This is a genomic window from Mycobacterium colombiense (assembly GCF_001665835.1).
GTDB classification, from domain to species: Bacteria; Actinomycetota; Actinomycetes; order Mycobacteriales; family Mycobacteriaceae; genus Mycobacterium; species Mycobacterium colombiense_A.
On sequence record NZ_LZSX01000073.1, the window covers coordinates 113,606 to 168,378 of the forward strand.

60 protein-coding genes, 1 tRNA gene and 1 pseudogene (2 of these 62 running past the window's edge) are annotated in these 54,773 nt (G+C 67.3%); 36 read left to right on the forward strand and 26 right to left on the reverse strand.

Going from position 1 to position 54,773, the window contains the following annotated elements:
- The 3 genes in view from A5760_RS15410 to A5760_RS15420 are tightly spaced (each overlapping or abutting the next) and all read left to right on the forward strand, a layout consistent with a single transcriptional unit that may run on beyond the window.
- Positions 1-617: the final stretch of a virulence factor Mce family protein gene (locus A5760_RS15410; protein ID WP_064882220.1), read on the forward strand. 1,111 nt of this gene lie to the left of the window's left edge; only the last 617 of its 1,728 coding nucleotides appear in the window; the start codon falls outside the window, past its left edge; the stop codon is at positions 615-617.
- Entirely contained in the window at positions 617-1,324 is a 708-nt protein-coding gene (locus tag A5760_RS15415) for a hypothetical protein (RefSeq protein WP_064882222.1), read from the forward strand. Before A5760_RS15410 ends, A5760_RS15415 begins: the two co-directional genes overlap by 1 nt.
- Positions 1,324-1,815: a hypothetical protein gene (locus A5760_RS15420; RefSeq protein ID WP_064882224.1), complete on the forward strand. Its 492-nt coding sequence runs from the start codon at positions 1,324-1,326 to the stop codon at positions 1,813-1,815. The genes A5760_RS15415 and A5760_RS15420 overlap by 1 nt, the downstream gene beginning before the upstream one ends.
- Before the next feature lie 14 nt (positions 1,816-1,829).
- Here A5760_RS15420 and A5760_RS15425 read toward each other — a convergent pair whose 3' ends face one another.
- The 3 genes from A5760_RS15425 to A5760_RS26715 form a co-directional block, all read right to left on the reverse strand.
- Positions 1,830-2,408 carry a hypothetical protein gene (locus A5760_RS15425; protein ID WP_064882226.1) on the reverse strand — a complete coding sequence of 193 codons (579 nt, stop codon included), beginning with the start codon at positions 2,406-2,408 and terminating at the stop codon, positions 1,830-1,832.
- 84 nt (positions 2,409-2,492) lie between these two features.
- Positions 2,493-3,974: an alpha,alpha-trehalose-phosphate synthase (UDP-forming) gene (locus A5760_RS15430; protein WP_064882228.1), complete on the reverse strand. Its 1,482-nt coding sequence runs from the start codon at positions 3,972-3,974 to the stop codon at positions 2,493-2,495.
- The gene (locus A5760_RS26715; protein ID WP_155764345.1) at positions 3,975-4,139 is read right to left on the reverse strand and encodes a hypothetical protein; all 165 of its coding nucleotides are present in this window, start codon (positions 4,137-4,139) and stop codon (positions 3,975-3,977) included.
- Positions 4,140-4,219: 80 nt separating this feature from the next.
- Between A5760_RS26715 and A5760_RS15435 the strand changes: the two genes are divergently transcribed.
- The 5 genes from A5760_RS15435 (at position 4,220) to A5760_RS15455 (ending at position 8,554) form a co-directional block, all read left to right on the forward strand.
- Positions 4,220-4,981 carry a phosphate ABC transporter ATP-binding protein gene (locus A5760_RS15435; protein WP_196772112.1) on the forward strand — a complete coding sequence of 254 codons (762 nt, stop codon included), beginning with the start codon at positions 4,220-4,222 and terminating at the stop codon, positions 4,979-4,981.
- The gene (locus tag A5760_RS15440) at positions 4,981-5,769 is read left to right on the forward strand and encodes an ABC transporter permease (protein WP_064882229.1); all 789 of its coding nucleotides are present in this window, start codon (positions 4,981-4,983) and stop codon (positions 5,767-5,769) included. Before A5760_RS15435 ends, A5760_RS15440 begins: the two co-directional genes overlap by 1 nt.
- A gap of 110 nt (positions 5,770-5,879) precedes the next feature.
- Complete coding sequence (locus A5760_RS15445) at positions 5,880-6,815, forward strand: enoyl-CoA hydratase (protein WP_064882231.1); 936 nt, start codon at positions 5,880-5,882, stop codon at positions 6,813-6,815.
- Positions 6,816-6,918: 103 nt separating this feature from the next.
- Positions 6,919-7,749, forward strand: a complete 831-nt coding sequence (locus tag A5760_RS15450) for an SDR family oxidoreductase (protein WP_064882234.1) — start codon at positions 6,919-6,921, stop codon at positions 7,747-7,749.
- A gap of 13 nt (positions 7,750-7,762) precedes the next feature.
- Positions 7,763-8,554: an SDR family NAD(P)-dependent oxidoreductase gene (locus A5760_RS15455; RefSeq protein ID WP_064882236.1), complete on the forward strand. Its 792-nt coding sequence runs from the start codon at positions 7,763-7,765 to the stop codon at positions 8,552-8,554.
- Between the two features lie 115 nt (positions 8,555-8,669).
- Here A5760_RS15455 and A5760_RS15460 read toward each other — a convergent pair whose 3' ends face one another.
- Complete coding sequence (locus A5760_RS15460; protein ID WP_155764347.1) at positions 8,670-10,235, reverse strand: LCP family protein; 1,566 nt, start codon at positions 10,233-10,235, stop codon at positions 8,670-8,672.
- Positions 10,236-10,582: 347 nt separating this feature from the next.
- The gene (locus tag A5760_RS15465; protein ID WP_064882240.1) at positions 10,583-10,855 is read right to left on the reverse strand and encodes a hypothetical protein; all 273 of its coding nucleotides are present in this window, start codon (positions 10,853-10,855) and stop codon (positions 10,583-10,585) included.
- Between the two features lie 61 nt (positions 10,856-10,916).
- Here A5760_RS15465 and A5760_RS15470 point away from each other — a divergent pair, with 61 nt between their 5' ends.
- The 3 genes from A5760_RS15470 (at position 10,917) to A5760_RS26995 (ending at position 12,546) form a co-directional block, all read left to right on the forward strand.
- Positions 10,917-12,068 carry a TDT family transporter gene (locus A5760_RS15470; RefSeq protein ID WP_064882242.1) on the forward strand — a complete coding sequence of 384 codons (1,152 nt, stop codon included), beginning with the start codon at positions 10,917-10,919 and terminating at the stop codon, positions 12,066-12,068.
- A gap of 93 nt (positions 12,069-12,161) precedes the next feature.
- Entirely contained in the window at positions 12,162-12,347 is a 186-nt protein-coding gene (locus A5760_RS26200; protein ID WP_082279483.1) for a hypothetical protein, read from the forward strand.
- Positions 12,348-12,369: 22 nt separating this feature from the next.
- Complete coding sequence (locus A5760_RS26995) at positions 12,370-12,546, forward strand: hypothetical protein (RefSeq protein ID WP_196772098.1); 177 nt, start codon at positions 12,370-12,372, stop codon at positions 12,544-12,546.
- 18 nt (positions 12,547-12,564) lie between these two features.
- On the opposite strand, the gene A5760_RS15475 is transcribed toward A5760_RS26995, so the two are convergent.
- The gene (locus A5760_RS15475; RefSeq protein WP_064882790.1) at positions 12,565-14,058 is read right to left on the reverse strand and encodes an amidase; all 1,494 of its coding nucleotides are present in this window, start codon (positions 14,056-14,058) and stop codon (positions 12,565-12,567) included.
- A 119-nt stretch (positions 14,059-14,177) separates the two neighbouring features.
- Here A5760_RS15475 and A5760_RS15480 point away from each other — a divergent pair, with 119 nt between their 5' ends.
- The 5 genes from A5760_RS15480 (at position 14,178) to A5760_RS15500 (ending at position 17,837) form a co-directional block, all read left to right on the forward strand.
- Positions 14,178-15,047, forward strand: a complete 870-nt coding sequence (locus tag A5760_RS15480; protein ID WP_196772099.1) for an alpha/beta fold hydrolase — start codon at positions 14,178-14,180, stop codon at positions 15,045-15,047.
- A gap of 88 nt (positions 15,048-15,135) precedes the next feature.
- The gene (locus A5760_RS15485) at positions 15,136-15,804 is read left to right on the forward strand and encodes a S1 family peptidase (protein ID WP_064882244.1); all 669 of its coding nucleotides are present in this window, start codon (positions 15,136-15,138) and stop codon (positions 15,802-15,804) included.
- Positions 15,805-15,985: 181 nt separating this feature from the next.
- The gene (locus tag A5760_RS15490) at positions 15,986-16,459 is read left to right on the forward strand and encodes a lipoprotein LpqH (protein WP_064882246.1); all 474 of its coding nucleotides are present in this window, start codon (positions 15,986-15,988) and stop codon (positions 16,457-16,459) included.
- A 40-nt stretch (positions 16,460-16,499) separates the two neighbouring features.
- Positions 16,500-17,486: an MAP_0585 family protein gene (locus A5760_RS15495; RefSeq protein ID WP_064882248.1), complete on the forward strand. Its 987-nt coding sequence runs from the start codon at positions 16,500-16,502 to the stop codon at positions 17,484-17,486.
- 111 nt (positions 17,487-17,597) lie between these two features.
- A complete protein-coding gene (locus tag A5760_RS15500; protein WP_064882251.1) occupies positions 17,598-17,837 on the forward strand; it encodes a hypothetical protein in 240 nt (79 codons plus the stop codon).
- Positions 17,838-17,851: 14 nt separating this feature from the next.
- On the opposite strand, the gene A5760_RS15505 is transcribed toward A5760_RS15500, so the two are convergent.
- Entirely contained in the window at positions 17,852-18,799 is a 948-nt protein-coding gene (locus tag A5760_RS15505; protein WP_064882794.1) for a lytic transglycosylase domain-containing protein, read from the reverse strand.
- Between the two features lie 154 nt (positions 18,800-18,953).
- Between A5760_RS15505 and A5760_RS15510 the strand changes: the two genes are divergently transcribed.
- The 4 genes from A5760_RS15510 to mmaA2 all read left to right on the forward strand — a co-directional run bounded on the left by A5760_RS15510 (position 18,954) and on the right by mmaA2 (position 21,687).
- Complete coding sequence (locus tag A5760_RS15510) at positions 18,954-19,742, forward strand: DUF732 domain-containing protein (protein ID WP_064882252.1); 789 nt, start codon at positions 18,954-18,956, stop codon at positions 19,740-19,742.
- Between the two features lie 268 nt (positions 19,743-20,010).
- Complete coding sequence (locus A5760_RS15515; protein ID WP_064882254.1) at positions 20,011-20,298, forward strand: hypothetical protein; 288 nt, start codon at positions 20,011-20,013, stop codon at positions 20,296-20,298.
- Between the two features lie 77 nt (positions 20,299-20,375).
- Complete coding sequence (locus A5760_RS15520) at positions 20,376-20,639, forward strand: hypothetical protein (RefSeq protein ID WP_064882257.1); 264 nt, start codon at positions 20,376-20,378, stop codon at positions 20,637-20,639.
- 181 nt (positions 20,640-20,820) lie between these two features.
- Positions 20,821-21,687: a cyclopropane mycolic acid synthase MmaA2 gene (mmaA2, locus tag A5760_RS15525; RefSeq protein ID WP_064882259.1), complete on the forward strand. Its 867-nt coding sequence runs from the start codon at positions 20,821-20,823 to the stop codon at positions 21,685-21,687.
- 171 nt (positions 21,688-21,858) lie between these two features.
- Here the strand turns inward: mmaA2 and A5760_RS15530 are convergent, their stop codons facing one another.
- The 3 genes from A5760_RS15530 to A5760_RS15540 form a co-directional block, all read right to left on the reverse strand.
- Positions 21,859-22,770, reverse strand: a complete 912-nt coding sequence (locus A5760_RS15530) for an NAD(P)H-binding protein (protein ID WP_064882261.1) — start codon at positions 22,768-22,770, stop codon at positions 21,859-21,861.
- Between the two features lie 99 nt (positions 22,771-22,869).
- Positions 22,870-22,941: transfer RNA gene (locus A5760_RS15535), tRNA-Thr, on the reverse strand.
- Positions 22,942-22,968: 27 nt separating this feature from the next.
- A complete protein-coding gene (locus A5760_RS15540) occupies positions 22,969-23,685 on the reverse strand; it encodes a hypothetical protein (RefSeq protein WP_064882263.1) in 717 nt (238 codons plus the stop codon).
- Between the two features lie 156 nt (positions 23,686-23,841).
- On the opposite strand from A5760_RS15540, the gene phoP reads away from it, so the two are divergent.
- Together phoP and A5760_RS15550 are read left to right on the forward strand one after the other, a co-directional pair.
- Positions 23,842-24,561, forward strand: a complete 720-nt coding sequence (gene phoP / locus A5760_RS15545; RefSeq protein WP_064882265.1) for a two-component system response regulator PhoP — start codon at positions 23,842-23,844, stop codon at positions 24,559-24,561.
- A 22-nt stretch (positions 24,562-24,583) separates the two neighbouring features.
- Positions 24,584-26,042: pseudogene (locus tag A5760_RS15550) on the forward strand (sensor histidine kinase).
- Here A5760_RS15550 and A5760_RS15555 read toward each other — a convergent pair.
- Positions 26,014-26,418 carry an HIT family protein gene (locus A5760_RS15555; protein WP_064882271.1) on the reverse strand — a complete coding sequence of 135 codons (405 nt, stop codon included), beginning with the start codon at positions 26,416-26,418 and terminating at the stop codon, positions 26,014-26,016. The pseudogene A5760_RS15550 and the gene A5760_RS15555 overlap by 29 nt on opposite strands.
- Positions 26,419-26,576: 158 nt before the next feature.
- Between A5760_RS15555 and A5760_RS15560 the strand changes: the two genes are divergently transcribed.
- Complete coding sequence (locus tag A5760_RS15560) at positions 26,577-27,236, forward strand: dihydrofolate reductase family protein (protein WP_064882796.1); 660 nt, start codon at positions 26,577-26,579, stop codon at positions 27,234-27,236.
- A gap of 27 nt (positions 27,237-27,263) precedes the next feature.
- Here A5760_RS15560 and A5760_RS15565 read toward each other — a convergent pair whose 3' ends face one another.
- The 9 genes from A5760_RS15565 to A5760_RS15605 form a co-directional block, all read right to left on the reverse strand.
- A complete protein-coding gene (locus A5760_RS15565) occupies positions 27,264-27,683 on the reverse strand; it encodes a ketosteroid isomerase family protein (RefSeq protein WP_064882273.1) in 420 nt (139 codons plus the stop codon).
- Positions 27,684-27,700: 17 nt separating this feature from the next.
- Positions 27,701-29,734 carry an FAD-dependent oxidoreductase gene (locus tag A5760_RS15570; RefSeq protein ID WP_269199191.1) on the reverse strand — a complete coding sequence of 678 codons (2,034 nt, stop codon included), beginning with the start codon at positions 29,732-29,734 and terminating at the stop codon, positions 27,701-27,703.
- A 45-nt stretch (positions 29,735-29,779) separates the two neighbouring features.
- The gene (locus tag A5760_RS15575) at positions 29,780-30,907 is read right to left on the reverse strand and encodes an NDMA-dependent alcohol dehydrogenase (protein ID WP_064882278.1); all 1,128 of its coding nucleotides are present in this window, start codon (positions 30,905-30,907) and stop codon (positions 29,780-29,782) included.
- Between the two features lie 146 nt (positions 30,908-31,053).
- Positions 31,054-31,599 carry a nuclear transport factor 2 family protein gene (locus tag A5760_RS15580; RefSeq protein ID WP_419538251.1) on the reverse strand — a complete coding sequence of 182 codons (546 nt, stop codon included), beginning with the start codon at positions 31,597-31,599 and terminating at the stop codon, positions 31,054-31,056.
- 5 nt (positions 31,600-31,604) lie between these two features.
- Complete coding sequence (locus A5760_RS15585; RefSeq protein ID WP_064882283.1) at positions 31,605-31,814, reverse strand: ferredoxin; 210 nt, start codon at positions 31,812-31,814, stop codon at positions 31,605-31,607.
- Positions 31,815-31,826: 12 nt separating this feature from the next.
- Positions 31,827-33,179: a cytochrome P450 gene (locus tag A5760_RS15590; protein WP_064882285.1), complete on the reverse strand. Its 1,353-nt coding sequence runs from the start codon at positions 33,177-33,179 to the stop codon at positions 31,827-31,829.
- Positions 33,176-34,003, reverse strand: a complete 828-nt coding sequence (locus A5760_RS15595; RefSeq protein WP_064882287.1) for an SDR family oxidoreductase — start codon at positions 34,001-34,003, stop codon at positions 33,176-33,178. Before A5760_RS15595 ends, A5760_RS15590 begins: the two co-directional genes overlap by 4 nt.
- A complete protein-coding gene (locus A5760_RS15600) occupies positions 34,004-35,221 on the reverse strand; it encodes a cytochrome P450 (protein WP_064882289.1) in 1,218 nt (405 codons plus the stop codon).
- Entirely contained in the window at positions 35,222-35,857 is a 636-nt protein-coding gene (locus tag A5760_RS15605; RefSeq protein WP_064882291.1) for a TetR/AcrR family transcriptional regulator, read from the reverse strand. It lies immediately after the preceding gene.
- 210 nt (positions 35,858-36,067) lie between these two features.
- Here A5760_RS15605 and A5760_RS15610 point away from each other — a divergent pair, with 210 nt between their 5' ends.
- From A5760_RS15610 to A5760_RS15625, 4 genes are all read left to right on the forward strand, one after another.
- Positions 36,068-37,537: an aldehyde dehydrogenase gene (locus tag A5760_RS15610; RefSeq protein ID WP_064882293.1), complete on the forward strand. Its 1,470-nt coding sequence runs from the start codon at positions 36,068-36,070 to the stop codon at positions 37,535-37,537.
- Between the two features lie 30 nt (positions 37,538-37,567).
- Positions 37,568-38,317, forward strand: coding sequence for an SDR family oxidoreductase (locus A5760_RS15615; RefSeq protein ID WP_064882295.1), 750 nt, complete (start codon positions 37,568-37,570; stop codon positions 38,315-38,317).
- 99 nt (positions 38,318-38,416) lie between these two features.
- Entirely contained in the window at positions 38,417-39,274 is an 858-nt protein-coding gene (locus tag A5760_RS15620; RefSeq protein ID WP_064882297.1) for an NAD(P)-dependent oxidoreductase, read from the forward strand.
- Positions 39,274-39,702 carry a carboxymuconolactone decarboxylase family protein gene (locus A5760_RS15625; protein ID WP_064882299.1) on the forward strand — a complete coding sequence of 143 codons (429 nt, stop codon included), beginning with the start codon at positions 39,274-39,276 and terminating at the stop codon, positions 39,700-39,702. The genes A5760_RS15620 and A5760_RS15625 overlap by 1 nt, the downstream gene beginning before the upstream one ends.
- 10 nt (positions 39,703-39,712) lie before the next feature.
- On the opposite strand, the gene A5760_RS15630 is transcribed toward A5760_RS15625, so the two are convergent.
- A complete protein-coding gene (locus tag A5760_RS15630) occupies positions 39,713-40,807 on the reverse strand; it encodes an aldo/keto reductase (RefSeq protein WP_064882301.1) in 1,095 nt (364 codons plus the stop codon).
- 74 nt (positions 40,808-40,881) lie between these two features.
- On the opposite strand from A5760_RS15630, the gene A5760_RS15635 reads away from it, so the two are divergent.
- The gene (locus A5760_RS15635) at positions 40,882-41,289 is read left to right on the forward strand and encodes a MarR family winged helix-turn-helix transcriptional regulator (RefSeq protein ID WP_064882303.1); all 408 of its coding nucleotides are present in this window, start codon (positions 40,882-40,884) and stop codon (positions 41,287-41,289) included.
- Positions 41,290-41,339: 50 nt separating this feature from the next.
- Positions 41,340-42,608, forward strand: a complete 1,269-nt coding sequence (gene purD, locus A5760_RS15640; RefSeq protein WP_064882305.1) for a phosphoribosylamine--glycine ligase — start codon at positions 41,340-41,342, stop codon at positions 42,606-42,608.
- Here purD and A5760_RS15645 read toward each other — a convergent pair.
- Both A5760_RS15645 and A5760_RS15650 read right to left on the reverse strand, forming a co-directional pair.
- Positions 42,605-44,188, reverse strand: coding sequence for a gamma-glutamyltransferase family protein (locus A5760_RS15645; protein ID WP_064882307.1), 1,584 nt, complete (start codon positions 44,186-44,188; stop codon positions 42,605-42,607). The genes purD and A5760_RS15645 overlap by 4 nt on opposite strands.
- Before the next feature lie 18 nt (positions 44,189-44,206).
- Positions 44,207-45,124, reverse strand: a complete 918-nt coding sequence (locus A5760_RS15650; RefSeq protein ID WP_064882798.1) for an alpha/beta hydrolase-fold protein — start codon at positions 45,122-45,124, stop codon at positions 44,207-44,209.
- A gap of 61 nt (positions 45,125-45,185) precedes the next feature.
- Here A5760_RS15650 and A5760_RS15655 point away from each other — a divergent pair, with 61 nt between their 5' ends.
- Positions 45,186-45,803 (forward strand): TetR/AcrR family transcriptional regulator, encoded by a 618-nt coding sequence (locus A5760_RS15655; protein ID WP_064882309.1) that lies wholly within the window; start codon positions 45,186-45,188, stop codon positions 45,801-45,803.
- A 7-nt stretch (positions 45,804-45,810) separates the two neighbouring features.
- Here the strand turns inward: A5760_RS15655 and A5760_RS15660 are convergent, their stop codons facing one another.
- Entirely contained in the window at positions 45,811-46,557 is a 747-nt protein-coding gene (locus A5760_RS15660; RefSeq protein WP_064882311.1) for a DUF429 domain-containing protein, read from the reverse strand.
- Positions 46,558-46,606: 49 nt separating this feature from the next.
- On the opposite strand from A5760_RS15660, the gene purB reads away from it, so the two are divergent.
- Genes purB through A5760_RS15675 form a run of 3 tightly spaced genes read left to right on the forward strand, consistent with a single transcriptional unit; the run spans position 46,607 to position 50,309 of the window.
- Positions 46,607-48,025: an adenylosuccinate lyase gene (purB, locus tag A5760_RS15665; protein WP_064882313.1), complete on the forward strand. Its 1,419-nt coding sequence runs from the start codon at positions 46,607-46,609 to the stop codon at positions 48,023-48,025.
- On the forward strand, positions 48,022-49,290 hold the full coding sequence (locus tag A5760_RS15670) for a cytochrome P450 (protein ID WP_064882315.1): 1,269 nt from the start codon (positions 48,022-48,024) through the stop codon (positions 49,288-49,290). The genes purB and A5760_RS15670 overlap by 4 nt, the downstream gene beginning before the upstream one ends.
- On the forward strand, positions 49,287-50,309 hold the full coding sequence (locus A5760_RS15675; protein WP_064882316.1) for a tellurite resistance/C4-dicarboxylate transporter family protein: 1,023 nt from the start codon (positions 49,287-49,289) through the stop codon (positions 50,307-50,309). Before A5760_RS15670 ends, A5760_RS15675 begins: the two co-directional genes overlap by 4 nt.
- Here the strand turns inward: A5760_RS15675 and A5760_RS15680 are convergent.
- Positions 50,274-50,894 carry a hypothetical protein gene (locus A5760_RS15680; RefSeq protein WP_064882318.1) on the reverse strand — a complete coding sequence of 207 codons (621 nt, stop codon included), beginning with the start codon at positions 50,892-50,894 and terminating at the stop codon, positions 50,274-50,276. The two genes, A5760_RS15675 and A5760_RS15680, sit on opposite strands and share 36 nt — an antisense overlap.
- A gap of 52 nt (positions 50,895-50,946) precedes the next feature.
- Between A5760_RS15680 and A5760_RS15685 the strand changes: the two genes are divergently transcribed.
- Together A5760_RS15685 and A5760_RS15690 are read left to right on the forward strand one after the other, a co-directional pair.
- Entirely contained in the window at positions 50,947-51,837 is an 891-nt protein-coding gene (locus A5760_RS15685; RefSeq protein ID WP_064882319.1) for a phosphoribosylaminoimidazolesuccinocarboxamide synthase, read from the forward strand.
- Positions 51,834-53,996: a S9 family peptidase gene (locus A5760_RS15690; protein ID WP_064882321.1), complete on the forward strand. Its 2,163-nt coding sequence runs from the start codon at positions 51,834-51,836 to the stop codon at positions 53,994-53,996. Before A5760_RS15685 ends, A5760_RS15690 begins: the two co-directional genes overlap by 4 nt.
- Here A5760_RS15690 and A5760_RS15695 read toward each other — a convergent pair.
- The gene (locus A5760_RS15695; protein ID WP_064882323.1) at positions 53,925-54,371 is read right to left on the reverse strand and encodes a DoxX family protein; all 447 of its coding nucleotides are present in this window, start codon (positions 54,369-54,371) and stop codon (positions 53,925-53,927) included. The genes A5760_RS15690 and A5760_RS15695 overlap by 72 nt on opposite strands.
- Before the next feature lie 92 nt (positions 54,372-54,463).
- Between A5760_RS15695 and A5760_RS15700 the strand changes: the two genes are divergently transcribed.
- Positions 54,464-54,773 carry the 5' portion of a TetR/AcrR family transcriptional regulator gene (locus tag A5760_RS15700; RefSeq protein WP_064882325.1) on the forward strand. Its footprint extends 254 nt past the window's final position, so only the first 310 of its 564 coding nucleotides appear in the window; it begins with the start codon at positions 54,464-54,466; its stop codon lies beyond the right edge, outside the window.

The following is a 54,773-nucleotide window of genomic DNA, read 5'->3' on the forward strand; positions in this document are numbered from 1 at the left end:
GCCAGGAGTTCCCCGGAAAGCGCGCCCCGACGGTCCAGCTGTGTCGCGATCCCAAGGGTTACGTGCCGGTCGGCCGCAACCCGTGGCGCGGCCCGCCGGTGCCGTATGACACCCCGGTCACCAATGGGTTGAACACATTGCCGCCCAACAAGTTTCCGTATATTCCGCCGGGCGCCGAGCCGGATCCGGGTACCCCCATCGTCGGGCCGCCGCCCCCGGGCGTGGTGCCGGGGCCGGGGCCGTTGCCGAACAAGCAGCCGGCCTTCGACCCGCCGCCGCCCAACGACAACGGGCCACCACCGCCGTTCACGTCGTGGCAGCCGCCCGGGATACCCCCGGTGCCGCCTCAGCTCCCGTATCCGAAGTGGCTGCCCCCGCCGGCACCGCCGGAGGGCATCAACCCGCCGCCGGCGGGCCCGGGTCCGGAGAAGCCGTGGGGTCCGCCTCCCGGAGGGCAGCCGCAGGCCAGCGGACCGCCGGCATATGCGACCTACGACCAGAAGACCGGCGCGTTTGTCGATCCGGCCGGTGGCACTGGTATCTTCGCGGCCGGCGCTACCGGTACCTCCGGCGCCGAGAACTGGGTGGACCTCATGCTTGATCCAAGGCCGATGTAATGGACCCTGCCGTGGCAGACGAACCAAAGACCACGCCGCGGGTTCGTCGACGAGCTTCGCGTGCGGCGGGCCCGGCCAAGGGTGACCCGGCCCGGGACGTCACGATCCAGGCCGAGGCGCCGGCCGCGCCCAAGCCGTCGACGAAACCCGGCAAGGCCTTCAAGTCCATCAAGCCGCCGCCACGACGGCAGCCGCACCGCGCCCTGGTCGCGTGGATTTCGTTCGCCGCGGCACTGTTGGCGGTCGGGGCGCTGGCCGGTTGTGTGGCAGCGCTGCTCGTTCAGCAGCGTCACGCCACCGCGGCGCAGGGGCGCGATCAGCGTTTCGTCGACACCGCCACGCAGACGGTGGTCAACATGTTCAGCTACAAGCAGGACAACATCGACGAGAGCGTGAACCGCTTCGTCAACGGCACCAGCGGCCCGCTGCGTGGCATGCTGGGCGCCAACAACAACGTCGAGAACCTCAAGGGCCTGTTCCGCTCCACCAACGCGACGTCGGAGGCCGTCATCAACGGCGCCGCGCTGGAAGGTATTGACGCCGTTAGCGATAACGCGTCGGTGCTGGTCTCGGTGCGCGTCACCGTCGCCGACATCGACGGGGTCAACAAGCCGTCCATGCCGTATCGCTTGCGCGTCATCGTGCACGAAGACGACGCCGGGAAGATGACCGGCTACGACCTGAAATATCCAGACGGGGGTAATTGATGCGATGGCGGCGTTGGCTGCTGGTCGTCGCGGGTTACCTCGTTGCCGTGGCGTTCGTCGCGTTGTCCGCGGTGGCCGGCTGGATGTACTGGGACCGGGTGCAGACCCGCGGCGAGCAGGCGGCGCGTGCGGTGCTGCCCGGGTTGGCGGCTAAGGAAATCCCCGAGGTCTTCGCGTACGACTACCAAACCGTCGAGCGCAGCCTGTCGGCGGCGTATCCGTTGTTGACCCCCGACTACCGCGCCGAGTTCCAGAAGAGCGCCAACAACCAGATCATCCCCGAGGCCAAGAAGCGCGAAGTGGTCGTGCAGGCCAATGTCGTTGGCGTGGGGGTGATGTCGGCCAAGCGGGAATCGGCGTCGGTGATGGTCTTCATGAACCGGACCGTGACGGACAAGTCACGCCAGCCGCTGTATGACGGCAGCCGGTTGCGGGTCGACTTCAAGAAGGTCGGCAAGCAGTGGCTGATCGCCTACATCACGCCGATCTAACCTCGCCGGTTGACTCAGTAGCACATCGCAATGCCGTTGCAGTACAACGGGTAACGGTTGATCGGGCTGGGTGGCGGACCGATCATCGCCAGCGAGAACGGTTCCTTCTTCATCCCCGGCTGCATCCCGCACACGGCGCCGTGCAGCGTGGTGTGGGTGCCGCTCATCGTCTCGTCGCTGAACGCGAAGGTTTCGGTGGAGGGCGCGCTGCCACCGCCCGGGCATGCCACACCGTCGGCCTTGTCGACCTTGAAGGTCCACAGCATGCTGGACATCCGGGCCCGGCCGCTGAAGTTCTGCTGCTTGTCCGCGGCGCTGATCTGCTCGGGCGTCGAACTGACGATGTTCAGCGCGCAGTTCATCGCGAACACGATCGGGTCGTTGTAGTCGTTCATGTTCCGGGTGCCCGAGGGCTGATCGCAGAGCGCGGAGATGGTCCAGGTCACCCCGGACACGCCCGCTTCGTTGAAGTTGTAGGTGCCGTCGGCCGGTGGTCCGAGCGCCTTGGCCGGTTCACCGGACTGCAGCGCGATTCCCACCGCGACGGCGGTGACGATGCCGGCACCCGCGGCCATGCCGTGACGGAGCTTCATCTGATACCCCTCCCTCGCGTGCGACGCTGAACCTGAGTATCACAGCGTTCGGACGTCAACACCATGGGGCCTTGCCCATGCGGGCTAATCGGCGTCACCGGGTCGGGATTCGGCGAGCGCATCGAGGAACGACCTCGCCCAGCGGTCGACGTCGTGGGCGAGGACCTGGCGGCGCAGTGACCGCATCCGGCGCCGTCCGTCTTCGGTGGATTGGTTCAGCGCGGCCTCGATCGTGTCCTTGACGCCTTCGAGATCGTGTGGGTTCACCAGATAGGCCTGCCGGAGTTCGGCGGCGGCACCGGTGAATTCGGACAGGACCAGCGCGCCGCCGAGGTCGCTGCGGCAGGCGACATACTCCTTGGCGACCAGGTTCATCCCGTCGCGCAGCGGGGTGACCAGCATGACGTCGGCGGCGACGAAGAACGCGATGAGTTCGTCGCGGGGGACCGGCCGGTGCAGGTAATGCACCACCGGATGCCCGACTTCGCCGTACTCGCCGTTGATGTGGCCGACCTGGCGTTCAATGTCGTTGCGCAGCTGCTGATAACTGTCCACCCGTTCGCGGCTGGGCGTCGCCAGCTGGACCAGCACCGTGTCGTCGCGCTTGGCCCGGCCCTCCGCGAGCAGCTCCGAAAAGGCTTTCAGCCGAACGTCGATGCCCTTGGTGTAGTCCAGCCGGTCGACGCCGAGCAGCACCTTGCGTGGATTGCCCAGCTCGGCCCGGATCTCGCTGGCACGGCGCTTGATGTCGCGGTGCCGGGCCGCCTGGTCCAGCGAGCTGGAGTCGATGGAGATGGGGAAGGCGCCCACCCGGACCACGCGCGAGTCGATCTCGACCTCGCCGTACCGCGACCGCACGCCCACCGCCCCGCGCGAGGTGTTGGCGCCGATCAGCCGCCGGGCAAGGAACAGAAAGTTCTGTGCGCCGCCGGTCAGATGGAAGCCGACCAGGTCGGCGCCGAGCAGGCCCTCGACGATCTCGGTCCGCCACGGTAGCTGCATGAACAGCTCGACCGGGGGGAAAGGGATGTGCAGGAAGAAGCCGATGGTCAGGTCGGGCCGCAGTTCGCGCAGCATCGCAGGCACCAGCTGCAGCTGGTAGTCCTGCACCCAGACCGTCGCGCCTTTTGCGGCGGCGCGCGACGTGGCTTCGGCGAAGCGGCGGTTGACGGCGACGTAGCGATCCCACCATTCGCGGTGGTAGATCGGTTTGACGATGACGTCGTGATACAGCGGCCACAGCGTGGCGTTCGAGAAACCTTCGTAGTACTCGGCGACGTCGTCGGCGCTCAGCTTGACCGGCCGAAGCTCCAGGTCGTCCTGAACGATGGGCTCGCCGTCGTGGTCGGTGTCCTCGTCGACGATCCCGGGCCAGCCGACCCACGCCCCGCGCTGGCGACGCAGCAGCGGTTCGAGGGCGGTGACCAGTCCCCCGGGGCTGCGTTTCCACGCTGTGGTGCCGTCGGGAAGGCGCTCCTGGTCGACCGGCAAGCGGTTGGCAACCACGACGAAGTCGGAATTGCCGAATTTGGCTGCCTTCGCGCCTCGCCCTCCCCCGGGAGACATTTACGCGTCGAGTTTCGCCGGCCCGATACCCAGCATGGACAAAAACACCCGGCACTCGTCGGCGTCGGTGGCGTACGCCGCGACGACCCGCCTGGCCTGGCTCGCAGTGTCGTCGGCCACCGGCTCGACGTCGCCGATTTCGCCAGGATCAGATTTTGTAGGCATGACTTAACTGTAGGCGACGCGTGTGACCGGTCGCAGGCCGTCTCACCAGCTAACGGGCTCTAGCCGCATTTATGGCTGGTTTGCAGGGGTTCGCCGCGCCGCTCGCGAAGACACGATCGACCGTCGCCGCGGTGATGCAGGATAAGCAGGTGGTCGATCAGGACGCCGATGACGTGGTGTTCGAGTTCGTCGATGTAGTCGTGGAACGGCAGGGAGTGCGGGCTCTGGACGGGCTGACCGCCGCCATTCCGGGTCGCGGCGTGACGGCGGTGTTCGGGCCGTCGGGCTCGGGCAAATCGACCCTGCTTCGGCTGTGCAACCGGCTGGAGCTGCCGACGAGCGGACGGGCCTTGTTCTACGGGTCGGACATCGCCGGGATCGACCCACTGTGGCTGCGGCGCCGGGTGGGCATGTGCTTTCAGCGGCCGACGCCATTTCCCGGCACGGTCGCCGAGAACCTGCGGGCCGCCGATCCCGACGCGTCCGACGCGCGGCTGCGCGAAACGCTGGCCCGCGTGGCGCTGACCGGATCGTGGTTGGACCGCGACGTGGCCGCGCTCTCGGGTGGCGAGGCGCAACGCGTGTGCCTGGCCCGCACCCTGATGGCACAACCCCAGGTGCTGTTGCTGGACGAACCGACCTCCGCCGTCGACACCGAGGCGGCCGAAGTGATCGAGCGCGCGGTGCGCGAGCTGGCCGCCGACGGCATTCCCGCCCTGTGGGTCACCCATAACTCGGCGCAGTTGGAAAGGGCAGCCGACCGGGTCCTGCGCCTGGAGTCCGGTCGCAGCCTGGGCCTGGGCCCGGTCGCCGCCAAGCCCGGCGACGGCCCGGTGGCGTGATGAACGGTCAAGTCGGCTGGGTGGGCCTGGCGATCTCGCTGATCCTGGTGGCGTTCGCGGGCGGGATCTCGCTGTGGCGCCGGCTGGGTTTGGCGCGGCAGCTGCTGTGGGCCGCGGCCCGCGCGCTGGTGCAGCTGCTGCTCGTGGGCGGTGCGCTGACGCTGCTGTTCGAGCCGGGCCGGTCGCTGTGGTGGTCGTGGGCGTGGGTCGCAGGAATGGTGGCCTATGCCGGGGATGTCGCGCGGCGCAGGGCGCCGGAGGTGCCGCGGTTTGCGCCGCTGGCCGTGGCCGCGTTCGCCGGCGCGGCGGTGGTGACGCTGGGGGTGATTTTCGGCCTGCGGGTGTTCCCGCTGCAGGGGCGCACGCTGGTGCCGGTCGCCGGGATGATGATCGGCAACTCGATGACCGCCATGGTGCTGGTGGCCCGGCGGTTGGTCGACGAGCTGCGCGACAAACGCGACGAGGTCGAGGCCCGCCTCGCGCTGGGGCAACCGTCGAGGCAGGCCGCGGCGCCCTACCTGCGAATCGCCTTGCGCTCGGCGATATCTCCGCAGATCGAGACGACCAAGGCCACCGGCCTGGTGTTCCTGCCGGGGGCCATGACCGGCCTGATCCTCGCCGGGGTGCCGCCCCTGCAGGCCGTGCTGGTGCAGGCCGTGGTGATGTTCTTGATCCTGGGTTCGGTCGCGGCCACCACCGTGGTCGTCGCGATGGGCATCGTCCGGTTGGTGTTCACCCGCGACCATCGGCTGCTGCCGCTGGGCCTGCGGCCCGAGACCGCCGGGTGAGACCGCATGGTCACCGGGGCCCGGCGGCCGATCACCCCAGCGCGTGCGCGGTTACACACTGGCCGTAATCTGTAAACAAGGCCAATTCAACGACGAACGAGGTGGGCGGAATGACAGTCTCCGAGCAAGCCGACGCCGGGGCGGCCGACGCCAACGCCCCGGAACTGGTGGCCTACGAAACCCTCGACGAGGGTCGCATCGCCCGGATCTGGCTGAACCGGCCCGATGCCCACAACGCGCAGAGTCGCGGCCTGCTGGTCCAGCTCGACGAGGCGTTCGGCCGGGCCGAGGCCGACGACACGGTTCGCGTGGTGATCCTGGCGGCGCGCGGCAGGAACTTCTCCGCCGGCCACGACCTGGGTTCCGAGCAGGCACTGGCCGAGCGCGCACCGGGGCCGGGGCAGCATCCGAGCTTCCGCTCGCGCGGGGCCACGCTCGAGCCGATCATGGAGAAGCTGTACCACCAGGAGTGGCACTATTTCTTCGAAAACACTTGCCGCTGGCGCGATCTGCGCAAGATCACCATCGCCCAGGTGCAGGGCAACGCGATCTCGGCCGGTCTGATGCTGATCTGGGCGTGCGACCTGATCGTCGCGGCCGACAACGCGAAGTTCAGCGACGTCGTCGCGGTCCGGCTGGGCATGCCGGGTGTCGAATACTACGCCCACCCTTGGGAATTCGGGCCGCGCAAGGCCAAAGAGCTGCTGTTGACCGGTGATTCGATCGACGCGGACGAGGCTCACCGGCTGGGCATGGTGTCGAAGGTTTTCCCGGTCGACGAATTAGAGGAAAAGACACTAGAATTCGCGCGACGCATCGCCGAGCGGCCCACGATGGCCTCGCTGCTCATCAAGGATTCGGTCAATGCCGCCTCTGATGCGATGGGTTACACCGAGGCGCTGCGGCACGCGTTCCACGTGCACCTGCTGGGGCATGCCCACTGGGCGGCGTTCAACGAGAACCGCTGGCCGGTTGGCCAGCCTCCGCACGTCGAGGATTGGCGTGACGCGAAGCCGACGAAGGTGGCGCGCCGCGACACGCCGTAGCGCCGCGCCGCAGAGGGCCTAACGAGACCGGGGGTAGCGATATTCACCCCGAGGGGACATGCTTCTATTGCTAGAACTTGTTCCAGTTTTGAAAGGGCCTCGCGTGCAGCTTTCGTTCGAAGACCGGACCTATCTGATCACCGGCGGCGGCAGCGGGATCGGCAAGGGCGTGGCCGCAGGGCTGGTCGCGGCCGGCGCCTCCGTCATGATCGTCGGCCGTAACGCCGATCGGCTCGCGGATGCCGTCAAGGAGATCGAAGCCCTCCCCGGCGACGGCTCCATTCGTTACGAGCCCGCCGACATCACCAGCGAAGAGGAGGCGGCGCGCGCAGTCGACGCCGTGACGGCCTGGCATGGCCGGCTGCACGGCGTGGTGCACTGCGCGGGCGGATCGGAGACCATCGGGCCGATCACGCAGATCGACTCGGAGTTGTGGCGACGGACCATCGACCTCAATGTCAACGGAACCATGTACGTGCTCAAGCACTCTGCGCGCGAGTTGGTGCGCGGTGGCGGCGGATCGTTCGTCGGCATCTCGTCGATCGCGGCCAGCAACACCCACCGCTGGTTCGGCGCCTACGGCGTCGGCAAATCGGCGCTGGACCACTTGATGCAGTTGGCCGCAGACGAACTCGGAGCGTCATGGGTGCGGGTCAACAGCATTCGCCCCGGCCTGATCCGCACCGAGCTGGTGGCCCCCATCCTCGATTCGCCCGAGCTGAGCGCGGACTACCGCGCCATCACGCCGCTGCCCCGACCGGGCGAGGTCGAAGACATCGCGAATGTGGCGATGTTTCTGCTCAGCGATGCTTCCAGCTATGTGACCGGGCAGATCATCAACGTCGACGGCGGGGTGCTGTTGCGTCGCGGCCCGGATTTCTCGGCGATGCTGGAACCGGCCTTCGGCGCCGACGCGCTACGCGGAGTGGTCTAGCCGGGAGTATCAGATGAAAAGGCTTGAGGGCAAACGGATCCTGGTCACCGGCGCCGCGTCGGGGATCGGTCAGGCCACCGCGTTGCGGCTACTGAGCGAGGGCGCCGGCGTGGTGGCCGCCGACGTTTCGACTGACGGTCTGAGCAACACGCAAGGCCATGCCGACGAGGCCGGCACCGCCGACCGGCTCACCACGATGCCGATGGACGTCGGCAACGAGGACTCGGTGATCGACGCCGTGGGCTCGGCCGTCGAGAAGTTGGGCGGGCTGGATTCACTGGTGAACGCGGCGGGCATCCTGCGCGCCTGGCACACCCACGAGACCACCCTCGAGCAGTGGAATCGGATCATCGCCGTCAACCTGACCGGAACCTTCCTGGTGGTGCGCGAAGCGCTACCGTCCCTGCTGGCGAATCCCCGCAGCGCGATCGTGAACTTCAGCTCCACGTCGGCATCGTTTGCCCATCCCTATATGGCCGCCTACGCCGCGAGCAAGGGCGGCATCCAGGCCTTCACTCACTCGCTGGCGCTGGAATACGCCAAGGACGGTCTGCGCGCGGCGTGCGTCGCCCCGGGCAGCATCAAGTCCGGCATCACCGATGCCACCGGCGGATACATCCCGAAAGACGCCGACTGGTCGCTGTTTCCCCGGCTGATGCCGATCCTGCCGACCACGACGGAATCCAGCGGCGCGGGGATGGCCGGGCCCGAAGCGGTCGCCGGCGTGATCGCGATGCTGGTCTCAGATGACGGCGCCTGGATCACCGGCACCGAGATTCGGATGGACGGCGGCACGCACGCCTAGAGCGTGGCTAGTTGATGGCGGCGACCCGCTGCGCCCGGCTTCGCCGCGCTTGCGATCGCCGCTAGTTGATGGCGGCGACCCGCTGCGCCCGGCTTCGCCGCGCTTACGATCGCCGCTAGTTGACGCAGGGCACGCCGCCGCCGTCGATCGGCCTTCCCTGATCGGGCGTCGGATACGTCGTGGTCGTGCCGTTGTAGTAGTAGCTCTTGGCCTTGGTCGAGGTCGTGCTGGAGCTGGTGCTCGTCGAGTCGTCCATCTGGGTCTCGTCAGGCGTGGGCATCGAGAAATTCGTGTCCACGGTGAGCCGGATGTGTCCGGCCGCGATGCTGGGGCTGGGCTGCTTGGGCGTGTCCACGCCGAGCAGGTTGGCCAGGTTCTGCGCATCGGTCTGCGCACCGGCCCCGTACTCCACCGCGGTGCTGGTCGGGTCGCCGGATTCGCGGTCGCGGACCTGGCCGGGGGTGTAGCCCTTCTTTTTCAGCGCCCTTGACACCTCGCTGGCCAGGCCGCTCATGCTGCCGGAGTTGACCACGTCGACGACCGTGGACGGGTCGGGTTTCACGGCGGTGGTGGCCGGCGCTGTCGTCGTCGACGTGTCTGAGCCGATCGCCGCCGCCACCTCGGATCTGATCGCCGCCGGGTCGACGATGTTGACGTCCTGGCCGTCGATGTTGTCGTAGCGCACCACCGGCAGCGTCCTGAACTCGACGTTGCCGCCGGCCAGCCCGCCGAGCCGTTGGATCATGTCGTCGTTCCAGCCCGCCGACAGCACCACGTCTTTGCGCGCCACCGCCATCAGGTTCTTGAGCTTGTCGATGTTGGTGAACGTGCCCGCGGCCTGCAGCTCCTGCATGACCGACGAGATGAACGCCTGTTGCCGGTGGGTGCGGTCCAGGTCGCCGTTGTCCAGGCCGTGCCGCTGCCTGACGAACGACAGTGCCTCGGACGCGTCCAGCCGCTGTCGGCCGGCCGGGAAGTCGGCGCCGGAATACGAGTCGTAGACGGGGTGATTCAGGCAGACGTCAACGCCGCCGAGGGTCTGCGCCAGGTCGAAGAAGCCGGCGAGATTGACCTCGGCGAAGTAGTCGATGGGGACGCCGGTTAGGTTTCGCACCGCGCGCAGCGTCGCCGCCCGGCCGGCCTCGCGGCCCTTGGTTTCGAGTTCCTTCTGGGTGCTGTCGCCCTGGTTTGCCAGTTTCTGGGCGACGTACTGCTTGGTCAGCCCGTACGCCTCTTTGATCTTGATGTGGTTGTATCCCGGTACCCCGGTGAAGGGCACCCAGTCGTCGCGGGGGATCGAGAAGGCCACGACTCTGTTGTCGGCGCTGACGTGCACCAGGATCATCGTGTTGGTGTTGTAGCCGCCGTCGTCGGAGTCGCCGGCGTGCAGATGCTTCAGGATCGAGTTGGGCAGGTCGTTGCCGTCCTGGTCCTTACGCGAGTCCAGCCCGATCAGCAGGATGTTCATGTTGTCGCCGCTGGAGCGCGGATCGTCGGGCTGCAGGGCGTTCGAGACGGTGATGCCGCCCAGCGCGCCGTGCGCCACGTAATACCCCGCCCCGGTGAGCCCCACGGCCGCCACGGAGACGAGCGCGCCCAGGGTGCGCGTCACCCCTTTGCGTAAACGGGAGGGTTGACGGACGGCTCGATGACGGCGATGGGCGCCGCCCGAGCGGGCCATCACAAACCTCTGCCCACGCCCAGCACATCACCAGGCACCGCAACGGTGCTTCGCGGCGATGTCGCTTCAAGCATGGTCACAAGTATGCGTTAGCTTGCTATCAAGCCCCCAATCGAGAGCACCCGTCACACGGTCGGCGCGGGCGCCTTCGTCGGGCCGACCAGGCGCGATTCGCGCTCGTCGTACTCGCTCTACCAGTACCTTTTGACGGGCCGCGGCCGCAGTGGTCTCCGGAAGGTCTCGGACCGGCCACATCGGCGCCCGGATCGAGCCGAAGTTGTTATCGAGCGGATACGGCCCGGTGGGCCGTTGCCGCGCCGACCGGTCCAGCAAACCGCCACCGCCGGTTACCGGGCTTTGACCAAGTCCTCACCCGAGCTGTAAAAGAGCGGGATGTCGGTCCCGGTGGTGATTTCGGCGAGGTAGACCCCGACGGGTTCGACCTCGTAGTAGAAGTGGATGTTGCCGTCGTTATCCAGCGCCGACGCGCACGAAAACCCCGGCGCACCGCATCGTTGCTTGATCGGTGCCGCGAGGACGGCAAGAAGCACGACGATGGCAACGCCGACGATCAGCGGGACTCTCTTGACCGCCGAGATCGGTTGCGCCGGATTAACCACGGATGGAGTGTAAGCGGCAGGTCCGGCGGCTTCAGCGCACGGCGCAGTAGGTTCTTCACCTGTGGCAATTGCGAACCCGCACGACGCATCCCCGGCGCACACCCGGGTCGAGGTACTCGGCAACATCGGGCCGAACTGGTTCGCCTTGGTGATGGGCACCGGAATCGTCGCGACCGCCGGCGCCGCCCTGCCCGTCCACGTGGCGGGGCTGCGGGCATTCGCGCTGGTGGTCTGGGTGATCGCGGCCGCGCTGCTGGTGGCGCTGATCGCGGTGGTCGGTGGCCATTGGCTGCGCCATCCGACCGTGGCGCGCACCCACGCCCGCAATCCGCAGATGGCGCACTTCTACGGCGCGGCCCCGATGGCGCTGATGACGGTCGGCGCGGGAGCCGTGCTGGTCGGCAGGGACCTGATCGGTGAGCGCATCGCCGTCGATCTGGACTGGGTGCTGTGGACCGCCGGCACGCTGGGCGGGCTGTTCACCGCCGTCAGCATTCCGTTCCTGATGTTCACCCAGCATGACGTCGAGCCCGACGCGGCCTTCGGTGGCTGGTTGATGCCGGTCGTTCCGCCCATGGTTACCGCGGCGACGGGGGCGCTGCTGCTCCCTCACATGGTGGCCGGCGGCGGGCGCACGACCATGCTGTACGGCTGCTACGCGATGTTCGGCTTGTCGTTGCTGGCCTCGCTGAACATCATCGCGATGATCTGGAGCCGCCTGACCCTATACGGCACCTCGGGTTCCGCGCGGGTGCCGACGTTGTGGATCGTGTTGGGTCCGCTCGGCCAATCCATCACGGCCGCAGGACTTTTGGGAGCAAACGCGGCACTGGCGGTCGACCCCGAGGTGGCCGAGGACCTCAATGCATTCGCCATCCTCTACGGCGTTCCGGTGTGGGGTTTCGCAGTGTTGTGGATCGCGCTCGCGACCGCGTTGACGGTGCGCACGCTGCGCCGCGGAATGCCGTTCGCGCTGACGTGGTGGAGCCTGACCTTCCCGGTCGGCACCTTCGTCACCGGGACCTCGCAGCTCGCCGGTCACACCCAGCTGCCCGCGTTCAGGGTGGCGGCGGCCATCGCCTATGCGGGCCTGTTGTTCACCTGGCTGTTGGTGACGATCCGCACCGCCCGGGGCAGCCTACGCGGCAACCTGCTCAAGCTGCCGCCCAGCACCGCGCCGATCAAGGCGTACAAGGACTCCACCCGCCACTAGGGATCGCCGGCGCAGAGGTTCTGATACCACCGCGGGCGTTTGGCTGCCCGGGTACGACGGGTACGCGGCCATGAGCGGAACAGAGGACTGAGCATGACTGACACCCGCCTCAGGCCGTTTTCGGCGGAGCGGCCGGAGAATTCGGAGCCCACGCAGCCGGGCACTCCCGACGAGACGCCGGAGCGGCTCCCGACGGAAACGCCCGAACGGCTCACGCCGGTAGAACCGCCCGAGCGCTTGACGCCCTCAGAACCACCCGAGCGCCAAGCGCCGGAATAATGATCACGATTGGAGAGCAGACATGCGCGCCGAAGAAGGCGACGAATCCGTCAAGGACTACGCGAACGAGGGACGGGAAACCCTTGGCCGCATCAAGGCTTCGCAGCACGCGGGCGGCCGCCTCGGTGCCATCGCCCGGCGTTTCGCCAGCCTGTGGCGAGGCCCGAGCGAGGGCGAAGATAACGGCCCTGCCGCGTAAAACTCGTTCAGCAACAGGTTAATTCGGTGCCACGGGTGCCGGATGGCGGTCGGCCCACGGGCGCGCCTCTTCGAGCTGGGCGGCCAACTGCAGCAGATCGCCGTCTGCGCCCAGCTTCCCGACGAATTGCACACCCAGCGGAAGTCCGGCATCCGTCCAGTGCAGCGGCACACTGATCGCCGGACGGCCGGTGAGGTTGGCGAGCTGCGTGTAGGGCACCCAGCCCAAGCTCTCCTGGATGAGGTCGTCGAGGATTCCGCTGAGCCCCATCAGCTTTCCGGCCCGCACCCTGCTGACCAGCCGGGCCACTCGCTGCAGCACCGCCGACGTCGTCGTGGCACCGACCGCCAGGGGCGGGGCGGCGAGCGTCGGGGTCAAAAAGAAGTCATAGCTGGCGTGGAATGCGGCCAGGGATTGGATGTAGTCGTTCCGGTTTTCCAGCGCGGACATGACGGTTAGCACGCCGCCGGACCGGCCGAGTTCGGCGATGGCCAGGGTGTCGGCCTCAAAGTCGTTGTCGTGCGCGCCGGTTCGCTGTTTGATGTCGGCGACTTGCTGGTGCAGCTGGGCGAACCAGATGGTCAGAAAGTCACGGCCCAGCGCGGCGTCGTCGTAGGGCGGTGTGACCTCGTCGACCTGGTGGCCCAACTCGCGAAGGAGCGCCGCGGCCTTTTCGACCGCGGCGACGGCCTCGCGGTCCGGCCGCGCGTTGATCGCCGAGCGCGCCGAGTAGCCGATTTTCAGGGTGCCCGGGCGGTGCTTGATCTGTTCTCCAAAGGGCTTGTCGGGCAGCGCAACCCGATAGGCGGCACCCGGGTGGGGTCCGACGATCGCGTCGAGCAGCGCCGCGCTGTCTCGTACGGTGCGCGACACCACGCCCTGGGTCGCCATGCCCAGCATCAGTTCACCGGTCTGCGGGCCGTAGGGCGCCAGACCCCGGCTGGGCTTGAGGCCGACCAGCCCGTTGCAGGCGGCGGGGATGCGGATCGACCCGCCGCCGTCGTTGGCGCCGGCGGCGGGAACGATGCCGGCCGCCACGGCCGCCCCCGATCCGCCCGAGGAGCCGCCGGGGGTGTGCCCGGTATTCCACGGGTTGCGGGCTGGGCCCCAGTAGTCGGGTTCCGTGACACCCTTGGCCCCGAACTCCGGGGTGTTGGTCTTCCCGAAGATCACCAGGCCCGCGTCCAGGAACCGCTGGGTGACCAGCGCGTGCCGGTCGGCCACGTCGTGGGCCAGCGAGCGGGACCCGCACGACGTCGCAAAGCCGCGGTATTCCTGGCCGAGGTCTTTGAGCAGGAACGGCACACCGGCGAACGGCCCACTCAGATTCGGGTCGGCGGCCTGGCGGTCGGCGACGTCGTCGAGGCGGCAGACGATGGCGTTCAGCCGCGGATTCACCGCGTCCGCCCGTTGCCGCGCCAGGGCGAGAAGCTCGGCCGGGGCGACCTGTTTGCGCTCGACCAGCTCGGCCAGGGCGGTCGCATCCAGCGACATGTACTCGTCAAGATGCATGCGTTCTCCTTGGCTCCGGCCCGGGTGCGCGTGCCCGGCGTCCTCCAAATTGGCGCCGCTGCATGCCGTTGACGTTAAGCCAACGCGAGCTTCTCGTGGGTGCGCCTTAGTATCACCTGATGCCCACGGCAGCCGAACCGTTTACGATCCAGGGCCCCGGCGGCGTGCAGATCGTCGCCGACCGCCTCGGGGATCCGCAGGCGCGCGCCGTGGTGTTCTTGCACGGCGGCGGACAGACCCGAAGGTCCTGGGGGAAGGCGGCGGCCGCCGTCGCCGAGCGTGGCTGGCAGGCCGTCACCGTGGACCTGCGCGGGCACGGCGAATCGGACTGGTCGGGCGACGGCGATTACCGCGTCGTCAGTTTCGCCGCCGACGTCCAAGAAGTGTTGCGCACGCTGCCCCCGCAACCGGTGTTGGTCGGTGCCTCGCTGGGCGGTTTCACGTCCATGCTGCTCGCCGGGGAGCTGTCCCCGGGCATCGCCAGTGCGGTCGTGTTGGTGGACATCGTGCCCAACATGGACCAGTCGGGCGCGAATCGGATCCATGCTTTCATGGCCGATCGGGTGGAGTCGGGTTTCGGCTCACTCGACGAGGTCGCCGACGCGATCGCCGAATACAACCCGCACCGGCCGCGGCCGACCGACCTGGAAGGTCTGACCACCAACCTGCGTCGCCGCGGCGATCGGTGGTACTGGCATTGGGATCCGCAATTCATCAGCGGCACTGCGGCTTTCCCTCCTTTTGAGGTCACCGATCCCGACCGGATGCACGCCGCCGTCGAGGCGATCCTGCGCGGCGGGGTGCCCATGCTGCTGGTCCGCGGCCAGATGAGCGACCTGGTCAGCAAGGAGCGCGCCGACGAATTCCTCGCGCGTTTCCCGCAGGTCGAATTCACCGATGTTCGTGGCGCCGGGCACATGGTGGCCGGTGACCGCAACGACATCTTCGCCGGCGCTGTGCTGGACTTCCTTGCGCGGCACGTCGGGTGAACCACGTGCCCGGAATGGACTGGTCGCCACCTCATTTCAGGTCGGCAGTGCTGCTAGTATCTGCCGGGCGCAAGCGGAGGGGGACGGCGTGACCATACGGTGGTTGCGGGGGTTGGGGTTCTTGGGGGCGGTGATGGTGGCCGCGACGGCGGTGGCGAAAACCGCTCTGGCAGCGCCGCCTCCGGCTCTGCCGTCGCCCCCGCCCTCGCCGGGCATCGGCGTCGATCACGAATCCGGCAGGTGCACAGCAGGATTCGCGGCGCAGGGCTCCGACGGCAGTTACTACCTGATGACCAGCGGGCACTGCGACTCGCACGACGGCACCGAATGGACGTACGGCAACGACGCCCCGCTCGGCAGGATCTCCGCCAGCGAGCACGACGGCGATAAGCGAGACGCCGCGATCATCCGCCTGGAGCCCAGTGTCGGCATGCCGGTGGGTGACGTTGGCGGCAGGTATCAGGTCCGGGATGTGTTGAGCCGCCAACAGATTCAGGTCGGTATGCCGTTCTGCAAGATCGGTGCCGTCACCGGCGAGACGTGCGGCGTCGTCAAAGGCATCAATGGTGACGTCGTCGAAGCCAGCGTGTTCAGCCTCGACGGCGACAGCGGCAGTCCCGGCTTCGTGATGAACCCGGACGGCACCGTCAGCGCGGTCGGCCTGTTGATGTCATCGCCCGACGGCGATGACTACACCACCTACTTCATGCTCATCAATCCACTGCTGGGCAAGTGGGGCCTGCATGTGCTTCCGTGAGAGGCGCGCACGGTCGGTGACCAGGCCGACCCGGGCACGTAACGTAGCGTTTGCAATTCTCGGGTACCGGGTATCAGGTGGACCGGCCGGAACGCGTCGGCTCGCAGGCGCCGGGCAGTTCACCAGTGTTGACGCGGCCAAGCAAGAGGCAGCGGAACCAGCGACACGAAGGGAAGCAGTAGTGAAGCGTGGGATCGTGGTCGGCGTAGCCGGGGTGGCCCTGGTGGTCGCGGCCAGCGCCGGATGTTCGAGCAACAAGTCCAGTACCGGGTCATCGGGTTCGTCGTCAGCCGCGGCGGCCGCGGCGGGTCCGGTGCTCACCGTCGACGGGCAGAATCAAAACATCAGCGGGCAGGTCACCTGCAACGCCGCGGGTGACAACATCACCATCGGCATCGGTGACCCGACCGCCGGCCTCGGTGCCGTGGTCAGCAACGGCAATCCGCCGCTGGTGCACTCCGTCGGGTTGGGCACCGTCAACGGCGTCGCGCTCGGCTTCTCCGATGCCGCGCCCAACCAAAGCGGCAGTGCCGGAGCCGCGGTCAAGGGCAAGGACTGGGCGATCAAGGGCACCGCTACCGGTACCGACATGAGCAACCCGCAGCAACCGCAGCAGGTAACCAAGCCATTCGAGTTGGATCTCACCTGCCCGTAGTGCAGGCCGACAACTCCCAAGAGGGGACGCAGCTATGTCTATGAAACGTGTGGTCAGCGCCGCCGCGTTGGCCGCTGGCCTCAGTATTTCCGCGGCGACCCTGAACGCAGGGTCGGCCTACTCCGCTCCGCTCGACCCGCCGCCCCCGTGCCCGAACTGCCACGGCGGTGGCGGCGGCGGGGGCAACCCCGGCGGGCCGGGCGGCCAGCCAGGTGGTCAGCCCGGCGGCGGTAATACTCCGCCGGCGCAGGGTGGCCAGACCAACCCGCCCCAGGGCGGGCACAACAGTCCGCCGGCGCAGGGTGGGCAGACCAACCCCCCGCAGGGCGGGCACAACAGTCCGCCGGCGCAGGGTGGGCAGACCAACCCGCCGCAGGGCGGCCAGACCAATCCCCCGCAGGGCGGCGAGAACGGCCCGCAGCCCAACCAGCACGGGCAGTATCCGGCCCAGACGGGTCAGAACAACCCGCCGAATGAGCACGGGCAGTACCCGCAACAGACCGGGCAGAACAACCCGCCCAACGAGCATGGCCAAAACCCGCCGGCCCAGGGCGGACAGCCCAATGCTCCGGTGAACCAGAACCCGCCGCCGAACAACAGGCCGCGGTACGAGGCGCTGAATCCGCCGGCCACGCAGCCGCCGCACCCGCCGTACATTCCGCGCCACGACGTGGTCACCGCCAACGCGCAGATCGGTGGCCCCGGCGGTCCGGATGTCCAATTCAGCATCCCGGGTCGCGGGGCGCCCCCGCCGCCGCGCCAGCACGGCTACGGGTGGAACGACGGCCCGGCCCCGGGCCACCCGCCGCCACATTGGGAGGGCCCGCCGCCCCCGGGGGGCTGGGACGGTCCGCCGCCTCCGGGGGGCTGGAACCGGCCGTGGGACGGTCCGCCGCGTGATTGGGATGCGGGGCGGCGCGACTTCGGGCCCTTCAACTACAACACCTTCACCGTCGTCCCCGTCTTCAACTGGCAGTACGGCGGTTGGGGTTACTGGTTCTTCGGTGTGTGGGTGCCGCTGTACTGATCGTTGATCCGGTGTCAGCGGGCGCAGCCGTTCTTCGGCGCGCCCGCTGACGCGTCCCCGGGGCGTTCTCTCGACCCTGCGGCGGGGTCGCCGGCATGGCAGGCTCCGGGAATGGACGTGAGAGAGAACGTTCGCCGAGCCATCGACGTGATGACGGCTTGGTCGTCCGACGGCGGCCCTGACTTCACCTGGAGCCGGCTGGTCGAGAACGTGCTCGACGAGCCCGACGGCGACCTGATGCTGCTGATGGGCTTCGTCAATCTCGCGGGCGAGCTCGGGATCAGACTCGAGAAGGCCACCGGTCAAGACGTGCGATCGCACCTACAGGACATCGCCCGCAAGTACGTCTGAGCGCGCATCCCCGCCTACTGCGGGTGCGCCGCCACGTACGCGGCGGCCGGGACCGGTGACCCCTCGTCGTAACCGATGGGCAGCAGCACGTCGCCCGCCGTCGTCAGGCAGTAGACGTCCCACCGGTAGTAGGCGGCGAACGTCGCGGGATCGGCGGCAATCAGCGCGGCGTACTGGTCGACGGCGCGCACGTATTCGCCGGCGTGGTTGTAGCCGTAGATGGCGTGATCACGATCGTTGGCGAAGCCGTTGGCGGCCAAAAAGCGGCCCGCCGCCAGGATGCTGTCGTGGGGTGAGTGGATGTCGCCGCCCTGGCCGTAGCCGGCGAACGTCGAGGGCAGGAACTGCATGGGTCCCTGGGCGCCGGCGGTGCTCGCGCCGACGATGCTGCCGAAGCGGCTTTCGACGAAGTTGATCGCGGCGAGATAGTTCCAGCTGACGCCGGATTCCGCCTCCGCCTGGTGGTAGTAGTTCAGCAGCTCGTCGGCCGGCGCCGGCGGCTCGATTCGCCATGCCGGCAGGGTTTCTCGCACCGGGGTCAGCGCGGTGAGTTGGCGGCGGGCGTCGACGTTGCGGTCGTAGACATCGACCAGTTCCGGCGGGATGCGCGGGCGCGTGGTGGCGTCCCATTCGGGGTGGCGGCCGATGGCGCGGTAGGCCGCCTGCTCGCGATGCGCCGCCGCCGTCAGCGCAGGCTCGGCTGTCCCCGGATCACGCAGTGCTCGCTCGTCGGCGACGAGGTCGTCGGCCAGCTGCGCGGGGTCCGACGCCAGTCGCGGCTGCGCGCCACCGGGCGTTCCCGCGTCGGCGGGCATCATGCGTGTCGTCGACGCCGGCGCCGCGGCGACGCGTGCGGACGTGGTCGGGCCGGTCGCCGCCGTGGGATGCGCCGCCGAACACCCGACGAGCGCGAACACGATCGCGCCGACGACGAGTGGTGCGGCGCGCCGGTCACGGCTCACGGTGATCACGTCCGTCCATTGCCTCGAATCCCCCGGCTCCGGTTGGTTGGCTCATCGCGAGTGTGTCGCATCGGACCGGGTTAGTTCAATGTGGTGACGGTCTTTTGTCCGCCGGTAGTTGTGACAATCGCGCGGTGCTCTCAAACTGATTGATATGCGCGACCGCGAGAAGATCGACTCGGAATTGCGGCTCATCGCGCTGCGGCGCCAGGCGATCCGCGAGCAGGGCGGCCGGCCATCGTCCCTAGAGGCCGATGCGCTGCTCGACGAGATCTTGGCCCACGGCGCGGGGTCGTCCGAGCCCGGCGCGTTCGCGGACTGGGAAACCGAAGTTATGGCCGCCGACTTTCCGCGCGACGGGAAGACACGCGTGCTCGCGTCTCGGCGACGGAAGGTCGCCGCGCTGCGCCGGTTGGGTTTGTTCGCGGCGTTACCGCTGTCTCTGGTGGCCGTGGTCTCCGCGGTGGTGGTGATGTTCGCGCTCCACCGCCAGGATTCGTCGGCACTGCCGCAGGACGACCCGCCGTCGGCAGCGCCCTCCGCACCGGTCGTGCCGAAGGCGTCCGCTCCGCCAGTCAATGTCGCCGACTCGGCGTTCGTCGTGGCGTTGAAGCGGGAGGGCGTGCCGGTCCCCAGTCAGGAATACGTGACGAACCAGGGGCACGCGGTCTGCGAATTCCTGGCGCACCAGCCGAACTTCGCCGATGCGGTCGGGTTCGTGCAGCGCAACTCGATCTGGGACGCGGATCAAAGCGCGAAGGTCACCGCGGGCGCCATCATGTCGTACTGTCCCCAGTCCCGACCCACAGGTTCGGATCCGACGCAGCCGGATTATCAGAAATCGTTGTCAGATTTGCAGGACATCGAACGGAACCTGCAAGGCATCCAAGGGAAACTGCACGACATACAGGGTGGGCTGGACGCCATCCCGGGCCACCCGTAATCCGGGTGGGCGCGTCTTGCTCGCCCGAAGGCGGTGGCCTGCAACCGTAGGGAAATTGTGGGCAATTTGTGGGCACCACCCGATCGCAGGTACAGCCAAATGCTCTCCGACTGTGGCTCGGCCAATCGGCGGCCTGAACGGTAACGTCGACTTTGTGCAGCGAGTGCTGGATATCGACCTCGACTTCTTCGTGACGCCGCTGTCCACTGGCAGCGATTGATCACGTGAAGACGATGACTGTGGCCGATGAGTCGGAGAGGCTGGGCAAATGACGGACACAGGCCTGGCGACGCTTGCCTTGCTCTGCCCACGGGGGCATGTTGCGGCCACGCTGATCAAGCAAGCAGCGCATCAGCCAACCGAAATCTCACGGCCCGAAGCGGCACGGGAGCGCTGGCCGAGGGAGCGCGACGACGACTACACGCGAATGCACTGCCAGGAGTGCAACCCTCCCGAGTGGCTCGCCGGATCAACCGCAGCCATCCGGGAGAAGGTTGACCAGCTGATCAGCGACGAGTCGGAGTTTCAGGGGAGCTTCACGCTGTCGTTCTCCTGACTGGTGTAGCAGCCGAGTGGCCACATCAATCGTGATCCCTTCAGAATGCTCGGACTCCAGGCCTAAACTTTTTTGCCATGGCACCCGAACCAGAGGCACTCCCCGATTTCTCGCCGTTCCACAAGATGAGAGAGATCGAGCTCGACCCTGAATCCGTCGTGGGCAAGGAGCTCCGCGACCGGTTCTCCCAGTTCGATCAGTCCTTTACCGGAAAGAACCCGCTCTGGGCCGCTGTCGTGAAACTCATCGGCCTCACTGCCATGTGCGCCAAGGGTGTCATCGACCTGGAAAAAGAGGTAATCGAGCTGAGGCGCGAAGTGAGATCCCGCCGCGCCACATGATCGTTGGCAGGCGAGCCGCCGCGCTGGACGGTTGCCTCGAAGATCACGCGTAGCGGCTGGGGTCCGTTAGTTGTGCGGGGTCCACTGCTTTTCCGTCGTTACAGCGCCCGCTCGGTGGTGCTTCGGCGTAACCTCGGCGATGGGGCGCGGTCCTCCTGGGCCCAGAAGGGCGCACAAGATTATGGCCAACAAGCTGACGCCGCACTTCGCGGATGTGCAGGCGCACTACGACTTGTCCGACGACTTCTTTCGCCTGTTTCTGGACCCGACTCAGACCTACAGTTGCGCGTTCTTCGAACGCGGCGACATGACGCTGGAAGAGGCGCAGATCGCCAAGATCGACCTGGCGCTTGGCAAGCTGGGCCTGCAGCCGGGCATGACGCTGCTCGATATCGGCTGCGGCTGGGGCGCGACCATGCGGCGGGCGATCGACACGTACGACGTGAACGTCGTCGGCCTGACGTTGTCGAAAAACCAGACCGCCCATGTACAGAGTTTGTTCGACGAGATTGACAGCCCCCGCAGCAAGCGGGTGTTACTGAACGGCTGGGAACAGTTCGACGAGCCCGTCGACCGCATCGTGTCGATCGGTGCGTTCGAGCACTTCGGCCCTGACCGGTATGACGACTTCTTCTCGCTGGCCCATAATATTCTGCCCACTGACGGCGGCGTGATGCTGCTGCACACCATCACCAGCTTGACGGCACAGCAAATGTTCGATCGCGGCTTGCCGATTACAGCCGAGCTCGTCGGGTTCTTCAAGTTCCTCTTGACCGAGATCTTCCCGGGCGGCGCGACGCCGTCGATCGAAATGGTGGAGGAGCATTCTGCGAAAGCGGGTTTCACGTTGACTCGCCGCCAGTCGCTGCAGCCTCATTACGCCAGGACTCTCGACCTATGGGCAGAGGCGCTCGAGGCGCACAAGGACGAGGCGATCGCGATTCAGTCCCACGAGATGTACGAGCGCTACATGAAGTACCTGACCGGCTGCGCCGATTTGTTCCGGATCGGCTACATCGACGTCAACCAGTTCACCCTGGAGAAGTAGGGATTGCCCGAGGCCGAAGCGCGTGAGCTGGCCGGCTAGATCGGGCTGACCGTTACGACGAAAAGACGTCACTCGTCTGTCTTAGGGCCCACCTAGCGGCGGCGCATGTCCGTTGCATCGGATCTTCTTGTGAATTAACCGAATATCGCAACCTGTTTGCGTAATGAGAACTTACGAAAATAGGTCGGGGTGTTCGGCGATGTAGTGGGCCACCGTCGATGCTGGCTGCCCGGTGACCGTCTCGACGTCGTCGGTGGCGCGGTCATAGCGTCCGGCGCGGTGGAGCAGCGCCATGGTGGCCAGATGCTGTTCGAGGTGTGCGGGCAGACCGAGCGGCCTGAGCACCTCCTGCACCCAGAGGTCATGAGCAATGTCAGTGCCCTGTATCGGTCGGCCAATTCCGAGGGTGTATTCGGCTGCCAGCCCATCGATGTCGAGGCTGACCGGGCCGGTCAATTCGTAGATATCGCCGATGCGCTTCGTGGGATCGACGAGCACGGCTGCCACCGTGCGGGCCACATCGCTCGTGGCAATTGGGGACGTCCGGCCACTTCCGAATGGCAACGCCAAGAGGTTTCGCTGGCGCACAGCCGGAGCGGCGAGCCAAGTGAATATCGGATTGTCGAGGAAAGCGGTCGGCCTGATGTGCACGACTGGTACACCCGACCAGTTCAGGACGTGCTCGGCCAGGTAGTGCAGGCGATGTTGGTGGGACTCGTCTTTACTTGTCAGCGTCATCTGGGAAACGGTCATCTGAGACATGTTTACGAGCACCTCAAGGCCGCTGTATTCTCTTGCGGCAGCACAGATCACAGCAGTTGCCTTCAAATAGTCTGAAGAGACGCTCATGGAAAAGAACATCCGATCAACGCCGGCCATCGCATGAACGACGTCTTGCGGCTCGGTCAGGTCTCCAACAACGACCTGCGCGCCGATTGTGCGCAGCTGGTCAGCCCTGGCGTCGTCGTGGTGGACCATTGCGCGCACCTGATGCCCACCCTGGCGCAGTAGCTCTACCACCTGTCGGCTCACCCCGCCGGTACCGCCGCCGGCACCGGTGATCAGGTAAGCGGGTGCACCCATGGCGACTCCTTAAGGGCCATCATTTCGACGAAGGCGCCTAGGCGCGGCTGGCAAACGCCTGTACCGCGCCTGCCAGTACAAACAGCGGCACAGAACGAGAGCCCCCTGTCAGGATTGAACTGACGACCGCTCGCTTACAAGGCGAGTGCTCTACCACTGAGCTAAGGAGGCGGGGTAAACCGGACCCAGCCTAATCGGTCAGTCGCCGGTGTCGATCACGCGCGCTGAGCGCACCGCCCGCGACGACGGACGCCGTCGCCCCGGCAGCGGAATCCGGTCGGCGATGCTGCTCAGCGGGTTGACCACCATGGTGAGCGCGATGACGGCGTCTTGCAGCGTGGCGATGGCGGGCTCGAGCGCCTCCATCCCGGGCGTGAGCCGGGCCAGGGTGTCGGCGACATCGGCGAGCTGATCCAGCGGCCCGTGCTTGGCCGTCAGCTTGTCGACGAGGCCGCCCTCGGCCAGCAGCCGGTCGGCCAGCCCGTCCTCGGCCAGCAGCCGCTCGATCAGACCCTCCTCGGCGACCAGCTGATCGGCCAGCCCGCCGGGCTGCAGCGTGCGGTGCAGGGCGCCGCCCTCGACGGTCAGCCGGTCCAGCAAGCCGCCTTCCGCCGTCAGCATGTCGACCACCCCGCCCGGGCGCAGCAGCCGGTCGATGGGCCCGTCCGCCGCTATGGCCCGGCCCAGTGGGGCGTCGTCGTCGAGCAGCCTGGCCAGCCGGTTGGCACGGACGATCGCGTCGTCGATCCCCAGCATGGACGTCATGGCAGTGGTGCCGCCGGCACCTCCCTCACCCAGCGCCCGCTTCGCGACGCCGACGGCCGCGCTCGCGACGCCCAAACCCGCATCCGCGGCGGCCAGCCCCACCCGGGCGGGCGCGGTCGCAGCCGACACGATGTTTCTGGCGAGGTTCATCCCACGAGTCTATTCGCGACGCCGGCCGGGAAAGGGCTTTACGTCCCAAGGCAATGCGATGATCCTGGCAGACTACTATCAGGCCGTTGGCACTGAGCTTTCAGCAAGCACACAACCTTCACATAGCAAACGTTCAAGCAAGGAACATGAGATCTGATGACATCGACAACCCCCAATGACACGAAACCGGAGGCCCGCGTCCTCGTCGTCGATGACGAAGCCAACATCGTCGAGCTGCTCTCGGTAAGTCTGAAATTTCAGGGTTTCGAGGTCCATACGGCGACCAACGGCGCACAAGCCCTGGATCGGGCGCGGGAGGCCCGGCCCGACGCGGTGATCCTCGACGTGATGATGCCGGGCATGGACGGGTTCGGAGTGCTGCGCCGGCTGCGCGCCGACGGCATCGATGCCCCCGCACTGTTCTTGACCGCGCGGGATTCCTTGCAGGACAAGATCGCCGGCCTGACGCTGGGCGGCGACGACTATGTGACGAAGCCGTTCAGCCTCGAAGAGGTCGTCGCCCGGCTGCGGGTCATCCTGCGCCGCGCCGGCAAAGGCGGCGCCGAACCGCGCAGCGCGCGGCTCACTTTCGCCGACATCGAGCTCGACGAGGAAACCCACGAAGTGTGGAAGGCAGGTCAGCCGGTATCGCTGTCGCCGACCGAATTCACGCTGCTGCGTTATTTTGTGATCAATGCCGGCACGGTGTTGAGCAAGCCGAAGATCCTCGACCACGTGTGGCGCTACGACTTCGGAGGTGACGTCAATGTCGTCGAGTCCTATGTGTCATACCTGCGCCGCAAGATCGACACCGGGGAAAAGCGGCTGCTACACACCCTGCGCGGAGTGGGTTATGTATTGCGGGAACCGCGCTGAGCCGGTGGGCAGAAGTAGATAAATGGACATCAAGCCTCGACGTGGACTGCCCCTTCGGATAGGGCTCGTCGCCGCAACCCTGGCCCTGGTCGCCTGCGGCCTCGCCGTGTCGGGCATCGCGGTCACGTCGATCCTGCAGCACAGCCTTGTCAGCCGCATCGACTCCACACTGCTCGACGCGTCCCGCGGTTGGGCGCAGGCCCCGCGGCGGCAGTCGGCGCCGCCCTACGAGGGGCCCGACCCGGGCCGTCCGCCGTCGAAGTTCTATGTGCGCGGCGTCGGCATCGACGGCACCCCGTTCACCGCCATCAACGACCGCAATGCCGAACCGGCGTTACCGGCGGACAACGACGTGGGCCCCAACCCGACGACGCTGCCCTCGGTGCACGGTTCGGACATTCAGTGGCGGGCCGTATCGGTGCACGGTCCGCACGGGCTGACCACGGTCGCGGTCGACCTGTCCGACGTTCAGCACACGGTCAGCTCGCTGGTCTGGTTGCAGATGGGCATCGGGGTGGCGGTGCTGGCGGTGGTCGGGATCGCCAGCTTCGCGGTGGTGCAGCGCAGCCTGCGGCCCCTGGTCGAGGTCGAGCGGACGGCCGCGGCGATCGCCTCCGGTCAGCTGGATCGCCGTGTGCCAGAACGAGATCCGCGAACCGAGGTGGGCCGACTATCCCAGGCGCTCAACGGGATGCTTGCGCAGATTCAGCAGGCGCTGGCGTCCTCGGAGTCCTCCGCGGAGAAGGCCCGCGGCTCCGAGGACCGGATGCGCCGGTTCATCACCGACGCCAGCCACGAACTGCGTACCCCGCTGACCACCATCCGCGGCTTCGCGGAGCTGTACCGGCAGGGCGCCGCCCGCGACGTCGCGATGCTGTTGTCGCGCATCGAGAGCGAGGCGTCCCGGATGGGCCTACTGGTCGACGACTTGCTGCTGCTGGCCCGCCTCGACGTCCAACGACCCCTCGAACACCATCGGGTGGACCTGCTGGCGCTGGCCAGCGACGCCGTGCACGACGGACGGGCGATGGACCCCAGGCGCACCATCACCATGGAGGTCCTGGATGGTCCCGGCACCCCGGAGGTGCTCGGTGATGAGGCGCGGATCCGCCAGGTGTTGAGCAACCTGGTCGTCAACGCCCTGCAGCACACCCCGGAAAGCGCGGACGTCACCGTGCGGGTCGGCACGGACGGCGACGACGCGGTGCTCGAAGTGGCGGACCAGGGTCCCGGCATGAATCAGCAGGACGCGTCGCGCGTCTTCGAGCGGTTCTATCGCACCGACTCGTCGCGGGCGCGGGCCAGCGGCGGTACCGGACTGGGGCTATCGATCGTCGAGTCGTTGGTGCGTGCGCACGGCGGTGCCGTCAGCGTGACCACCGCGCTCGGCCAGGGCTGTCGCTTCCGGGTGACGCTGCCACGCATCAGCGACGTGTCCGCAGCCGAGCCGGTTCACGCCAACTGAGCCAGCGCCGCCTTGATCTTGGCCTGCGCCTCGTCCAGCGATTCCGGCGACGGGTTGCGGTCGACGTTGGCGAAGCCGAAGTCGCTGAGGCTGCGGGTGGGGAAGACGTGCACGTGCAGGTGCGGCACCTCGAGCCCGGCGATGATCACGCCGGACCGCTCGGTTCGGAACGCCTTGCACACCGCCTTGCCGATCAACTGGCTCACTTCCATGACCCGGGCGAAGGCCGCACCGTCCACGTCCTGCCAGTTGTCGATTTCGGCGCGGGGCACGACGAGCGTGTGCCCCTGTGTCATGGGCTCGATCGTCAGGAACGCGACGACGTCGTCGTCCTCGTAGACGAAACGGCCGGGAAGTTCACGGTTGATGATCTTGGTGAAGATCGACGCCATGGCCCCAGCATAGGTGCGTCCAAATTGCGGTAGCGGCTGTGGTCGCCCTCGCACCACGAGCCGCAAAGCAATCTCGGCGACGTACCGATGAGTTCGGCCACTGTCTCGGGTCAATCCTGCGACGCCCCACAACGCGGATGGATTCAGGAGATCTCACCATGTCACGAGTGCGTGTGCACAACTTTTCGGTTTCCCTCGACGGCTTCGGTACGGGTATCGGCCAAAGCATGGATGCGCCGTTCGGGCACGCCGGCGGACGGCTACACGAGTGGTTTTTCGCGACACGGGCCTTCCGCGCAATGCACGGCGAGTCGGGCGGGTCCACCGGCATCGACGACGCCTTGGCCAGCCAATGGGCGCCGGGCATCGGCGCCGAAATCATGGGACGCAACAAGTTCGGGCCGCAGCGCGGACCATGGACCCGTGACGCGAGCGGTGAAGAATGGAAAGGCTGGTGGGGAGAAGAGCCGCCCTTTCACACCCCGGTCTTCGTGCTCACCCACCACCCCCGGCCCTCGATCGAGATGGAAGGTGGCACCACTTTCCACTTCATCGACGCAAGTCCCATCGAATCACTCCAGATTGCACGAAAAGCCGTTGGCAACAGCGATATTCGCCTCGGTGGGGGACCGTCGAGCGTCCGCCAATTCCTTGCCGCGGACCTCGTCGACCATCTGCACATCGCGGTGGTGCCGATCATCTTGGGGCGCGGGGAGCCGGTGTGGGAGGGGCTGGAGCGCCTTGAACAGCGATTCGACACGGTGGAGTCGGTGAGCAGCCCCAGCGGCGTGGCGCATCTGATCTTCACGCGCCGCTAGGAAGATCGCCGTTGGTCCAAGGCCGCCTCAGTCCTCCTTGCCGAACTCCATCACGTCGAGGTTCCAGTACCCGCGCATGTTGGTGATCAGGCCGGCTTCGTCGACCTTGTAGGTGAACACACCGCGCACCTTGCTGGTGACTCCGCCTTCAAACCTGCTCTGCAGCACCAGAATATGAGCGATCTCGTCGGGCGAACTCGACGGGAAGGTCTCCTCGCACGTGATGGTCAGTTGATTCTGCGCGATGTTGTTGTCGAAGAATTCGCCGACGGCTGCCTTGCCGCGCACCCCGGTGCCGTCGGGGTTGGTGACGGATTTGCCGATGGGGTCCTCGATGACGACGTCGTCGGTCATCAGCGCGAGCCAGCCCTCGCGGTCCTTGCCCTGTGCGCAACGCCAGGACGATTGCGACGCCGTCAGTGCGGGGGATTGGGCGGTTTGGGTCATCGTTGTTTCTCCTGTCACTAGATAGCGCACGCGGCGCGCGCGCCTTCCTCGGTGGCTTTGCGGATCAGGCCGAGTCCGGTGCAGTCGCCGGCGGCGTGCACCTCGGCGCCCGGCAGGGCGTCGACGATCGCATCGAACAGGGCGGTGTCGGGCTCGACAGTGCCGGCCAACACGACGCTGTCGGCGGATAGCCGCCGGGTGGTTCCGGCCGCGGGGGTGAACTCCACCGCATCGGCGGTGATGTGTTCGGTGGACGCGCGGACGTGTACGGTGACGCCCAGCCGGTCGAGACGGTCCATGTGTTCGGTCCTGCGCTTGTTGCCCACTTCGGGCGCGATGTCCTTGCCGGCTTCGAGTATGGTCACCAACCGGCCCCGGCCGGCAAGGAATTCGGCGAATTCGAGGGCCACCAGGTCGCCGCCGACGATGACGACGCGGTGTCCTATCGGCATCCAGGCCCGGCTGGCGAACCGGATCGCGGCTGGCCGCAACAGCCGCTGCGGCCAGCCGGACAACGCCGAGGCGCCGATGCGCTGCCAGGCCGGGGCGCCGGATTGCGCACGGCCACCGAGTAACTCACGTAGCCCGGGCCCGGTGTGCACGTGCGCGCGATCGGCGCCGGGAATCGGGGGCACGACGACGCGGCCGCCGGTGGCCACCACCACGGCGTCCGGTGCGGCCGCGACGATGTCGCGCACCGAGGCCGGGTGGCCCAGTCGCACTTCGGTGGTGCCCGCCTTGAGCTCGTCGCACAGATAGCGCAGAAACGGCTGGTTCTCCGGGTGCAGCACCGACGCCCAGCGCAACGCCCCGCCCAGCTGCGCGCCGCGCTCGAACAGCGTGACCTGGTGGCCGCGTTCGGCGGCGACGCGTGCGGCCTCCAGCCCCGCCGGTCCGCCGCCGATAACCATCACCCGTTTCGCGCGGTCGGTGCGGGCCGCGGACAGCTGACGCTCTTTGCCGGTGCGCGGATTGACCGCGCAGTCGACGGAGAAGCGCTGTTCCATTGCGTCGATGCAGTTTTCACACGAGATGCACTTACGGACCCGGTGCGCCTCGCCGGATGCAATCTTGCGCGGCAGGTCGGGGTCGGCCAGCAGCGGACGGCCCATGGCGATGAAGTCCGCCCGGCCGTCGGCCAGGATCCGTTCGGCCCGGGCCGGGTCGTGGATGCGGCCGACGGCGATCACCGGCACATCGACCACCTGCTTGACCGCGGCCGCGGCCCCGACGTTGAGTTCGTCGCCGTCGTCGGCGCCGTTGACCATGCCGGTGACCAGCCGATCGATCACCCCGCCGCTGACGTGGAAGGCGTCGACGCCGGCGGCGACGAGTTCGGGTGCCAGCCTGGCGGTTTCGTAGATGGCCCGGCCGCCGGCGACGCGTTCGTACCCGGAGATGCGCAGTGTGATCGGCAGGGCATCGCCGATCTCGGAGCGGATCGCGGCCAGCGTCTCGAGCACCACCCGCACCCGGCCGCGCGCCGAGTCGCCGCGATAGTCGTCGGTGCGCCGATTGCGTTGCGGGGCAAGGAAGGAGCCCAGCAGCATATAGCCGTGCGCGGCGTGCAGCTCGATGCCGTCGTAGCCGGCCTCGACGGCACGCCGGGCCGCGGCCTTGAACAGACCGAACACCTCGGTCAGCTGCTGCGCGCTGATCTCGACCGACGGCCGCCCGGTGAGGTAGGAGGGAATCACCGAGGGCCCCAACGATTCGACTCCGAAGATCTCGGGCCCCAGGCCGTCGGGCCCCGCATGCACGATCTGGGGCTGGATCTTGGCGCCGTGCTCGTGCACCACCTCCACCAGCGCCCGGTGCGCGCTCACCGCGTCGTCGGTACTCAGGTGCAGGCCGCCCGGTGTCTCGGGGTGATGGTGGTCAACCCCGGTGGCGCCCAACGTGATCAGCCCGACCCCGCCACGGGCGCGTGCCGCGAAGTAGTCGCGGGTGCGCTCCGACGGCAGCCCGCCCGGCGTGCCGTACATCGTCTCCATCGGAGACATGACCAGGCGGTTGCGCACGCTCATGGCGCCGATTCGTCCCGGCGCCATGAGGTGGCCGAAGCCGGTCACTGAGCGGACGCGGCTGATAAGTGGTTACCGGTCGGCGTCGGTGAACCGGATGACGCCGCGAATGTTCTTGCCGTCCAGCATGTCCTGGTAGCCGTCGTTGATCTGCTCCAGCTTGTACTGGCGGGTGATCATGTCGTCCAGGTTCAGCTTGCCGGCCTTGTACATCGACAGCAGTTGCGGGATGTCGTACTGCGGGTTGCCGCCACCGAAGATGGTGCCCTGCAGGTTCTTCTGCATCAGCGTCAGCATCGCCAGGTTCAGGTTGACGTTGGTGTCCAGCAGGCTACCGATGGCGGTCAGCACGCAGGTGCCGCCCTTTTGGGTGATGTTCAGGTAGCTGTCGACGTCGGCGCCCTGCAGCTCGCCCACGGTGACCACGACCTTGTGGGCCATCAGGCCGTAGGTGACCTCGGCCATGCCCGCCATCGCGGCGAAGATGTCCGGGTAGACGTGGGTGGCGCCGAACTTGAGGGCCTGGTCGCGCTTCCACTCGATCGGGTCGATCGCGAAGATGTAGCGGGCGCCGGCGTTGACGGCTCCCTGCAGCGCTGCCATGCCGACCCCGCCGACTCCGACGATGGCGACGTCCTGGCCCGGGCGGACGTCAGCGGTGCGGACCGACGAGCCGTAGCCCGTGGTGACGCCGCAGCCGACCAGCGCGGCGACCTCGAACGGGACGGACGGGTCGATCTTCACCACGGAGCTGCGGTGCACGACCATGTACGGGGAGAACGTGCCCAGCAGGGTCATGGGGTAGACGTTCTGCCCCTTGGCCTGGATGCGGAAGGTGCCGTCTGACACCGCGGCGCCGCCTAGCAGGCCCGCGCCCAGGTCGCACAGGTTGCGCATGCCCGCCTGACAGGTCGGACACTGCCCACACGACGGGATGAACGACAGCACGACGTGGTCACCCGGGGCGATGTCTTCGACGCCCGGACCGACCTCGGTGACGATGCCCGCGCCCTCGTGGCCGCCCAGCACCGGGAATCCGGCCATCGGGATACCCCCGGTGACCAGGTGATGGTCGGAGTGGCACATGCCCGCCGCTTCCATCTGGATCTTGACCTCATGCGCTTGCGGGTCGCCGATCTCGATTTCCTCGATAGACCACGGCTGGTTGAACTCCCAGATCAGTGCGCCTTTTGTCTTCACGATGGTCCTGACCCCATTTCGCCTTTGAATTGATCAGCGCTGACCGGCCCCTTTATGCCGGCCAGCTAGGTGACGGGTGCCACAGGCACCCTTGTCGCGTCAGCATAGCGCGTGCAACAAATCAAATGCTTGGTTGGCTCCCGCTGTCACCAGATGGGGACGGGGGCCTCGCCAAGCGGGTAGTAACCGGGCAGCTTTTCGCCGGCGATGCTGCGCTCGATCCGCCTCTGCATGCCCTCGCTCAGGTCGCCGGACTCGATGAGCTTGCCGAACATGGACGCGACGTGGCCGAAGTCGAAGAAGTCGCGCTGCCATTCGATCCGCTGGTCGCCGTTGAGCCGGAACCAGCTGCCGCCGATGCCGTAGATCTCGTCCTGGGTGCCGTCGGTCTTGTTGACGATCTGCTTCCAGAAGCCGACGATCTCGCCCTGCTTCTCGTCGATGAGCACCTTCTGGTACTCGTACACCCAGTTCTCCAGGCCCTCCATCTCCAGGCCCAGGGCGACGTCGCGGATTTCGTCGACGCCGACGCACATCACGTCTTCCTTGGGGCCGATGTTCCAGCCGTAGGTGGCGTCTTGGGTGTAGAAGTCCGCCAACGGTCGCCAGTCGCCGGCCTTCTCGCAGTCCTTGTTGGCCTGCAGCCAGCGGTCGACCCATGCCTCGAGATCTTCGCGCGAGTGTGACGCCATTGTCATCAGTCTTCTTTCTCTTTGATGAAAAGTGCTTGCGTTGGGCACATATCGACCGCGCGCTCAATTTCGTCGCGGGCGTCTTCGGGCGGTTCGGCGTCGAGGATCTCGACCTTGCCCCGCTTGGGCACCCGGAAGTAGTCGGGCGCCTCCAATTCGCACATGGCGTGGCCCTGACACAAATCCAGATCCGCTTCGATTCTGAATCGGCCCATCGGACTTACTCCTTACGCGCTGCGCTTGCGGTAGCGGACCTTGGCCGGCCGGGCCAGCTGCACCACCATCTTGGAGTGGTCGTTGTGATAGCTGTCCGCAGGCTGCGCCATCTCGAACTCGTACTCGCGCAACAGGACCGAGAAGATCGCCTTGATCTGCATCTGGGCGAACGCGGCGCCGACGCAGCGGTGCCGGCCCGCGCCGAACGGAATCCAGGTCCACCGGTTGACGATGTCGGCCTGCTCGGGCTTGTTGTAGCGGTCCGGTTTGAACGCATCCGGGTCGGGAAAGTCCCCGGGAATCCGGTTCGAGATCGCCGGGGAGGCCGCGACGAAATCACCGGCGTGGATCGGGAAGCCCTCCACCTCGAACTCGCCCTGGGCCACCCGCATCAGGATGATCAGCGGCGGGTGCAGCCGCAGCGTCTCCTTGACCACGTTGTCCAGCTTCGGAATCGACCGCAGCGCATGGAAACTCACCTCCTGGCCGTCGGCGTAGAGCTCCTCGAGCTCGGCCAGCACCTCGGCGTACACGTCGGGGTGGCGGATCAACTCGATCAGGGTCCACGCTGAGGTCCCCGAACTGGTGTGGTGCCCGGCGAACATCAGCGAGATGAACATCCCGGTGACCTCGTCGGCCGAGAAGCGCGGCTGGCCATCTTCGTCCTTGATCGAGACGAGCACGTCGAGCATGTCACGGTCGGCCTTGTCCTTCGGCGGGTGGGCCAGCCGCTGGTTCATGATTTCCTGCACCAGCGCAACGAGTTTGACGCGGGCCTCGTCGCGACGCTGAAAGCTCTCGATCGGCAGGTAGGGGTCCACGTAACACAGCGGGTCGGTGCCGCGTTCCAGCTCGTGGTAGTACTCCGCGAACCGGTGGTCGAGCTGGTTGCGGAATTTCACGCCGATCAGGCACGCCGTCGAGGTGTAGATGGTCAGCTCGGAGAAGAAGTCGAGCAGCTCGATCTCACCCTCGTCGCCCCAGTCGGCGATCATCCCCTTCACCTGAGCCTCGATGGTCGCGGCGTGGCCCTTCATCTGCTCGCCGCGCAGCGCCGAGTTGTGCAGCATCTCCTTGCGCCGCTCCGGGCTGGCATCGAACACCACACCCTTACCGAAGATCGGCGCCATGAATGGGTACGCCGCAGCCTGGTCCAAGTCCTCGTCGGCGGACCGGAAGAAGAACTCGTTGGCACCGGCGCCGGAGAGCAGGATGACGTGCTTGTCGACCAGCTGGAACCAGCCGACGTCACCGCACTCGTCACGGACTCGCTTCATCAAACCGATTGGGTCGGTACGGAATTCCTCGAGGTGGCCGTGCTCTTGTTCGCCGCCGGAAACCCGCGGCACGATAGCGGTGGTCACTGTCCTGGCATCCCCTCTTCGCCGAGTGCGAGTTTCTGGCGATTTTTGTCGTCGGCCAACGGGGCTTCGGGCTGAAGCTCCATGTTCGCGATGAAGCCACCGCGCGGTGTCTCGGCGACGAACGTGATGGCGCGTCCCAAATCCGCCGCGCGCAGGAAGTAGTCGTGGCGGGCCTGGCCCCACTTGGCCCAGTCCTCGAGGGCGGGGCCGATCTTCTCCGCCGGCAGGCTCCAGCCCATCGACGTCTTCGTCGGGCCGGGATGCACGATCGAGGCCCGCACGCCGGTGCCCTCGAGTTCCATCTGGAAGTTGGTGACCATTGCGACGAGCGCGGCCTTGGCCGCGCCGTAGGCGCCCATGTGTGGGCGCTGCCGCAGGGCCACATCGGAACCCACGAAGATCAGGTCGCCGCGTTGCCGGTCGAGCATGCCGGGCAGCACCGCGGTGGCCAGCCGGTTGGCGCCGACCAGGTGGATCTGCAGCTGCGACTCGAACTCGTCGGTGGTGATCTCGGCGAGCTTGCCGAAGTAGGTGTCACCGGCACCGGCCACCAGCACCTCGATGTCGCCGAGCGCCTCAGTCGACTGTGCGACAAAGGATTTCACCGAGTTCGGATCGGTGACGTCCAGGTGGAATCCGACCGCCTCGCCGCCATCGGCGTTGATCTTGCCGACGATGTCGTCGAGCTTCTCGACCCGGCGCGCACCCAGGGCGACCGGGAAACCGTGCGCCGCGAGTTCGATGGCGGTTGCCTCTCCGATGCCGGAGGACGCACCGGCCACGATGGCGGGTCGGCGTTCGGGCAAGGGTTCAAACCGGGGCATTCAGCGGACCTCCACGCTCATCGGTAGGTGAGCGAATCCGCGGACATTGCTCGAGTGGACGCGGACGGCGTTGGCCTCGTCCACCTCGTAGCCGCGGATTCGCTTGAACAACTCGGTGAGCGCAACCCGGGCTTCCATCCGCGCCAGATGCGCGCCCAGGCAGAAGTGTGCGCCGCTACCGAAACTCAATAGTTTGGGCCCGATTTCGCGCCCGATCAGGTAGTCGTCGGGGTTGTCGAAGACCCGCTCATCGCGATGCCCGGACCCGGGCAACAGCAGCAGCACATCGCCCTCGGGAATGGTGGTGTCGTAGAGGGTGAGCTCGCCGGACACGGTGCGGGCCAGGATCTGGCTGGAAGTGTCGTAGCGCAGGGTCTCCTCGACCCACAGCGGCACCCGCGACAGGTCCTCGTAGACCGGCGTCAGTTGATCCGGGTTCTGGTGACCCCAAAATGCGGCATTGGCAAGCAGTTTGGTGGTGGTCTCGTTGCCGGCGATCACCATCAGGAACATGAAGCCGAGCACCTCGTCGTCGGTGAGCCGGTCACCGTCGATCTCGGCCTCCAGCAACGCCGAGGTCAGATCGTCGGTCAGCTTCTCGCGCCGCTCGGCCACCATGCCCTGGTAGTAGACGATCAGGTTGAGGGAGGCCTCCACCGCCTCGGGCGGCACGTCGTTGACACCTTCCGCGCGGTGCATCACCCCGTCGGCCCAGGCTCGCACCTGATCCCGATCTGGCTCGGGGACGCCCATCAATTCGGAGATGACGTCCATCGGCAGCTTGCCGGCGAACTCGTCGACGTAGTCGACCGCACCGTCCTTGGCCTTGGCCAGCATGGTGTCGAGATGCTGTGTCGCGATCTCGGTGACGCGGGGCTCTAGTTCGCGAATCCGGCGCGGGGTGAAGCCTTTCGAGACCAGCGTCCGCAGCCGCAGGTGGGCGGGATCGTCCATCGCCAGGAACGACATCGTTTTGCTGGCGTGCGGGCCTCGTGACGCCGGGTCCAGCGAGACGCCGTACTTGTTGGAAAGCGTTGTGCTGTTGCGGAATCCCTGTAGCACGTCCTGGTGCCGCGACAGCGCCCAGAATTTCAGCTCGTCATTGCGATACAGCGGGGCCTCGTCGCGCAGCCGCTTGTAGTAGGGGTACGGATCTTCGTGGAAGTCGTAGTCGTAGGGATCGAGGACCAGCTCGTGGTCGCCCACATGGACGGTCATTTAAGTTCTTGTCTCCTGGCTTGTGTTCCGGGGGCCGGGCAGGATCAGGCTCACTACATAGGCCAATTGGTCGGCGATCTGGTGATAGGTGACCTGGCCGCTGGCGGCCTGCACCAATGCGCCGAAGAACATCATCTCGAGCGCGGCCACCGTGTTCGGGTCGGCGCCGGGCCCGATCGCCGTCGCGATGCGCCGGTGGATCTCCGCCCCGATGCGGTCGCGGACGGCACCTACCGCGGGATCGGTGCCACCACCGAGCAGTGCCGTCGTGCACGCGGCGCCCACCTCCGGCTCGTCGGCGACCACCAGCGCCAGGTGGCGCAACACCTTGTCCACTCGGACCGGCATCGGGTCGTTGACGTCGGTGAAGAACGGAACCTGCCGCACCAAGTCCAGGTAGACCTCGGCGATCAGGTGGTTCTTCGACGAGAAGTAGGTGTACGCGGTGGCCGGGGCGACTTTGGCGCGGGCGGCGACCGCGCGCACGGTCAGGTCGGCGTAGGACTTCTCCCGCAAGGTCTCGATACCGGCCACCAGTACCTTGCGGAAGGTCTCCTCCTGGCGACGGTTGCGCGCCGGCTGACCGGTCTGGCGGTCGCCGTCGGATGTGATCGTCACCAGTGCGTCGCTGGACACATGTCCAAGCTAGTGGACCGAGACGGCATGAAGCAAGCCCGCAGCACAAATATGCTGTTTAATCGCCATTTATCGGAGTGTTTTGCGCAACGTTCGAGATCGGCTCTTGCACCGTCGGCGACCTGGCGACTATGGTTCGATCGGACGATATCGGACAACTGTCCACCAGATTGGCGTGCCGGGTTTGCCGCGCACAGACGGGAGCGGGACATGGCCTTGTTGGCCGACGGCGTGAGTGAACTCTTCATCGACGGCAAGCTGTCGCCCGGCAGCGCCGGCAACTTCCCCACGGTGAACCCGGCGACCGAAGAGGTGCTGGGCGTCGCCGCCAACGCCGACGCCACCGACATGGACCGTGCCATCGACGCCGCGCGACGCGCCTTCGACGAGACGGACTGGTCCCGCAACACCGAATTGCGGGTGCGTTGCATACGACAGCTGCGTGACGCGATGCGCGAGCACATCGAAGAACTGCGCGACATCACCATCGCCGAGGTCGGCGCCCCCCGGATGCTCACCTCGGCCGCCCAGTTGGAGGGACCGGTCGGGGACCTGAGCTTTGCGGCCGACACCGCCGAGTCATACGAGTGGAACTCCGACCTCGGCCAGGCATCGCCGATGGGCATCCCGACCCGGCGCACGATCGCGCGGGAAGCCGTCGGTGTCGTCGGCGCCATCACCCCGTGGAACTTCCCGCACCAGATCAACCTCGCAAAACTGGGTCCCGCGCTGGCCGCCGGCAACACCGTGGTGCTCAAGCCCGCACCGGACACCCCCTGGTGTGCCGCCGTGCTCGGCGAAATCATCGCCGAACACACCGACTTCCCGCCCGGCGTCGTCAACATCATCACGTCGAACGACCACCGGGTAGGGGCGCTGCTCTCGAAAGACCCTCGGGTGGACATGGTTTCGTTCACCGGGTCGACCGCGACCGGCCGCAGCGTGATGGGCGATGCCGCCGCGACCATCAAGCGGGTGTTCCTGGAGCTCGGCGGCAAGTCCGCGTTCGTCGTTCTCGACGATGCCGACCTGGGCGGGGCGTGTTCGATGTCGGCGTTCACCGCGGCCATGCACGCTGGACAGGGCTGTGCCATCACGACCCGGCTGGTGGTGCCGCGGGCCCGCTACGATGAGGCCGTCGCCATCGCTGCGGGCACCATGGGCTCGATCAAGCCCGGCGACCCCGACGACTCCGGAACGGTGTGTGGGCCAGTCATTTCCGCCCGGCAACGCGAGCGGGTGCAGAGCTACCTCGATCTGGCGATCGCCGAGGGCGGGACGTTCGCCTGCGGCGGCGGCCGCCCGGCGGACCGGGACCGCGGGTTCTTCATCGAACCCACCGTGATCGCGGGCCTGACCAACGACGCGCGGCCCGCCCGGGAGGAGATCTTCGGGCCGGTGCTCACCGTGATCGCCTACGACGGCGAAGACGACGCGCTGCGCATCGCCAACGACTCGCCATATGGCTTGTCGGGCACCGTGTTCGGTGCCGACCCCGAGCGTGCGGCCAACTTCGCCGCGCGGATGCGCGTGGGCACCGTCAATGTCAACGGCGGTGTCTGGTACTCCGCCGACGCGCCGTTCGGCGGATACAAGCAATCCGGCAACGGACGCGAAATGGGCCTGGCCGGCTTCGAGGAGTACCTGGAAATCAAGACCATTGCCACAGCTGTGCAGTGACCGCGCCAAACAGGCGAGCGAGAGGAAAACATGCGATTCGAGAATAAAGTCGGCATCGTCACCGGTTCCGGTGGCGGCATCGGGCAGGCGTACGCCGAGGCGCTGGCCCGCGAGGGCGCGGCGGTGGTGGTCGCCGACATCAACGCCGAGGCCGCCGACGCGGTCGCCAAGCAGATCGTCGCCGACGGTGGAACCGCCATCAGCATCCCGGTCGATGTGTCCGACCCCGTGTCGGCCAAGGAGATGGCCGACCGCACGCTGGCCGAGTTCGGCGGCATCGACTACCTGGTCAACAATGCCGCGATCTTCGGCGGCATGAAGCTCGACTTCTTGCTCACCATCGACCCGGAGTACTACCGCAAGTTCATGAGCGTGAACCTGGACGGGGCGCTGTGGTGCACCCGTGCGGTGTACAAGAAGATGGCCAAGCGCGGCGGCGGAGCGATCGTCAACCAGTCGTCCACCGCCGCCTGGCTTTACGCGAACTACTACGCCCTGGCCAAGGTCGGGCTCAACGGCCTGACGCAACAACTCTCCCGCGAACTGGGTGGCCAGAATATCCGGATCAACGCGATCGCCCCCGGGCCCATCGACACCGAGGCCAACCGGACCACCACCCCCAAAGAGATGGTCGACGACATCGTCAAGGGTCTGCCGCTGTCGCGGATGGGAACCCCCGAGGATCTGGTCGGCATGTGCCTGTTCCTGCTCTCAGACGAGGCGTCGTGGATCACCGGACAGATCTTCAACGTTGACGGCGGGCAGATAATCCGATCATGAGTCGCGCCGACGACGATGCAGAGCGCAAGAGCGGTGTGGGGGCACGCCCCCACAAGTGGGAGGTACCCCCACCCGCTTGCGGGGGAGAGGAGCGGCGCCATGAGTGACGATCTGAAGCTCGGCTATATCGGGCTGGGCAACATGGGCGCGCCGATGGCCACGAAGATGACCGAATGGCCCGGCGGCGTAACGGTTTACGACATTCGGACCGAGGCGATGACCCCGCTGGTCGAAAAGGGCGCCGGCCTGGCCGACAGCGTCGCCGACGTCGCCGCCGCCGACCTCATCCACATCACCGTGCTCAACGACGCCCAGGTGCGTGAGGTGGTCGGCGAACTGGCCGCGCACGCCAAGCCCGGCACCGTCATCGCGATCCACTCGACCATCAGCGACACCACGGCGGTCGAGCTCGCGGCCGAGCACAAGCCGCACGGTATTCATATCGTCGACGCGCCGGTCAGCGGTGGGGCCGCCGCGGCGGCGAAGGGCGAGCTGGCCACCATGGTGGGCGCCGAGCGTGAGGTCTACGAGAAGATCAAGCCGGCGTTCAAACACTGGGCGGCGATGGTCGTGCACGCCGGCGATCCGGGCGCTGGAACCCGAATGAAGCTGGCGCGCAACATGTTGACATTCACCTCGTACGCCGCGGCGTGTGAGGCCATGAAGCTGGCCGAGGCGGCCGGGCTGGATCTGCAGGCCCTGGGCCGGGTGGTGCGTCACACCGACGCGCTCACCAGCGGTCCGGGGGCGATCATGGTCCGTGACAACATGAAAGACCTTGAGCCGGACAACTTCCTGTACGAACCCTTCCTGCACACTCGGGGACTGGGGGAGAAGGACCTGAGCCTGGCGCTGGCCCTGGGCGAGGCGGTCTCGGTCGACCTGCCGCTCGCCGAGTTGGCCTACCGGCGGTTGGCCGCGAGCCTTGGGGTTCCGCACACAGAGAAAGAGGCGTGATGGACGAGCTGCGCAGCAAGGGTCTCGCGAAGATGAACGAGGTCTACGGCTGGGAGATGCCCAACATCGAAGGCGACGCGTACTTCGACCTGACCGTTGACCACCTGTTCGGCAGCATCTGGACGCGACCGGGATTGTCGATGCGCGACAAGCGCATCATGACGCTGACGGCGGTGACCGCGATCGGAAACCGCGACCTGGCCGAAATCCAAATCAACGCCGCACTGCTCAACGGCGAGCTCACCGAGACCGAGCTGAAGGAAATGGCCGTCTTCCTCACCCACTACCTCGGCTTCCCGCTGGGTTCGGCGCTCAACGGCGCGGTCGACGCCGTCGTCGCCAAGCGCAAGAAGGCCGCAGCGAAGGGCTCCGGTGAGGACAAGAAGGCCAACGTGGATGCCGCGTTGAAGATGCACTCGCGCGAGTGATCCACCAATCTCAATACGGCTGAACGCCTTCGGGCATCACGTACTCGGAGATCGGTCCGGCGAACCCGTTGATCGTCGTTCCGCCGTTGATCATGCCCGGCGCCATCTCCAGCATGTTGTGCGGGAATCCGAACCGCGGCTTGGTCAGCGCGTCGAGCCGGGCCAGCTCGTCGACGCTCAGATTCACGTCGACGGCCCGGACGTTGTCCTCGAGCTGGGAGAGCCGGCGCGCCCCGATGATGACGGACGAGACGGCGCGCTGCGCGCGCACCCAGGCCAGCGCCACGCTGGCGACGTTGGTTTCGTGCGCCTTGGCGATGGCCTCGAGTTCGTCGATGACGGCGTAGGTCTTCTCGTTGAGAAAGGCGTCGACCATGGCGCCGCGGTCGGCGTTGCGCCGGCCGCTGTTCGCGCGGGTGTACTTGCCGCTCAGGACGCCGCCCTTCAACGGCGACCACGGCGTGATGCCGAGGCCGAATTCGGAGGCCATCGGGACGAGGTCTTGTTCGATGGCGCGTTCCAGCAGCGAGTACTCGACCTGCAGCCCGACGAACGACGACCAGCCGCGGAACTGGGCGATGAGGTTGGCCTGGGCGATCTTCCACGCCGGGGTGTCCGAAACCCCGATGTAGCGCACCTTGCCGGCCCGAACGAGGTCCTCGAGCGCCGCCATGGTCTCCTCGATGGGGGTGTTGGCGTCCCAGATGTGCAGCCAGTACAAGTCGATGTAGTCGGTTTGCAAGCGCCGCAACGAGTTTTCGCAGGCATTGATCAGCGACTTGCGGCCCGAGCCGCCGCCGTTGGGATCGCCCGGATACAGGTTGCCGCTGAACTTGGTCGCGATCGCCAGTCGATCGCGGCGGGCGGGGTGGCGCCCGATGTGGTCCCCGATGATCTTCTCGGAGTGGCTTCGGGTGTAGAAGTTGGCGGTGTCGATGAAGTTACCGCCGAGCTCGAGGTATCGATCGATGATCTGTTGGGACTCTTCCACGCTGGTGCCCCAGCCGAGGTCTTCGCCGAACGTCATGGCGCCCAGGCACAGGGGGCTGACGCGCAGACCGGATCGCCCGAGTGTCACGTATTGATCCAGCGGCATGAGGCCCACTCCCTGGTAGGTTGTTCGGTTATGAGATTGTTCATAACAAAACTAGTTCATAGCTGAACGATATGGCAAGTCGAATGTCTGCAGTCGATGCGGCCAAGATCTGGTCACTGAACTACCGGGTGCTGCTCTCGGTCATCTCGTGCGCCGAGGCCGATATCTGCGCGCTGGGCCTCGAGTCCAAGGAACTGTTTCTGCTCGCCGAGATCGACGAGCATCCCTATCCGGCCGAACTGGCCGCGACGCTGAGCATGCCCAAGGCGACGGTGACGCTGTACCTGAAGCGGCTCGAGGCCGCGGGGTTCGTGCGCCGCGAGATCGACCCGTGCGATCTGCGTCGCCACCGGCTGCTGCTCACCCCGGCCGGACGCCAGGCCGCCAGGAAAGGCCTGAGCCTGCTCTCCGACGAGTTCGACAAGCGCCTCGGACGCCTCACCGTCGCGCAGCGCAACGACCTCAGGGCGCTGCTGGAGAAAATCGTCTGAATCTGGGGACGGTGGGCGTGGGCCGTTTGACCGGGCTAGTCTGACGTGTCGTGCGCGTCCTGGTGATTGGTTCCGGTGCCCGTGAACATGCGTTGCTGCTGGCGCTACGCAAAGACCCCGAGGTCACGGGGCTGGCGATCGCTCCCGGCAACGCCGGCACCGCGCGGCTGGCCGACCAGCACGACGTCGATGTCACCTCGGCCGACGACGTCGTCGCCCTGGCGCGCGAGGTCCGCGCCGACCTGGTGGTCATCGGTCCCGAGGTGCCACTGGTCCTCGGGGTGGCCGACGCGGTGCGGGCCGCGGGCATCGCCTGCTTCGGTCCCAGCAAGGACGCCGCCCGCATCGAAGGCAGCAAGGCTTTCGCCAAAGAGGTCATGGCCGCGGCCGGGGTGCGCACCGCGACCAGTGAAATCGTCGATACCCCCGCGCATTTAGACGCCGCCCTGGACCGGTTCGGCCCGCCGGCGGGGGATGCGGCCTGGGTGGTGAAGGACGACCGCCTGGCCGCCGGTAAGGGCGTCGTGGTGACCGCGGATCGCGGTGTCGCACGCGCGCACGCCGCCGGGCTGCTCGAGGCGGGGCACCCGGTGCTGTTGGAGTCCTACCTGGACGGCCCCGAGGTGTCGCTGTTCTGCGTCGTCGACGGCGCAACCGTGGTGCCGCTGCTGCCGGCGCAGGACTTCAAACGTGTCGGCGACGGCGACAGCGGGCCCAACACCGGCGGCATGGGCGCCTACGCGCCGGTCCCGTGGCTTCCCGACGAGGTATATCGCGACGTGGTCAGCAACATCGTCGAACCCGTTGCGGCCGAGATGGTTGTGCGGGACAGCTCGTTCAGCGGATTGCTGTATGCCGGACTCGCGATCACCGCGAACGGACCCTCGGTGGTCGAATTCAATTGCCGCTTCGGCGATCCCGAGACGCAGGCGGTGCTGGCGCTGCTGGAATCGCCGCTGGGCCAGCTGTTGTATGCGGCGGCCAGCGGCACCCTGGCGGACTTCGGCGAGCTGCGCTGGCACGACGGCGCGGCCGTGGCGGTGGTGGTGGCGGCGGAGAGCTATCCGGGGCGCCCCCGCGTGGGAGACGTCATCGTGGGCTCGGAAGCCGACGGGGTGCTGCACGCCGGCACGGCGCGGCGCGACGACGGCGAGATCGTCTCGTCGGGTGGCCGGGTGCTGTCGGTGGTGGGCACCGGAGCCGATCTGACGGCCGCCCGGGCCCAAGCCTACGAGGTCGTGCGTTCAATTCGGCTGCCGGGCAGCCATTTCCGCAGTGACATCGCCCAATTGGCGGCCGACGGGAAGGTCCGCGTCTAGAAGGCGGCGGCCTGGCCGTCCCGGCGCGGATCGCTGGCCGCGAAGTAGCCGCCCTCGAGGCGCCAGATCGCCTGGCAGCTGCCGAACTGGTTGTAGTCGTCGACGGCGACCAGATCGTGTCCGCGCCGGCGCAATTCGTCCAGCGTCGAGTCCGGGAAACCCCTTTCGCAGCTGACCTGCATACCCTCCACCCACCGGAACCGCGGGCCGTCGCATGCCGCCTGCGGATTCTGCCCGTGGTCGGCGATGCGCACCATCACCTGCACGTGACCCTGGGGCTGCATCATTCCGCCCATCACCCCGAAGCTCATGACCGGTGCGCCGTCTCTGGTCACAAATCCCGGGATGATGGTGTGGTACGGACGCTTGTTCGGCGCCACGGAGTTCGGATGTCCAGGGGTGGCAACAAAATTCGCGCCCCGGTTCTGCAGGGAGATCCCGGTGCCCGGGACCACCACGCCCGACCCGAACCCCGTGTAGTTCGACTGGATCATCGACACCATCATCCCCGCGGCGTCGGCCGCGGTGAGGTAGACGGTTCCGCCCGCCGCGGCCCCGGCGGATGCGGGCTTGGCCCGCCCGCGGTCGATCAGTCCCGCGCGCTGCTTCAGGTACTCCTTGTCCAACAGGCGTTCCGGCCCCACCGGCATGTGTTCGATGTCGCCGACATAGGCCTGGGCGTCGGCGAACGCCAGCTTCAACGCTTCGATCTGCAAGTGCACGCTGTCAGCGGAATCCGCTGGCAGCGAGGCCATGTCGAAATGCTCCAGGATGCCCAGCGCGATCAGCGCGACGATGCCCTGCCCGTTGGGCGGGATCTCGTGCACCGTGTACCCGCGGTAGCCGCCGTCGACCGTGCCCACCCAGTCGGCGCGGTGAGCCGCCAGGTCGCCGGCCCGCATGGCGCCGTCGTTGCCCAGCGCGTGCGCCTCGAGCTGGGCGGCCAGTTCGCCACGGTAGAACGCCTCGCCGTTGGTCGCGGCGATCGTCTCGAGCGTCGTGGCATGGTCCGGCAGGCTGAAACGCTCACCCGGTTTCGGCGCGCGCCCGCCGGGCAGAAACGCCGGGGCGAAACCGGGCTGGCTTTCAAAGAGCGGCACCTGGGCCGCCCATTGCTCCGCGACGGTCGGTGAGACCGGAAAGCCGTTGCGGCCGTATGCTATTGCGGGTTCGAAGAGCCGTTCGAACGGCAATTTGCCGAACTTGGCATGCAGTTCGGTCCACGCCGACACGGCGCCGGGCACGGTCACCGAATTCCAGCCCAGGATCGGAACGCCCTTGCCGCCGAAGTATTCCGGCGTCCACGCCGCGGGCGATCGGCCCGAAGCGTTCAGCCCGTGCAGTTGCTCGCCATCCCACACGATGGCGAAGGCGTCTGAACCGATGCCGTTGGATACGGGCTCCACGATTGTCAGGGTGATGGCGGTGGCGATGGCCGCGTCCACCGCGCTGCCGCCCCGCGCGAGCATCCGCAGACCCGCTTGGGCGGCGAGCGGTTGCGATGTGCACACGACGTTTTCCGCCAGGATGGGCTTGCGTGGCCAGGCGTACGGGAGGTTCCAGTCGAAAGGTGCGGTCACCTCCGCGAGCGTAACTCGCTACGCCGTCAGCAGCGGTGCCATCCAGGTCAGCTCGGCGGGCAACTGCGAACTCCAAAATGCCCCGTCGTGCCCGCCGGGCGAGAAGCCACCGGCCGGCGGACTGGGCAGTTGCGCGATGAACTGCTTTGTCGCGGCATAAAACGGATCGCTGTCGCCGCAATCGATCCGGATGGGGATCGAGGCCAGGGCGGGCATGCCGAACACCGAGTTGGCCGCGAAGTCGTCCGGCCCGTCGAAGGCTCCGGGTGCGGCCGCACCCGAGGACATCCACAGCGCCGGGCTCACCGCGCAGATCGCCGCGGTGCGGGCCGGTCCCAGCCGGCCGCCCAGCAGCAACGCGCCGTAGCCGCCCATCGACCAGCCCAGGAACGCCACCCGTGAGGTGTCCAGATTCTGGTTGCCCAGCATCGGGATGAGCTCGTCGAGCACCATCGCGCCGCTGTCCTCACCGGACGACCGCTTGTGCCAATAGCCGCCACCGCCGTCGACGGCGACCACGGCGAACGGTGGCAGTCCGGCGTCGACGGCCTGCGCCAGACCGTGTTCGACGCCGCCCGCCATCACGGTGGACGCGTCACTGCCCTTGCCGTGCAGCGCGATCACGGGTCGCAGCGGCTTCGTCTGGCCCGGCGGACGCGCGATGGCCCAGTTGGTGTTCGCCCCGCCGCGCGCGGCGGAGGCGAAGGAACCGGTCACCATCGTCGGCGCGGCCGCCGCCGGCGGAGCCGGGTCGCGAGGTGGGCCGGGCGGCGGTGCCAACGGCATCCGGGTGGCGGCCGTCGATGCCGGCATCGCGTGAGATGTGCGGGGCTCTAACAGGATGTCGAGCCCGTAGGCGCCCACCGCGCCCACGGCCGCGCTGGCGCCGAGGCCGAGCAGGGCGCGTCGGCTCAAGTCGGGCATGCGGGCCATTATGCCCTGGCCGTTTGGCCGAAATGGCAATGCAGTACCACTTTGGCTGGCACGATGGCTACTCGTGACTGCAGCGGTTACTCCAAAAGGAGAACGTCGACGGTACGCGCTCGTCAGCGCCGCCGCCGAGCTGCTGTCCGAGGGCGGCTTCGAAGCGGTGCGGCACCGGGCGGTTGCCCGGCGGGCCGGATTGCCACTGGCGTCCACCACTTATTACTTCTCCTCCCTCGACGATCTGATCGCACGCGCCGTCGAACACATCGCGATGATCGAGGTGGCGCAGTTGCGGTCGCGGGTCAGCGGCTTGTCGCGGCGGCGCCGGGGACCGGAGACCATCGCCGAGGTGCTGGCGGATCTGCTCGTGGGCGACGTGTCCGGCCCGGGCCGCACCGATCAGCTGATCTCGCGATACGAGCGGCACATCGCGTGCACCCGCCTGCCCGCGCTGCGCGAGACCATGCGCCGCAGCCTGCGCCAGCGTGCCGAGGCGATCGCCGAGGCCATCGAGCGCTCGGGCCGTTCGGTGCACATCGAACTGGTGTGCACGTTGATCTGCGCGGTCGACGGTTCGGTGGTGTCGGCCCTGGTGGAGGGCCGGGATCCGCGCGCGGCGGCGCAGGGTGCGGTGGTCGACCTCATCGAGGTGCTCGCGCCCATCGATCAGCGGCCCGTGCAGATCTGACCGACCGCTACGCGCGGACCGGATCCGCCGGCAGCGACGGCGTCACGATGTACCCGGTGTCCAGGTTGCCGTAGATCGTCACGTTCCCGGGGCTGCGCCGCGCGTACAACGCCACGTAGGCGCAGACCACGGCGTCGACCGGATCCTCCGCGCGGCGCAGCTCGCTTTTGCGCTGGGCGGCCGAGACGGCTTCGCGCAGCGCGACCCAGCCGGCGTGCCCGGTTACCCGCAGCGGCACCGAGGCCTGCTCCAGCCGCTCGACGCCATCCATCAGCAGCAACAGCTCGGATTTGAGCCCGTCCACGGTTCGCCCGGGCTTCGCCTTGTATTTCAGGGTCCGCTCCAGGCGGAACAGCGCGACCGTCGCCGCGTGCGGGTAGACCTCGATGGCGCGCCGCGCGGCCGGCGATCGGGGATCCAGATCCAGGCCCAGCGCCGCGGCCAGCCGGCCCGCGCGCGGGCCGTCGGTGAACTCGGGCTTTCCGGTGTTGCAGGGGTGGGCACCGGCCTCGTACCTGCGGAAATCGCGGTTGAGCGCGGTCTCGGCGGGACGCTGGCCGGTTGGGTTGGTCACCACCAGGGGCGCATCGAAGGCGACCAGGCAGTCGCCCCGCACATAGGGGTGCAACGCGGTCAGGATCTCGTCGTCGTCGCGGACCGCGCACACACTCACCAGAGCGCCGCCCGAGTCGACGACGGCGACGCCGGTCGGGTTACGACCCGCCCAGGCGAGGTCGACGCCGGCGAAGTACATCCGCATAGGCTATGGCCGCGACCGTAAGCTGTGTGTTCGTGAGGACCAAGTGAGCATTCCGAATGTGCTGGCCACTCGGTACGCCAGTGCCGAGATGGTCGCGATCTGGTCGCCGGAGGCCAAGGTCGTCGCGGAGCGGCGGCTGTGGCTGGCGGTGCTGCGCGCGCAGGCGGAACTGGGCGTATCGGTGCCTTCCGAAGCGATCGCCGACTACGAGCGGGTGATCGACGACGTCGACCTGGCGTCGATCGCGGACCGCGAACGGGTGCTGCGCCACGACGTCAAGGCGCGCATCGAGGAATTCAATGCGCTGGCCGGTCACGAGCACGTGCACAAGGGCATGACCAGTCGCGACCTGACCGAGAACGTGGAGCAGCTGCAGATCCGGCGCTCGCTGGAACTGGTCTTCGGTCACGGCGTGGCGGTCGCCGCGCGGCTCGCCGAGCGGGCCGTGGCCTACCGCGACCTGGTGATGGCCGGACGCAGCCACAACGTCGCCGCACAGGCCACCACGTTGGGCAAGAGGTTCGCCTCGGCGGCACAGGAGACGCTGATCGCGTTGACCAGGCTGCGAGAGCTGATCGACCGCTACCCGCTGCGTGGCATCAAGGGCCCGATGGGCACCTCGCAGGACATGCTCGACCTGCTGGACGGGGATGGGGCCAAGCTCGCCGACCTCGAGCGCCGCGTCGCCGAATTCCTTGGATTCGCAACGGTATTGACCAGCGTCGGGCAGGTGTATCCGCGTTCGCTGGACCACGACGTGCTCTCGGCGCTGGTGCAGCTGGGCGCAGGGCCGTCGTCGCTGGCGCACACCATCCGGCTGATGGCCGGGCATGAACTGGTCACCGAGGGATTCGCGCCCGGACAGGTCGGCTCCTCGGCGATGCCGCACAAGATGAACACGCGCAGCTGCGAACGGGTCAACGGGTTGCAGGTTGTGCTGCGCGGTTACGCCTCGATGGCCGCCGAACTGGCGGGCGCGCAGTGGAACGAGGGCGATGTGTTCTGTTCGGTGGTGCGCCGAGTGGCGTTGCCGGACAGCTTCTTTGCCATCGACGGGCAGATCGAGACGTTCCTGACGGTGCTCGACGAGTTCGGGGCCTATCCGGCGGTGATCAGTCGCGAACTGGACCGCTACCTGCCGTTCCTGGCCACCACCAAGGTCTTGATCGCCGCGGTGCGTGCCGGCGTCGGTCGCGAGGCCGCGCATCACGTGATCCGCGAACATGCGGTGGCCACCGCGCTCGCCATGCGCGAACACGGCGCCGAGCCCGACCTGCTGGAGCGGCTGGCGGCCGACGAGCGGTTGCCGCTGGACCGGGCGGCGCTGGACGCCGCGCTGGCCGACAAGAAGGCGTTCACCGGCGCCGCCGGTGACCAGGTGGACGAGGTGGCGGCGCAGGTGGACGCTCTGGTGAACCGCTACCCGGACGCGGCCAAGTACGCCCCGGGTGCGATCCTGTGACGCTGGCCGGTGCGCTCGCGGAGATCGACTTCACCGATCTGGACAACTTCGCCAACGGATTTCCGCACGATCTGTTCGCGATCCATCGCCGTGAGGCGCCGGTGTATTGGCATGCACCGACCGACAACACCCCGGACGGCGAAGGCTTCTGGTCGGTGGCCACCTACGTGGAAACGCTTGAGGTGCTTAAGGATCCGGTGACGTATTCATCGGTCACCGGTGGCCCGCGCCCGTATGGTGGCACGCTGTTGCAGGACCTGGCCATCGCGGGTCAGGTGCTCAACATGATGGACGACCCGCGGCATTCGCAGATTCGGCGGCTGGTCAGCTCCGGGCTGACACCGCGGATGATCCGGCTGGTCGAGGACGACCTGCGGACCAGGGCACGTCGGCTGCTGGACGCGGTGGTGCCGGGCGAGCCGTTCGACTTCCTGGTCGACATCGCCGCCGAATTGCCGATGCAGATGATCTGTATCCTGCTGGGAGTGCCTGAATCCGAACGGCATTGGCTGTTCGAGGCGATCGAGCCGCAATTCGATTTCGGCGGCTCGCGCAAGGCCGCACTGTCGCAGCTGTCGGTCTCCGAAAGAGACGCAGCGGCCGGGTCGCGGATGTATGAGTACGGTCAGCAGCTGATCGCGGCCAAGCGGGAGAACCCGACCGACGACATGTTGTCGGTGGTGGCGAACGCGATGCTGGACGGCCCCGGTGGCGACGACGGATCCGCCATGTCGGACCTCGAGCTGTACCTGTTCTTCAGCCTGTTGTTCAGCGCCGGTGCGGAGACCACCCGCAACGCCGTCGCGGGCGGCCTGCTGGCGCTGGCCGATCATCCGCACCAATTGCGGTCACTGCGCGGCGATCTCGACGCGCTGCCGACGGCGGTCGAGGAGATGGTGCGGTGGACGTCGCCTTCGCCGTCCAAGCGCCGCACCGCCACCCGCGACGTCACGCTGGGCGGGCAGTCGATCGAGGCCGGGCAGAAGATACAGATCTGGGAAGGCTCGGCGAACCGCGACCCCGGCGTGTTCGAGAACGCCGACGAGTTCGATATCGCCCGAAAGCCCAACCCGCATCTGGGCTTCGGCCAGGGTGTGCACTATTGCCTGGGCGCCAACCTGGCCCGGCTGGAGCTACGGGTGTTGTTCGAGGAGCTGCTGTCCCGGTTCGGCGGGGTCCAAGTCGTCCGGCCGATCGAATGGGCCCGCAGCAATCGGCACACCGGCATTCGGCATCTCGTCGTGGAGCTACGCGAACAACCGTGACGATCCGGTTCGCCGATGTCGAGCCCTCACCCGATGCGTTCGCCGCGGTGATGGCGACGGGAATCTTGTCGATCGGCGCGCACGATCATGGATACCGGCTGATCAGCGACACGATGGGCGTCATCGCCACTGTCGGGCTGCTGCTTCTGGTTGGCCTGGTCGTCGCGAAGGTCGCCATTCCCGGCCAGAAGCTGGGGTGGGACATGACCGATCCTGACGTCACCCTGCGCCTGATCACTTTCGTCGCCGCCTGCGCGGTGATCGACACCCGCTTGTCGTCCAACGTGTGGGTGGCGCGGGTGCTCGGCGCGGTCGCCCTGGCGTCCTGGGTGGTGCTGATCCTGTTCAGCGCACGAAACATGTTGGCGCACCGGTGGACAGAGCTGCGCGACCGCGCCCACGGCCCCTGGCAGCTGGGCAGCGTGGGCGCCTCCGGCTTGGCGATCGTGATCGCCCGGGCGGCACGACACACCGGACATCACTGGTGGCTGGCGGTGGCCGTGGCCGGGTGGGTGGCGGCGCTGTGCATCTACGGCCTGATGACGTGGCTGACCCTCTGGCGTGTCGTCAACGAACGCCAGGACCGCGACGGCTTCGAACCCGACACCTGGATCCTGATGGGCGGCATGGCGATTGCGACGCTGGCCGGCGACAACATCCATGCCGTGGCTCCCGCCTGGCTGGCCGGTCCGGTACGCGCGCTCAGCATCGTGACCTGGGTGACGGCCACCCTGTGGATACCGCCGCTGATCTACTTTGCACTGCACCGCATCAGGCGGCATCCCAACATGCTGCAATTCACCGGTGTGTGGTGGGCGTTCGTGTTCCCGCTGGGCATGTACTCCGCGGCCAGCTTCGCGATGGCGGTCGAGCTCGGCCAGCACTCGCTGCTCACCGTCTCGCTGGTGTTCTTCTGGGATGCGTTGGCCGCCTGGATCATTGTGGTCGTCGCCGGGCTGTTGCTGGTGGCGCGGGCGCTGCTGCTAGCTCCCGCGCAGCGCGATGCCGGCCGACCGTAGTTCGAGCGCGACCAGGGCCCCGATGGTGGCCGGATCCTCACGGCGCCACCCGCCGACCGGATCCGCGCTGACGGCGATCAACTTCCGGGGCGGGCGGTTGGTCAGCGCGCGCAGCGCAAGCAATTGCGCACCGGCCGGGGTCGCGGCCAGTGCGGTCACCGTCAACTTGCGCCGAAAGAATCGCAGCCGCAGAAAAAACCACGGCAGCGCCGCGATGAGGATCGGGACCGCAACTACGGCCATCGCGAGCAGCACCGCGAGCCAGCTCGCCGCGCTGTCCAGATCGTGGCCCGCGCCGGCGATGTCCAGCGCGGCATGACTGGCGGAGTTGAGCGGCTTGCTGACCGTGTCGCCCACCACCGGGATGTGCTGGGCGCCGTGGCCGGCCGACTCGAGGTTGCCGGCGATTCCGTTGGCGCCGCTCTCCACCTGCCGGCCGGCGTCGGCGATGGTGGCGATGGCGTCGTAGACGGCCAGCCCGACGAGCAGCCAGAGCACGGTCCAGATGACGACGGCCAAGTCGCTGAACAGCTGGACGGCCAGCCGGCCGGGCCTGGTGGAGTAGGGCAGAAACCGCAGTGTCATAGCCCCGATCCCAGCACAAAGCGCATTTGCAGGTGCCCGATAGGCTGACCGGATGCCTGCACTGTCCGACTACCAGCACCTGGCCAGCGGCAAGGTCCGCGAGCTGTATCGCGTCGACGACGAACACCTGCTGCTCGTCGCCACCGACCGGATCTCGGCGTACGACTTCGTCCTGGACAGCACTATCCCGGACAAGGGCCGCATCCTCACCGCGATGAGCGTCTTCTTCTTCGGCCTCGTCGATGCCCCCAACCATTTGGCCGGGCCGCCCGACGACCCACGCATCCCCGACGAGGTGCTGGGCCGCGCGTTGGTGGTGCGCCAGCTGGAGATGCTCCCGGTGGAATGTGTGGCGCGCGGCTACCTGACCGGTTCGGGATTGCTGGACTACCAGGCGACCGGAACGGTCTGCGGCATCACGCTGCCGCCGGGACTGGTCGAAGCCAGCAGGTTCGCCGAACCGCTGTTCACCCCCGCGACGAAAGCCGCACTGGGCGACCACGACGAGAACATCCCCTTCGCCCGGGTCATCGAGATGGTCGGTGCCGTGCCCGCTAACCAACTGCGCGACCGCACCCTACAGACCTATGTGCAGGCCGCCGATCACGCGCTCCGGAAGGGAATCATCATCGCGGACACCAAATTCGAGTTCGGCACCGACCGCGACGGCAACCTGCTGCTCGCCGACGAAATCTTCACGCCGGATTCGTCGCGGTACTGGCCGGCCGACGAGTACCAGGTCGGCGTCGTCCAGAACAGCTTCGACAAGCAGTTCGTCCGCAACTGGCTGACCGGGCCCGAGTCCGAATGGGACCGCCACGGCACACAACCTCCGCCGCCACTGCCGAAGTACATCATCGACGCCACCCGCGATCGCTATATCGATGCTTACGAACGCATTTCCGGCCTGAGCTTCAACGACTGGATCGGCCCCAGCGCATGACCGAAATGCACCTGGACGGCTCGGTGCCCCCGGTCGCCAAGCGGGTGGAGAGTCGGCGTGAGCACCACGGCGACGTCTTCGTCGACCCGTACGAGTGGCTGCGCGAAAAGACCAACCCAGAAGTCATCGCCTACCTCGAGGCGGAGAACGCCTACGTCGACCAGATGACCGCCCACCTCGAACCGCTGCGGCAGCAGATTTTCGACGAGATCAAGGCGCGCACCAAGGAGACGGATCTTTCGGTGCCCACCCGGCAGGGTGAGTGGTGGTATTACGCGCGCACCTACGAGGGCAAACAATACCGCGTGCAATGCCGTTGTCCGATAAGCGGACCCGACGACTGGGATCCGCCGACCCTGGACGAGAACACCGAGATCCCGGGTGAGCAGATCCTGCTCGATTCCAACGCCGAAGCCGAGGGACACGAGTTCTTCTCCCTGGGGGCCGCGACGGTGAGCCTCGACGGAAACCTGCTGGCATACTCCGTCGATACCCTCGGCGACGAGCGTTACACGTTGCGGTTCAAGGACTTACGCACCGGCGAGCTGTTTCCCGACGAGATCGCCGATATCGGCGCGGGTGCGACGTGGGCCGCCGACAACCGCACCGTGTACTACCTGACCCTGGACGACGCGCACCGCCCCGACAAAGTGTGGCGGTATCGGGTGGGCTCCGGCGACGAGGCTGAGCTGGTCTATCACGAAGAGGACGAAAAGTATTGGCTCGGTGTGGGACTCACTCGCAGCGAGGCTTACGTCTTCATCGCCTCGGGATCCTCGATCACCTCCGAGTACCGCTACGCCGACGCCGCCGACCCGCAGGCACAGTTCACCGTCGTGCTGCCGCGCCGCGAGGGCGTCGAGTACGCGGTCGAGCACGCGGTCATCGGCGGGCAGGACCGGTTCTTGATTCTTCACAACGACGGCGCCGTCAACTTCACCCTCACCGAGGCGCCGGTCAGCGATCCGACACAGCAGCGCACCCTGATCCCGCACCGCGACGACGTCCGGCTCGATGGGGTCGACGCTTTCGCCGGCCTCCTGGTCGTCAGCTACCGGCGTGAGGCGCTGCCCCGGATGCAGCTGTGGCCCATCAACGCCGACGGCACATATGGTGAGCCCGAAGAGATTTCGTTCGACTCCGAGCTGATGACGGCCGGGCCGGCCGGCAACCCCAACTGGGAGGCGCCCAAGCTGCGGATCAGGGCGGGATCGCTGGTCGTTCCGGCCCGGGTCTACGACATCGACCTCGCCACCGGCGAACGCACCTTGCTGCGCGAGCAGCCCGTACTCGGCGATTACCGGCCCGACGACTACGTGGAACGGCGTGACTGGGCGGTTGCCGACGACGGCACCCGGATCCCGGTGTCCATCGTGCACCGCGCCGGCATTGAATTCCCTGCGCCGGCATTGCTTTACGGCTACGGCGCCTACGAGCTGTGCACCGACCCGAGCTTCTCCATCGCCCGATTGTCGCTGCTGGACCGCGGCATGGTGTTCGCCATCGCCCACGTGCGTGGCGGCGGTGAGATGGGCCGGCTGTGGTACGAGCACGGCAAGCTGTTGGAGAAGAGGAACACGTTCACCGATTTTGTCGCGGTCGCAAGGCATTTGGTGGATTCCGGCGTCACCCGGCCGCGTCAGCTGGTGGCGCTGGGCGGTAGCGCCGGCGGATTGCTGATGGGAGCGGTGGCCAACCTGGCGCCGGAGCTCTTCGCCGGCATTCTCGCGCAGGTCCCGTTCGTCGACCCGCTGACCACCATCTTGGATCCCTCCTTGCCGCTGACCGTCACCGAGTGGGACGAATGGGGAAATCCCTTGGCGGACAAGGATGTCTACTCCTACATGAAGTCCTATTCACCGTACGAGAATGTCGAGGCCAAGCGGTATCCGGCGATTTTGGCCATGACGTCGCTGAACGATACGAGGGTCTACTACGTGGAGCCGGCCAAGTGGGTCGCGGCGCTGCGCCATGCCAATGGCGACGGCAGTCCGGTCCTGTTGAAGACCCAGATGAATGCCGGACACGGCGGCGTCAGCGGCCGCTACAAGGGCTGGGAGGAAGCCGCCTTCCAATACGCGTGGCTGTTAGCGGCCGCCGACGGCGACCGCTACGGCGGCGGCCAGGAAGACGATCTCGGCGCCGACCCGCAGCGGTAGCCGGGTCGTCATCGATTTCGGCGGGTCGGGCATCCGGGACGCGTAGATGTTGGCCGGGAACATGGCCAGCATCAGCAACAGCAGGCACACCGCGGCCGGCACCCGGGTGGCGGGCAACAGCAATCCGGCCGCCCCCAGCAACTCCAGCACGCCGGTCAGGGTGACCAGAAGGCCGGGTGCGGGCAGCCGGGGCGGAACGATCACGACCAGGTCGGCGCGCATCGGCGGGGCGAAATGCGCGATGCCCGTCAGCACGAACATCGCGGCCAGCCCGACGGCGATGGCGGCCGTCCAGTTGCCGACGTAGGCCACGCCGAGCCAGCCGACGGCCCGCGCGAGGACGCTGGCCACCAGCAGGGTGATCAAGGGCGCCATCGCGACCTCCTAATCTAGACAGTGACAAGATTGCCGCTGCTAAAGCTAGACCTCTATCTAGTCAATGTCAAGATTGCCGGTATGCTGGCCCCATGAGTCGGCAGACCTACCACCACGGCGACCTGCGCGCGGTGATCCTGGCCGAGGCCGCGCGGCTGGTCGCCGAGCGCGGCGCCGACGGCGTCTCGCTGCGCGAATTGGCCCGGTCCGCCGGCGTCTCCCACGCCGCACCGGCGCACCACTTCACCGATCGCCGGGGTCTGTTCACCGCGCTGGCCGCACACGGCTTTGCGCTGCTGGCACAGGCTCTGGTCGACGCCCGCGGCGACTTCGTCGGCGCCGCACTCGCCTACGTGCGATTCGCCATCGACCACCCCGGCCACTACCGGATCATGTTCGACA

Excerpts from the sequence above, each read along its gene's own strand:
- A5760_RS15415 (WP_064882222.1), top strand. The coding sequence starts at position 617 with ATGGACCCTGCCGTGGCAGACGAACCAAAGACCACGCCGCGGGTTCGT.
- A5760_RS15420 (WP_064882224.1), top strand. The coding sequence starts at position 1,324 with ATGCGATGGCGGCGTTGGCTGCTGGTCGTCGCGGGTTACCTCGTTGCC.
- A5760_RS15425 (WP_064882226.1), bottom strand. The coding sequence starts at position 2,408 with ATGAAGCTCCGTCACGGCATGGCCGCGGGTGCCGGCATCGTCACCGCC.
- A5760_RS15430 (WP_064882228.1), bottom strand. The coding sequence starts at position 3,974 with ATGTCTCCCGGGGGAGGGCGAGGCGCGAAGGCAGCCAAATTCGGCAAT.
- A5760_RS26715 (WP_155764345.1), bottom strand. The coding sequence starts at position 4,139 with ATGCCTACAAAATCTGATCCTGGCGAAATCGGCGACGTCGAGCCGGTG.
- A5760_RS15440 (WP_064882229.1), top strand. The coding sequence starts at position 4,981 with ATGAACGGTCAAGTCGGCTGGGTGGGCCTGGCGATCTCGCTGATCCTG.
- A5760_RS15445 (WP_064882231.1), top strand. The coding sequence starts at position 5,880 with ATGACAGTCTCCGAGCAAGCCGACGCCGGGGCGGCCGACGCCAACGCC.
- A5760_RS15455 (WP_064882236.1), top strand. The coding sequence starts at position 7,763 with ATGAAAAGGCTTGAGGGCAAACGGATCCTGGTCACCGGCGCCGCGTCG.
- A5760_RS15460 (WP_155764347.1), bottom strand. The coding sequence starts at position 10,235 with ATGGCCCGCTCGGGCGGCGCCCATCGCCGTCATCGAGCCGTCCGTCAA.
- A5760_RS26200 (WP_082279483.1), top strand. The coding sequence starts at position 12,162 with ATGACTGACACCCGCCTCAGGCCGTTTTCGGCGGAGCGGCCGGAGAAT.
- A5760_RS26995 (WP_196772098.1), top strand. The coding sequence starts at position 12,370 with ATGCGCGCCGAAGAAGGCGACGAATCCGTCAAGGACTACGCGAACGAG.
- A5760_RS15475 (WP_064882790.1), bottom strand. The coding sequence starts at position 14,058 with ATGCATCTTGACGAGTACATGTCGCTGGATGCGACCGCCCTGGCCGAG.
- A5760_RS15480 (WP_196772099.1), top strand. The coding sequence starts at position 14,178 with ATGCCCACGGCAGCCGAACCGTTTACGATCCAGGGCCCCGGCGGCGTG.
- A5760_RS15495 (WP_064882248.1), top strand. The coding sequence starts at position 16,500 with ATGAAACGTGTGGTCAGCGCCGCCGCGTTGGCCGCTGGCCTCAGTATT.
- A5760_RS15500 (WP_064882251.1), top strand. The coding sequence starts at position 17,598 with ATGGACGTGAGAGAGAACGTTCGCCGAGCCATCGACGTGATGACGGCT.
- A5760_RS15510 (WP_064882252.1), top strand. The coding sequence starts at position 18,954 with ATGCGCGACCGCGAGAAGATCGACTCGGAATTGCGGCTCATCGCGCTG.
- A5760_RS15515 (WP_064882254.1), top strand. The coding sequence starts at position 20,011 with ATGACGGACACAGGCCTGGCGACGCTTGCCTTGCTCTGCCCACGGGGG.
- A5760_RS15520 (WP_064882257.1), top strand. The coding sequence starts at position 20,376 with ATGGCACCCGAACCAGAGGCACTCCCCGATTTCTCGCCGTTCCACAAG.
- mmaA2 (WP_064882259.1), top strand. The coding sequence starts at position 20,821 with ATGGCCAACAAGCTGACGCCGCACTTCGCGGATGTGCAGGCGCACTAC.
- A5760_RS15530 (WP_064882261.1), bottom strand. The coding sequence starts at position 22,770 with ATGGGTGCACCCGCTTACCTGATCACCGGTGCCGGCGGCGGTACCGGC.
- A5760_RS15540 (WP_064882263.1), bottom strand. The coding sequence starts at position 23,685 with ATGAACCTCGCCAGAAACATCGTGTCGGCTGCGACCGCGCCCGCCCGG.
- phoP (WP_064882265.1), top strand. The coding sequence starts at position 23,842 with ATGACATCGACAACCCCCAATGACACGAAACCGGAGGCCCGCGTCCTC.
- A5760_RS15555 (WP_064882271.1), bottom strand. The coding sequence starts at position 26,418 with ATGGCGTCGATCTTCACCAAGATCATCAACCGTGAACTTCCCGGCCGT.
- A5760_RS15560 (WP_064882796.1), top strand. The coding sequence starts at position 26,577 with ATGTCACGAGTGCGTGTGCACAACTTTTCGGTTTCCCTCGACGGCTTC.
- A5760_RS15565 (WP_064882273.1), bottom strand. The coding sequence starts at position 27,683 with ATGACCCAAACCGCCCAATCCCCCGCACTGACGGCGTCGCAATCGTCC.
- A5760_RS15570 (WP_269199191.1), bottom strand. The coding sequence starts at position 29,734 with ATGGCGCCGGGACGAATCGGCGCCATGAGCGTGCGCAACCGCCTGGTC.
- A5760_RS15580 (WP_419538251.1), bottom strand. The coding sequence starts at position 31,599 with ATGGCGTCACACTCGCGCGAAGATCTCGAGGCATGGGTCGACCGCTGG.
- A5760_RS15585 (WP_064882283.1), bottom strand. The coding sequence starts at position 31,814 with ATGGGCCGATTCAGAATCGAAGCGGATCTGGATTTGTGTCAGGGCCAC.
- A5760_RS15595 (WP_064882287.1), bottom strand. The coding sequence starts at position 34,003 with ATGCCCCGGTTTGAACCCTTGCCCGAACGCCGACCCGCCATCGTGGCC.
- A5760_RS15600 (WP_064882289.1), bottom strand. The coding sequence starts at position 35,221 with ATGACCGTCCATGTGGGCGACCACGAGCTGGTCCTCGATCCCTACGAC.
- A5760_RS15610 (WP_064882293.1), top strand. The coding sequence starts at position 36,068 with ATGGCCTTGTTGGCCGACGGCGTGAGTGAACTCTTCATCGACGGCAAG.
- A5760_RS15615 (WP_064882295.1), top strand. The coding sequence starts at position 37,568 with ATGCGATTCGAGAATAAAGTCGGCATCGTCACCGGTTCCGGTGGCGGC.
- A5760_RS15620 (WP_064882297.1), top strand. The coding sequence starts at position 38,417 with ATGAGTGACGATCTGAAGCTCGGCTATATCGGGCTGGGCAACATGGGC.
- A5760_RS15625 (WP_064882299.1), top strand. The coding sequence starts at position 39,274 with ATGGACGAGCTGCGCAGCAAGGGTCTCGCGAAGATGAACGAGGTCTAC.
- A5760_RS15635 (WP_064882303.1), top strand. The coding sequence starts at position 40,882 with ATGTCTGCAGTCGATGCGGCCAAGATCTGGTCACTGAACTACCGGGTG.
- A5760_RS15660 (WP_064882311.1), bottom strand. The coding sequence starts at position 46,557 with ATGTACTTCGCCGGCGTCGACCTCGCCTGGGCGGGTCGTAACCCGACC.
- A5760_RS15680 (WP_064882318.1), bottom strand. The coding sequence starts at position 50,894 with ATGACACTGCGGTTTCTGCCCTACTCCACCAGGCCCGGCCGGCTGGCC.
- A5760_RS15685 (WP_064882319.1), top strand. The coding sequence starts at position 50,947 with ATGCCTGCACTGTCCGACTACCAGCACCTGGCCAGCGGCAAGGTCCGC.
- A5760_RS15690 (WP_064882321.1), top strand. The coding sequence starts at position 51,834 with ATGACCGAAATGCACCTGGACGGCTCGGTGCCCCCGGTCGCCAAGCGG.
- A5760_RS15695 (WP_064882323.1), bottom strand. The coding sequence starts at position 54,371 with ATGGCGCCCTTGATCACCCTGCTGGTGGCCAGCGTCCTCGCGCGGGCC.